The following is a 56,108-nucleotide window of genomic DNA, read 5'->3' as shown; positions in this document are numbered from 1 at the left end:
CCGACCATGCGAGCCGTCCCGCCAGACCCCGCGATGCCATGCGCGCGCTGATCGACCTCGTCCGCGCCATGCGGTCGGCCGACCGGCGCCGGCTCGCCCTGATCGCCCTCGGCCTCGCGGCGGCGGCGCTGCTCGAGGTGGTGGGCGTCGCCTCGGTGATCCCGTTCCTGACGCTGGTCGGGGACCCGTCGGCGGCAACCCGGATCCCCTATCTGGCCCAGGCCCGGAGCGCCCTCGGCCTGACCGACGAGCGCGGCTTCCTGCTGGTGACCGGCGGGGCCGCGCTCGCGGCGATCCTCGTCACCGCGCTGGTGAATGCCGGGCTGACCTACGCGCAGCTCCGGTTCACGCACCTGGCCGGCTACAGCCTCAGCCGGCGGCTGCTGTTCCGCTACCTCGACCGGGAGCGGCTGTTCTTCGCGAAAGCCAACAGCGCCGAGCTCGCCAAGAACGTGCTGTCCGAGACCGACCGGCTGGTGATCGGCGCGCTGACCCCCGCCACGGTGCTCGCCTCGCGGGCGAGCTCGGCGCTCGCGGTGATCGCGTTCCTGCTGGCCTACGCGCCGCAGCTCGCGCTGATCCTGGGGGGCGGCTTCGGCGGCCTCTATGTCGGGATCTACCTGGTGATGCGCGCCCGGCTGGCCCGGCTGGGCGGCCGCACCGTCGCCGACAACGAGGCCCGCTTCCGGATCGTGCAGGAGACCTTCGGGGCGCTCACCGAGCTGAAGCTCTACGGGCGCGCGGAGGCGTTCGCGTCGCGGTTCGACGCCCCGGCCCGGGCCTACGCCCTCGCCACCGCGGCGAGCCAGCTCACCGGCCAGATGCCGCGCTTCGTCATCGAGGCCCTGGCCTTCGGCGGGGTGATCGTGGTGGTGCTGTTCGCGCTCGCCCAGGGGCTCGACGTCGCCGGCATCCTGCCGCTGCTCGGCCTGTTCGCCTTCGCGGGCTACCGCATGCTGCCGGCCTTCCAGAACATCTTCACCTCGGTGGCGCTGATGCGCTTCACCCTGCCGGCGGTGCGGGTGATCGTCGACGAGCTCGCCGACGAGCGCGAGCCCCGGCCCCGCACCGCGGAGCGTCTGCCCTTCGCGCGGGCGATCCGGCTCGAGGGCCTCGGCTTCGACTACGGCACCGGCCGTCCGGCCCTCGCGGGGATCGACCTGACGATCCCGGTCAACGCCACGGTCGGCTTCGCCGGGCGCACCGGCTCGGGCAAGTCGACGCTCGCGGGCCTGATCCTCGGCGTCCTGAGCCCGACCGCCGGGCGGATCACCGTGGACGGCCGGGCCCTCGATGCCGACACCCTGCCCGCCTGGCAGAACCGGATCGGCTACGTCCCGCAGGAGGTGTTCCTAGTGGACGGGACCGTGGCGGAGAACATCGCGCTCGGCCTCGACGCGCCGGACCTCGCCGCCGTCGAGCGGGCGGCGCGGCTCGCCGGCGCCCACGACTTCGTCGCGGCCCTGCCCCACGGCTACGCGGAGCGGGTCGGCGAGCGCGGGGCGCGGCTCTCCGGCGGCCAGCGTCAGCGCGTCGGCATCGCCCGGGCCCTCTACCACGACCCGGACGTCATCGTCTTCGACGAAGCGACCTCGGCCCTCGACGACGAGACGCAGGCGGCCGTGATGCGGGCGCTGCGCGCCCTCTCGGGCCGGCGGACGCTGATCCTGATCGCCCACCGCCTCTCGACCCTGGAGGGCGCCGACGCGGTCCACGTCCTGGAGGCCGGCCGGATCGTCGCTTCCGGGCCGCCCGAGGCGGTCCTGCCGGGGCTCGGAACGGCGGCCTGAGCAACCGCGCGCCGGGGCCTTGCGTCCGGCCCCGCCTCCGTTACCTCGGCTCACCGAGGCAGACCGGGAGAGCACCGTGACCACGCGCATCGAGCTGACCGCATCGGACGGCACCACCGCGACGCTCGCGACCGACGGGGCCGAGCCGGTCTCGTGGCGGGTCGGCGGGACCGAGTATCTCTGGAGCGGCGATCCCGAGCACTGGAACCGCCACGCACCCTGGCTCTTCCCGGTGGTCGGCGCCTCGGCGGGCGGGCACGTGACGGTCGGGTCCGAGCGCTACCCGATGGCCCAGCACGGCTTCGCCCGGGACCTGCCCTTCGCGGTGGTCGACCTGAGCGCCGACGCGGTGACCCTGCGCCTGACCGACGGGCCCGAGACGCGGGCGCACTACCCGTTCGCGTTCCGGCTCGACATCGCCGCGCGGGTCCGCCCCGCGGGGCTCGACCTCGACGTGACCGTCGCCAATCCCGGCGCCGTCCCCCTGCCCTACGCCCTCGGCTTCCACCCGGCCTTCCCGTGGCCCTTCGCGGGCGGCACCCGCGCCCGCGACGGCGGCTACGCGGTCGCCTTCGAGGAGGCGGAGCGGCCCTTCGCCCCCCAGGTCGGCCCGGGCGGCCTGCTGCTGCGCGACGAGCAGCCGATCCCCCTCGCCGGGGACACGCTGCCCCTCGATCCGGCGCTCTTCACCGAGGCCTTCGTGTTCCGGAACGCCCGCAGCCGCTGGATGCGCTTCACCGGCCCCGGACGATCGATCCGCATGGAGATGGCGGATTTCCCCCACCTGGCGGTCTGGACCAAGCCGACCGCACCCTTCCTGTCGCTGGAGTGCTGGACCGGCTACGCCGACTGGTCGGACTTCGCGGGCGACCTCGCCGCGCGCGATTCGCAGCGCCTGCTCGCCCCGGGCGCCGCGGCGCGCCACGGCGTCCGCCTGACGCTGGAGACCTAGCCCTTGCGGATCTGGGTGGCGCGGCCCGAGCCGGGAGCGACGCGGACCGGGGCGGCCCTGGCCGAACTCGGCCATGCGCCGCTCGTGGCGCCCGTCCTGGCCGTGCGACCGACCGCGGCGGCCCCGCCCATGGGACCCTTCGCCGCGCTGCTGCTGACCAGCGCCAACGCGGTTCCGGCGATCCGCGACGCCCCGGCCCTGCGCGGCCTCCCGGTCTTCGCCGTCGGCGCTCGGACGGCCGCCCTGGCTCGCGCGGCCGGTCTCGGCCCCGTCCGGGAGGGGCCCGGCGACGCCGCGGGCCTCGCCGGCCTGGTGGCGGCGACGCTGCCGCCCGGCCAGCCGCTCCTCCACGCGACGGGAGCCGAGCGCAAGCCGGAACCGGCGGCGACGCTCACGGCCGCCGGATTCCGGGTCACGGCCTTCGTGGCGTACCGGGCCGAACCGCTGGACCGCCTGCCGCCGGCGGTCGGCCGCGAACTCGCCGAGAACCGCCTCGAGGCGACCCTTCACTATTCCCGGCGCAGCGCCGCCGTCGCTCTTGCCCTCGCGGATGGATCGGAGCACGGCGGAGCTTTCCGCCGGCTGAGGCATTACTGCCTATCGCCGGATGTTGCGGCACCCCTGGAAGCGGCCGGTGTTCCGGTCCATTTCGTCGCGGCACGCCCGCGCGAAGCGGACCTGCTCGACGCCCTGGCAGGGCGACCGGGCTAACCGCGCGGTGACAGGGAGGCCGGGCCGCCGTATCTCGCCCTCGCGCCCGGCGCCGCCGCGGTGCTAGGGGGGCGCGGCGACGCCGAAGAGTTGGAGGACTTGCCCGTGACGCCACCACCCAGCGACGCCGACAAGCCCGGCCCCGGCGGCCGGAAGCCGGACGCCGCGCCCGGCAAGCCCGGGCAGTCCAGCCCGCCCGGTGGCGCGTCCCGACCGGCCGCGACGTCGGCGTCCACAGCCTCCGCGTCGGCCTCGACGTCCGCGTCCACGTCGGCCTCGATGTCGGCCTCCACCTCCTCCACCGCCGCCGGCGGCGTGCGGGGGCCGCAGGGATCCGCGTCCGGAACGCCGCCCAGGCCGGCGACCGACCCGGTCGTGACCGCCAAGCCCGGCACGACCGATCCGAAGGCCGACGCCGGCAAGCTGGCCTCCGGGGCCGACAGCCTGAAGCCGTCGACCGGCCCGGCCGCCCAGTCGGCCGGTGCGAAGCCCGATCCCGTGACGGCGGGCGCCGCGTCCTCGGCCTCCGACGGCAGGACCGGAGCGTCCGCCTCGTCGTCGTCGACGGCCTCCACCGCCGCGTCCGGGATGTCCGGCGCGAAGATCGATCCGAAGGCCGCGCAGCCCGGAACCGGAACGCAGGGCGGTCCCCGTCCGGGCGGACCCGCACCCGGCGCCGCGGGCCCGGCAGCGGCCAGCGCGGTGACGGCCGGCCCGATCATCGACCTGAAGGCCAAGCGCATCCCGGATCCGCCGGCCGCCGGCAAGGAGCCGGGCAAGGACGCTTCCAAGGACGCCTCCAGGGACGGCAAGGAGCCGCCGAAAGGCCCGATCCCCGCGGTGGCCGCCGTCGATCCCAGCAGGAGCGCCGCCGCGCCCGCCGGTCGGGCCCGGGCCGGGTTCGGCTCGCTCGCGGCCGCGGGGCTGCTCGGCGGCGTGATCGGCGCCGGCCTGCTGTTCGGCGCCGAGAAGGCCGGGATCGGTCCCGACCCGCGCCTGAGCGCCCTGGACCAGAGGCTCTCCAGCCAGCTCGCGTCCCTCGACAAGCGTCTCGACGGGCTGGCTCCGCGCGATGCCGTGACGGCGCTCGACAAGCGCGTCGCCGCCGCCGAGGCGAGCGCCAAGCAGGCCCTGGACAAGTCCGGTGCGGCGCCCGCGTCCACCGCCGACGGGCAAGCGGCCGGTCAGGCCTCCGGTCAGGCCTCCGGTCAGGCCCCCGCCGTGCCGCCGGATCTCGTCGCCCGCCTCGACAGCCTCGACCAGCGCGTCGCGGCCCTGCAGGAGGAGCCGGGTCAGGAGCCCGGTCGCGACCAGCCGGCCGATTCGAAGCTCGGCGTGGTCCAGGACAACGCGAAGCAGATCGCCGACCTCGAGACCCGCTTGAAGGCGGTGGAGGATGGCGGCGCCAACAAGGGCGCGGCCGAGGAGGCCGCCCGGAAGGTCGCGGCGCTGCAGAGCGAGGTGGAGCAGAAGACCAAGGCGAACGCCGAGGCCGACGCGGCCCTGGGGCAGCGCCTTGACGCGCTGCAGCAGGCCGTCGACGCGCGGGTGAAGGCCGCGACCGAGGCGGTCCAGGCGGCGACCCAGGCGAGCCGCACCGCCGCCGAGGCCGGACAGGCCCAGGCCGCGGAGGCCGCGAAGGCGGTCGACCGGCGGCTGCAGGAGCAGGCCGACCAGATCGCCGCCCTGGACAAGAGCGTCGCGCAGCGCGCCGAGGCCAGCACCGTCCAGGCGGCGCTCCGGGTCGTCGTCGCCGACCGCGTGGCGGCCGCCCTGGAATCCGGGACGAGCTACGCCGAGCCGCTCGCGACCCTGCGCAAGCTCGATCCGGGGACCGACGCGCAGGCCAAGGCCCTGGCGCCCTTCGCCGACGGCGGTGCTCCCTCGGCTGGGGATCTTGCCGACACGTTCCGGCCGATCGCCGAGCGGATCGCGGCCAAGCGGCAGGCGCAGCGGGCCAAGAGCGCGGCCGAGACCGGCGATTTCCGCACCAAGCTCCTCAGCATGGCCGACGGTCTCGTGCAGATCCGCAAGGCCGACGCACCCGCTCCCGAGGCCGCGGACGATCCGGAGAGCAAGGTCCAGGCGGCCCTCGACCGCGGCGACCTGCCGGCGGCCTCGGCGGCCTTCGCGGCGCTCCCGGCCGAGGCCCGGGAGCAGGCCGGAGATTTCGGCGCCAAGCTCAAGGCCCGGGCCGAGGCCGAGCAGGCCGTGCGCGCGCTGCTCGACGGCGCCTTCAAGGCCCTGCCGGTCGGCGCCGCCCAGCCGGCCCAGGCCGCCCCCGGGCGCTAGGCCGGTGAGGGCCCCGATCCGCGCGCTGCGCGGCCGCACCATCTCCGAGCGGGCGCGCAGGCGCCCCGCTCCTCCCGCACCCCGCGACGGCCGCCAGCCGGCCGCCGACAGGAGATACTGACCCCATGTGGCGCGCCCTCGCCTTCCTGGCCCTGCTCGCACTCGCCGCCTTCGGGGCGGTCTGGATCGCCGACAGGCCCGGCACCGTCACCGTCGTCTGGAACGGCTACCAGATCGGCACCAGCCTCGCGGTCGCCCTCGTCGGCGTGATCGCGGCGGCGATCGTCCTGGGCGTCCTCTGGGCGATCGTGCGCGGTGTCATTGGCCTGCCCGAGGCCCTGGTCCGCGGCTCGGCCGAGCGGCGCCGGGCCAAGGGCCTCTCGGCCCTCTCCCGCGGCATGGTGGCGGTGGGCTCGGGCGATCCCCTGGCGGCCCGCCGCTTCGCGGGCGACGCCGAGCGGCTCCTCGGCACCGAGCCGCTGACCCTGCTGCTGAAGGCGCAGGCGGCGCAGATCTCCGGCGACCGGGACGCGGCCGAGAGCGCCTTCCAGCGCATGGTCGACGATCCCGAGACCCGGGTCCTGGGCCTGCGCGGCCTGTTCGTCGAGGCCCGGCGCCGCGAGGACGAGACGGCCGCCCGCGCCTACGCCACCGAGGCCGCCCGCCTCGCCCCGAGCGTGACTTGGGCCAACGAGGCCCTTCTGGAGGCGCAGAGCGCCGACGGCGACTGGGCAGCCGCCCTGGAGACGATCGAGCGCCGCTCGTCCCTCGGACTGATCGACAAGGCCGCGGCCCGACGCCAGCGGGCGGTGCTCCTCACCGCCATCGCCGGCGAGCGCGAGGCCGGCGAGCCGGAAATCGCCGCGGAGCGGGCCCTGCAGGCGGTCAAGCTCGCCCCCGACCTCGTGCCGGCGGCCTGCATCGCCGGCCGCCTCCTCGCCCGTCGCGGCGACGTCAAGAAGGCCGCCCGGATCGTCGAGGCGGCCTGGAAGGCCAATCCCCATCCCGACCTCGCGAAGGTCTATCTGGGCCTGCGTCCCGGCGATTCGGTCCGCGACCGCCTCGCCCGCGCCGAAGTCCTGGCGAAGCTGTCGGTCTGGGACCCCGAATCCCGCCTCGCCCTGGGCCAGGCCGCCCTCGACGCGCGGGACTACAAGCGGGCCCGCGAGGCCGTGAAGCCCCTGCTCTCCGACCGTCCGACCGCCCGGGCCTGCCTGATGATGGCGGCCATCGAGGAGGCCGAGCACGGGGCCGCTTCCGGTCAGGCCCGCGAGTGGCTGGCCCGGGCCGCCCGCGCCCCGCGCGACCGCGTGTGGATCGCCGACGGCATCGCCACCGATACCTGGGCGCCGGTCTCGCCGGTGACCGGGCGCCTCGACGCCTTCGCGTGGCGCGAGCCCCCGAACACACTCGGTGCCGCGCCCGCGGTGGAGCCGGAGGCGGACGCCGCCGGCCCGGCCCTCGTGCCGGCGGCCCCGAACGCCGCGGCGCCGGGCGCCAGACCGCTCGCCTCATCGGTCCCCGTGTCGCCTCCGACCGTGTCCCCCGCCGCCGCGACTGCTCCGGTCCCGTCGCCGACACCCGCGTCGACCTCCGCGTCGGCCCAGGCCGCGTCCTCGGCCTCGGTCGCGTCCGCGGCGTCGACCTCCACCGGCCCGATCCCGACCGTCCTTCCGGCGAAGGCGGGCGCCTCGAAGGCGGCCGGTGCCGACCCGGTCTCGGCCGGGATGGCGTCCGCGGCGCTGCCGCCTTCCGGCTCGGGTGAGCGGCCGGTTCGTCGGATCGGGTGACCGGTTTCACGGCGCGCCGGCCGTCCGAGCACGAGATGACAGGAGCGCCGCGGGGTCACGGACACGCCGGGGCGTTCGACTATTGCAAGTTGAATGAGCCGGCGCGCCGTGTAGCTTGTCGTGAGCTGCCGACCGAGGATCCGATCATCCCCCAGCCCGCTCACAGCCTGCGCGCGCCGTCGATCCGGTCGGATCGGAGGGGCGTCCCGCGTCTCCGGGTGCGCCCGTGACCGTCCTCGAGGAGGACGGCGAGCCGCGCCGGCAGGTCGGGGCCCTGCCGTTCCGGCACGGGCGGGACGGCAAGACCAAGATCCTGCTGGTGACCTCCCGGGAGAGCCGCCGCTGGGTCATCCCCAAGGGATGGCCGATGAAGGGTCGCAAGCCGTTCGAGGCGGCCGCGCGGGAGGCCTACGAGGAGGCCGGCCTGCGCGGTGCGGTCGGCAAGCGGCCGATCGGGCTGTACCTCTACCAGAAGCGTCTGAGGAACCTCGACACCGTCCTGTGCCAGGTGAAGGTGTTTCCGCTGGAGGTGCGCAAGCAGCTCAAGCATTTCCCGGAGGCGCGCCAGCGGGAACTCCGATGGTTTACCCCGTCGGACGCCGCCGAGGCCGTGTCCGAGCCCGGGCTCGCCGCCCTGATCCGGGCCGCATCGCGCACCTAAAACGGCGCGGAAGCGCAACACGGCGTTGCCAACCCGGCGGCGATCCGTTATGGCCCCACTCGGCCGGACGGAGACGCCCTCGCGGGAGCGCCCCGGTCACCTGCTGCGGTAGCTCAGTGGTAGAGCACTTCATTGGTAATGAAGAGGTCGAGAGTTCAATCCTCTCTCGCAGCACCAGAAACCTTCCCGATCTCGCAATCAGTTCGGACGATGCTAACGGTTCCCTAGCGGAACCCGTCGCAGACTGAGGATCGCGTCGGCTGCCCGGCCGACACCATCCGCTGAAGGGGACGCGCGGACGTGAACTCGACAGCCCTGTTCACCATGCTGGGCCTCGTCATCGGATGGGCGGTCCTGGCCGGCGCGGCCCTGATCACCGGGCGGGTCGCCACCTTCGCGTTCCTGATCCTGACGCTGATCGCCCTCTACCTCTACGTGCCGTGGGTGCGGCTGCGGGCGAGCGGGATCGACGGGTCCAGCCGGCCGGTCCGGTTCTGGACCAACGTCGCCATGCTGGCCGTCAGCCTCGCCGCCTGCCTCGCCTTCGGGATCATGCTCGCCCGGCGCACCGGGCTCCTGTAGGCGCCCGTAGAGCGGCGCGTTCCGCGGCCGCGCCGCGCGCGCCCGGCGATCCCGAGAGAGCTGTCCCCTGTCCGACCACCGAGCGCCCTCACGCGGCGCATCGCGGGCAGAGAAAGGGGCCGCTGATCCGGTCATTCGCGGCGCCCCCTTAACATGGGTGAGGCGCCCTTAACTTACATTGTGTAATTTTGGCCGGTTAGGCGCGGCCCTGATCGTGGATTTTCACGACAATACCCTGGGGCGACGCGGGAAAATTCGTTCGGTCAAATATTGATCGTTATAAAATTCGCGAAAGATCGAACCGTGGTCCCGAGGCGGGGTTGGACAGGGTGCGAGGCGCGATGCTCCCACGGAGTACCGGGCCGACGGCCGATCGTACGGTGGGCTTGAGCACGCCGTGCCTCTCGCGAGGGACAGACATCATGTACTATCACGACAAGCGGCTTCAGTACCCGGTCAAGGTCGACAGCCCCGACCCGATCTACGCCCGCATGCTCCAGCAGGCGATTGGCGGCATCGAGGGCGAGATCCGGGTCGCCTTCCAGTACTTCTTCCAGGCCTGGGGGAACCGCGCCCCGACGACCAAGTACCGCGACATGCTGCTCAATACGGCCACCGAGGAGATCGGCCATATCGAGATGCTCGCGACTGCGGTGGCGCTGAACCTCGAGAACGCCCCTACCAAGGTCCAGGAGGCCGGGGCGGCCGACGCGATCGTCGGTGCCGTGATGGGCGGCGAGAACCCGCGCCACATCGCCGAGGGCATGCTGCACAAGACGCTGCTGTCGACCGGCATGGCCGCCTTCCCGGGTAATTCCGACGGCCAGTCCTTCGACATGAGCCACATCTACGCCAGCGGCAACATCGCGGCCGACATGTACTGCAACGTCGCCGCCGAGAGCACCGGGCGCGTCCTGGCGGTGCGGCTCTACAACGCCACCAACGATGCGGGCATGCGCGACATGTGGAGCTTCCTCATCGCCCGGGACACGATGCACCAGCAGCAATGGCTGGCGGTGATCGAGGAACTCGGCGGCCACGCCGGAACGCTGCCGATCCCGAACTCCTTCCCGCAGGAGAAGGAGAACCAGAAGTTCAACTACAACTTCTTCTCGACGTCGGCGGACGGTTCGCCGCCGCCGGCCGGGCGCTGGACCCAGGGCCCGTCGCTCGACGGCAAGGGCGAGTTCAGCGTCGTCCAGAACCAGCCGATGGGCGAGGAGCCGGTGCTCGGCCCGGCTCGGCCCGACAGCGGTGCCGAGAGCCAGCAGATCGGCTGATCCGCCGGCCGGGACGGCTCACCCGAGGTCGCGGCGCTCCGGTGCGCCACGACCCGCGCGCGGACGGGAACAGGTGGCTCGCAGGACGGTGACACGCGGCACGCTCGTCGACGGTCGTGTCTGCCTCGCCCGGACCGACGCGGAGCGCGCCCCGCTGGTCCGGCGACTGGCGCGGATCGAGGGTCAGGTTCGAGGATTGCGGGCGATGGTCGAGGCCGACAGGCACTGCCTCGACGAGATCCAGCAGATCCGGGCCGCCACCGCGGCATTGCGCGAGGTCGGCCTCCTGATCATCGACCAGCACGTCGCCGCGGGGCTCCGCCTCGCGGCGCGCGATCCGGACCGGGAGGCGGTCATGGCGGACCTCCTCCGGGTTCTGCGGGCGGCCATGGCGGAGGCCGGATAGGCCGGGGCGCCGGCCCGCACCCCCCGGCGCCCACGCTCAGTGCTTGGTCAGCGTCTCGACGACGGTGCCCGGCCCGATGCGCGCCGAGAAACGGGCCAGCCGGCTGCGGCTGGGCTCCTCGAGACCGCCGGCATGCGCGAAGGTCGTCAGGGCGATGCCGACGAGGAACCGGGCCTCCTCGACGGTCACGGCCCGGCCGCTCAGGGTGCTGGCCGCGCCCCGAACGGCGAGGACGGCCTCTTGGAAGGCGGGATCGTCCTCGAGATCCGAGAGCCGGGTCATGGGCACGATCCCGCGGTCGAGAGCGTCCTGCGGCCGCCCCGCTCGGGGCGGGCATTCGCAGCAGCGAGATCTTCGCGTGCGCTGCCGCAGATACGGCCGTGCGGCGAACAGTTTTCCGGTGCGTATGACGTCATCGAACTCCCTCTTTCCGTCGACATCTCTGTCGCGATTGTCGCGGATGCCAGCATATATTGATCCGAAGATGTGCCCATCCGCTGATCTATGTTGCGGCGGATGCGGCGTATTCAGCGATTAATGGCGCCACGCGATTTTTCGTACCCTTCAGGTGATCGGCTATCATGCTCGAACTCTCGCTCGACGCTGATACAATCGACGCGCAGGGCCCCCGGCTCCCCGACAGCGTGCAGTATCACCTCGGCCATCTGCTCGCGGCGACCTACGCGCAGGACAACGTCGAGCCGACCATCGCGGATCGCTTCGCCGAACTGCTGAGGCTGCTCGACGGCGCCTTCGGCCGGGCGCAGGACGGGCGCGAGAAGGCGTTCCAGGCCTCGCTCCTCTCTCTGGTGCCGAACCTGCAGCGCTTCGCCCGCTCGCTCCTGCGCAGCCATGTCGGTGCCGACGACCTCCTGCAGAACACGCTCCTCCGGGCCTGGCGCTCGCGCGCGAGCTTCGCGCCGGGCACGAACCTTGAAGCGTGGCTGTTCACCATCATGCGCAACCAGTTCTACAACGAGCACCGCAAGCGTGGGCGCGAGGTGCAGGACGAGGACGGCGCGCAGGCGGAGCGGATGGTCTCGCTGCCCGAGCAGGGCGGCCATCTCGACCTGAGCGACGTCCAGGCCGCCCTCGACCGCCTGGCGCCGCCGATGCGGCAGGCGCTGGTGCTCGTGGCGATCGAGAACCTCACTTACGAGGAGACCGCCGCCGTCATGCAGTGCCGCATCGGCACGGTGAAGAGCCGGGTCTGGCGGGCCCGGACGCAGCTCGCCGAGATGCTGGGCTACACCGGCCTCGAGGTCGGCAGCGACGACATCATGCTGGCCGCCGCGGGACCGAAGGGCCGGAAATCCACCGCTGTCTCGTGACGGCGGACGGCGGACGGGGTCGCTAGGGACCCGCCTCTGCGCGTAGGGTCGATCCCCGATCCCGGGCTCGAGGAGCCGCCGTTCCCCATGTCGCCGCTCCCCATGTCGCCGCTCCCCATGCTGCCGCGCGCCCTGATCGCCGCTGCCGTCGTGTTCGGCCTCGCCCTTTCGTCGGCGGCGGTGGCGGCGCGGACCGCACCGGGACCCGCAGCGCGTGCCTGGCTCTCCGACCTCGTCACGCGGATCGATGCCGCGGACCGCGCCGGGACGCGGCCGGGACCGGGCCGTGGCCGCGGAACCGTGGTCGTCCACGTGCAGATCGCCGCGGACGGTGCGGTTCAGGGCGCGGAGATCGAGGAGAGCTCGGGCTCGGCGAAGCTCGATCAACGGGCGCTCCGCGCCGTGCAGGGGATCAGTCCGGCGCCCGCGCCGCCCGCCGCACTCCTGGGTGTGGACGGGATCGTCGATCTCAGCATCCCGGTCGCGCTCGGCCACTGAGCCCGCGCCGAGTATGCGTCTGCCGGCCGGACCCCAATCCCGGCGGCGTCGCCGGACCGGTCAGCGGCTCGGGCCGGTATCGGTGCTGATATAGGCCCCGACGAGATAGCCGGCCTGGAGAGCGGTGAGGTAGGCGAAGAGCAGCAGCACCTTCTCGGCGTCGAACTGAGCCCAGACGAAGATCGAGAGGGCCAGCCACCCGAGGGTGACCAGCATCGAGCTGGCCATCAGAACCGATGCCCGATACCGCCAGCCCTCCCATATGCCCACCGCGAAAAGCAGGGCCGCAACCAGCAACGGGCCGTCTCCTTCCGCGCGAACAGATAAAGTTTTACGCGCTAAACCTCTGGTATTTCGAAGATTTTCGACCGCGCGCCCGACATTCGGGGGGGAGTTTTAATTTTGCATTAACTCGGCCCGCCCGCTGGGGCCGTCCGTCATAGGACGACCCGGTCACGGTCCAAGTCCAGCAACGTCTCCACTCCGCGCCGGCCGCTCGGCGGGCCGGGGATGCAGAATGCGAGCCAGGAAGACGGCGGCGCCGACCGGCAGTTTCACCGGCGATCCATCATTGACAATATCGATAATAGAAATCGATTGCATCTGTTTGGATCATGTTGCTCTGCAGCGTAGATATCCCCTCGAAGCCGGGCACGCCCCGGACAACGAGAGGACTTCAGATCATGACCGTTCGCACCATCGTTCTCGCCGCCCTCGCTGCCGTTCCGATGATCGGGGCCGCTCGCGCCGACGAGAGCATCGCGCTGACCCCGCCGCTCTATCGCGAGCAGGCGCGTCCCACGGCCGCCGTGCGGCCGGCCTCCGAGCTGGCCACGACGCCGCGTCTCGTCCCGGCGAGCCCGGCCTCGCGCCGGGTCGTCGCCACCGCGGTCCCGGCCCGCTGAGGCGGGGCGTGTCCGCGATCCGGCGTCACCGGGTCATCCGGTGGCGCCGGCCGCAAAGCCGGGCCGGTACGAAGCGTCAGCCTAGCCGTCAGGCCGGGCAGGGTTTTCCCCCCGGCAGAACCACCTCGCTCTGCCCGTTGTAGATCTCGCCGCCGCGCACCGGCCAGATCTTCTTGTACCGGAAGGTCCACCGCGTCAGGTTCGAGAGGACCGGGAAGATCGGGTGGTAGGTCATCGTGACTTCCGACACGACGAAGCGGTCGCCGTTCCGGGTCATCCCGGCGGGCGGTGCGCCGAGCGAGGAGCCCGCCGTGCGGGCCTGTCCGTTGGACTCGGCGCTCGAGCAGACCTTGGTCGCCGCCGAGCTGCCGTCGCTGTAGGTGCCCGCCGCCGTGAGCACGATGCTCGCCCGGCTCACGTCGTAGGGGTTGGAGATCGCGCTCGTCGCGGCGAAGACCGGCTTGAGGTCGGCGTAGCTGCCGCGCGAGATCAGGTCCGCCATCGTGGCCGCCGCGTTGTCGAGCCGCTTCCCGATCATGTAGGCGCGGGGCAGCTCGATCGACCCCATCAGGATCAGCAGCAGGATCGGGGCGATCACGCTGAACTCGATCGCGCTCACGCCCTCCCGGTCGCCGATCAGGCGGATCAGGTGGGCGCGCAGGCGACCGCTCAGCACGGCTTGGGCTCGTAATCCTCGGCCCGGAAGATCTCGGTCGTGACCAGCAGCTGAGTCTTGTCGGCCATGATCCGGCCGGTGAAATCCAGCATCTGGAACAGCCGCATCACCGGCACGGCGACCCGGACCGTGACGGTGTCGCCGCCCTGCGGGCACTCGAAGCGCTGGCCGAAGCCCGGCGTCCAGGTCTTCGTGGTCTTGTCGAACGGCTCCGCCGGCTGCGAGGTCGAGAACGAGGGCGTCCGGGAGACGTCGAGGCGCAGGTCGGCGCAGGGGAACAGCGCCGAGGGGCCGGTGCAGACGATCCTGCGGAGGCGCTCGCTCGGATCGCCGCCGTCGGAGCCGTCCTGGAAGGTGCCGGTTCGCAGCTGCCGGACACTCCGGTCGACCGCGATGTCCAGCGTCTGCTGCTCGATGGCGATGACGCCGGATTCCGCCACGACGCCCAGGAGGGCCAGGAACGGCGCGGCCAGGAGCGCGAACTCCACCGCGGAGGCGCCGGTCCGGTGGCCGGCGAACCGTCGGACGCGTCCGGCCGTGCCGGCGCGGCCCTCGGTCCCGCCCGGACGGCGGACGGTCGCGACGCGCCGAAAGATGCCCATCATGCCAAACGAACTCTGCAGGTTCGTGCCTGCGGCCGTCCGGCCGTAGAGGCGCGGACGAAAATAACCCTATGATGAGGCCGTTTAAAAACGGTTCAAATCTGGGTAGAAATTGCGGGTTCAGCAAGATTTTGCGGCCGCGACATGTGATGAGGACGCGAATTCACCCTGAGGTTGTGTGCTGTTGTGTTCATTCGGCGGCCGGCCGGTGAGGCGATCAGTCGTCGAGACGGTGCTGGGCATTGTGCGGCCGCATATAGAAGTTGTTCACAGCTAAAGGCGGCTCTATCGCGTGGCGATAGCTTCGCGGTGCTCGGACGCCACGGATTTTTAGGAGCTGTGCCTTAGACCAACGGTTCGGTGGCCGGTGCCGCCGCAGCCGCCGATCCGGTCCCGCCCTGGGAGACGCGTCCATTTCCCTGTTCTGGAGAGTGCTCCGCGCCGGCCCGCGGGCCCTGACCGACCGGTCCGGCTCGGTCGCCCTGACTTTCGGCCTGAGCGCCGTGGTGCTGCTCGGCCTGACCGGGGGCGGCATCGATTACGCCCGCCTCGCCTCGCGGCGCAGCCAGCTCCAGAACGCGGCCGATGCCGGAGTCCTCGCGGCCGGCAACTACCTCAAGCTCGCCGTCTCGACCTCGGCGGCGGCCAAGAGCATCGTGGTCGACACGGTCCACGCCCAGGCGGCGCCGCGGCCCGAGAGCCCCTACGCCCTCCGCGTCGACGTGGCGGACGACAAGACCAGCGTCGCCACGACGGTCGACGAGACCGTCAAGCTCGCCTTCGGCGGCTTCGTCGGAGTGCCCACCGTCAAGGTCTCGGTCCGCTCGACGGTCCGCGTCGTCGGCAAGATGCGCCTGTGCCTGCTGACGCTGGACCCGCTCGCCGCCGGCGCGTTCGAGCTGGAGAAGAGCGCCGAGGTGACCGCCCAGGATTGCTCGCTCTACAGCAACTCGCAGAGCCCGCGCGGCATGGTCGGCAAGGACAGCGCCTATGCCCGGGCGCAGACAATCTGCACGGCGGGCGGCTTCGACGGCGCCCGCGCGAATTTCGCGCCGCCGCCGCAGACGGGCTGCCCGCCGATCCAGGACCCCCTGAGGGACCGGGCGGCGCCGCCGGTCGGCGCGTGCACGGCGATCCCGTCCTCGGCGAACAGCAAGCGCGACACCTCCGGCAACCTCGTCGACCAGAGCGCCACCCTCGATCCGGGCACCTATTGCGGCGGCCTGTACATCACCAAGAACGCCTCCGTGACGCTGCGCGCCGGCATTTACGTGATGAAAGACGGCCCGCTCATCGTCGACAAGAATGCCGTCATGACGGGAACCGACGTCGCCTTCTACTTCACCGGCAACAAGGGCGGTCTGCTCTTCGACAAGAAGACCACGGTCAGCCTGTCGGCGCCGACCACCGGCCCCATGGCCGGCCTGCTGATGATGGAAGAGCGCTCGGTCAGCGATCCCGTCGACCCCGCGGCGATCCTCGCCGGCCTGGTGGACCAGACCGTCACGCCGCTGCTGCCTGCGCCGCCGCCACCGCCGCCGACCCCGCCGCCGCTGGCCGCGACCAAGCCCATGCGGACCTACCGCATCATCAGCGACAACGCGCGAACCATGCTGGGGACGCTCTACCTGCCGGCCGGCCGCGTGGTGATCGACGCCGACAAGCCCGTCGCCGACCAGTCGGCCTACACGGTGATCGTGGCCCAGCAGGTCAACCTGTACCAGGGCCCGAACCTTTATCTGAACGCGAATTACGACGGGACCAGCGTGCCGGTGCCGAAGGGGGTCGGACCCCTCTCGGGCAAGCTGCTGCTGTCCCAGTAGAGAGGACGCGATGCGGATCCTGCGTCGACTACTCGTCGCCTGGGAGTGACACGGTGCTCGCGCTGATCCTCGACGATTCCGAGATGAACAACCTGCTGATCATGCAGGCGCTCAAGCCCGTGGCCGACTGCGAGCCGGTCGCCTTCACGTGTCCCGTGACGGCGCTCGACTTCCTGCGGGCGCATGTCGACCGGATCGGGGTCGTCGTCACCGACTACGACATGCCCGGCCTGACGGGCCTCGAGGTGATCGCGGCGGCGCGGGCGGTCCCGGGCTTCGCGCACGTGCCGATCGTGATGGTGACGAGCCTCGACCAGCGCAGCCTGCGCCACGAGGCCCTGCGCGCGGGCGCGACCGACTTCCTCGGCAAGCCCTGCGATCCCGTGGAGATCCAGGCCCGCATCACCAACCTGATGAAGATCAGCGCGGCCCACCGGCAGGAGCAGGACCGGGCCGCGTGGCTCGCCCGCGAGGTCGCGGCGGCGGTCGCCGTCATCGAGGCGCGGGAGCGCGAGATCATCGCCCTGCTGATGCGGGCCGCCGAGCACCGCGACACCGATACCGGCGACCACATCGCCCGGGTGGCGGGCTACGTGGGCGTCATCGCCCGGAACCTCGGCTTCGGCCCGGAGGAGATCCGGATCCTGAAGCTCGCCTCCACGATGCACGACGTCGGCAAGATCGGCGTGCCCGACGCGATCCTGCTCAAGCCCGGACCGCTCTCCGCCGAGGAGCGCGCCGAGATGGAGAAGCACGCCGAGCGCGGCCGGCGGATCCTGGAGGGCAGCACCTCCGACGTCGTGCGGCTCGCCGCCGAGATCGCCGAGAGCCACCACGAGCGCTGGGACGGCACCGGCTACCCGAAGGGCCTGCGCGGCGAGGGGATCCCGCTCTCGGGCCGCATCGTGGCTGTGGCGGACGTGTTCGACGCCCTGGTGACCGAGCGGCCCTACAAGGCGGCCTGGCCGCTCGAGCGGGCGCGGGCCTTCGTGGCGGACCAAGCCGGCCGCCACTTCGACCCGCGCTGCGTCGAGGCGTTCCTCGCGGGCTGGGACGCGGTGGCGCGGACCTGCCTGCGCGCCGCCGCCTGATCCGCTCCCCGGTACCGTCGCCCTACCGCCCCTCCCCGTCCCTCCCCGCGATCGGGCCCGACCGGGCCACCTGAAGGAGCCGAGCGTGCATCTCGCGTGGCTGAGGCCGAGGCGCTCCCTGGCGGGCCGGCTGGCTCTGGCGGTGACCGGCGCCGTCACGGCGGCGCTCGTCCTGGCGGCGGCCCTGTCGGTCTGGCGCGAGGTCGCCCGCTACGCCGCCGACAAGCAGGCGGCGCTGGAAGCCGTCGCGCAGGTCTTCGCGCATGGCGGCGCCCGGGCCACCGCGGCGGGCGACGCCGACGGGGCGGACGCGTCGCTGCGGGCGATCGGCAAGGTGCCGTCCATCGTCTACGGGGCGATCGAGCGTCCGGACGGGTCCGTGCTCGCCGAGCAGGGGATCGGCCTGCGCCTGACCCGGGACGCCGCCCAGGACGGCGCGGACCTGTCGCTCCTGCACCTGCTCGCCACCCGCAGCCTCCAGGCGACCGCGCCGATCGTGGAGAACGGGGTCCCGGTCGGCCGGGTCGTGCTGATCGGCGAGACCGACGACATCCTCGGCCATCTCTGGGCCGCCGCGCAGAACGCCGCGCTGGCGGCGCTGCTCGCCGTCGCGATCGGCGTCGGCGTGTCGCTCTACCTGCAGCGCAGCGTCACGCGCCCGCTCGCCGCCCTCGCCCGCACCATGGAGGCGGTCCGCCTGCGCCACGACTACGCGCAGCGCGCGCCCGTGGGCGGCGACGACGAGGTCGGCGCGCTGGCGCGGACCTTCAACGACCTGCTCTCAGCGGTGAACGAGCGCGATCACCGCCTCGCCGCTCACAGCGCCCACCTCGAGGCGGAGGTCAGCGCCCGGACGGCCGACCTGAGCGAGGCCAAGCAGGCCGCCGACGCCGCCAACGCCGCCAAGTCGGCCTTCCTGGCCACGATGAGCCACGAGATCCGGACCCCGATGAACGGCGTCCTGGTCATGGCCGAGCTGCTGGCGGGGTCCGACCTGCCGGCGCGCCAGCGCCGCTACGCCGAGGTCATCGCCCGGTCCGGCCGGTCGCTCCTAGCGATCATCAACGACATCCTCGACTTCGCGAAGGTCGAGGCGGGCAAGCTCGAGCTCGAGCGCGTGCCCGTGAGCCCCGCCGAACTCGCCGACACCGCGGTGACGCTCTTCGCCGAGCGGGCCCGGACGGCCGGGCTCGACCTCGCGGCCGAGGTCGGGCCGGAGGTGCCGCGGGCGATCCTCGGCGACCCGGTCCGCCTCGGACAGGTGCTGAGCAACTTCGTGTCGAACGCGCTGAAGTTCACCCAGGCTGGCCACGTCGCCGTCCGGATGACGGTCGATGCCGCCGACGGGTGCCTCGTGATCGCCGTCTCCGACACCGGGATCGGCATCCCGCAGGACAAGCTGGCGACGATCTTCTCGGCCTTCTCGCAGGCCGACCAGTCGACGACCCGCCGGTTCGGCGGCACCGGCCTCGGGCTCTCGATCGCCCAGCAGATCGTCGCCGCGATGGGCGGCACCGTGGCGGTGACGAGCCGCGTCGGCGCCGGCTCGACCTTCTCGGCGCGCATCCCCGTCACGGTCGCCGAGCCGGCCCGCCCGGTCCGGCGCCGCGACGCGGTGCCGGCCGCGATCGCGCTCGACACGGCCGGTCCCGCCACCCGCGCCGCCCTCGCGGCCGGCCTGCGCGCGGCCGGCTTCGCGCCGGTCGCGCCGGGGAGCGCCGCCGACCACTGGATCGGCGACGCGGCCGCCCTCGTGGCGGCGGGCCGCCGGCCGGACCGGGCCGTGCGGGTGCTCGCGGTCGCGGGACCGGGCGACGGCGCGGCCGACGCGGCGCTCCGCGCCGGTCTCGCCGACGCGGTGCTGCGCTGGCCGGTGACCCAGGCGGAGTGGCAGCCCGTCCTGGCGGCGCTGGCCGCGGGCGACACCCTCGCCGCGGCCGCCTCCCCGCCCTCGCCCGCCGGCACGGACGAGGCACTCCCGCGATTCCCGGCCGCGCGGGTGCTCGTCGCCGACGACAGCGCGGTCAACCGCGAGGTGGCCCTCGAGGCGCTGGCCCGCTGCGGCGTGACCGATGTGGTGACCGTCGAGGACGGGGCCGCGGCAGTGGCGACCGCCGAGACGCAACGCTTCGACCTGATCCTGATGGATGGCAGCATGCCGGTCCTGGACGGCTTCGCGGCCGCGCGGCGGATCCGGCAGCGCGAGGCGGCCACCGGCGGGCGCGTCCCGATCGTCGCCCTCACGGCGCACGTCCTCGGCGAGGCCGCCGACGCCGCGGCGGCGGCCGGCATGGACGGGACGCTCCTGAAGCCCTTCACGCTGCGGCAGCTCGCCGACCTGCTGCAGGCGCAGGTCCCGGCGCTCCGCGTCGCGCCGGCTGCCGCCGCGGCGCATACCGTGACGCCGGCCCCGGTCGCTCCGCTCGCCGCGCCGGCCGTCGCGAACGCCGCCGACGACCTCATCGACGCCGAGGTGATCGACGGGCTGCTCGGCCTCGGAGATGGCGCCTTCCTCGACCGCGTCCTCGACCTGTATCGGGCGCAGGGTCCGGTGGCGCTCGCCGGTCTGAGAGCCGCCCTCGCCGCCTCTGACCAGCCGGCGATCGCCCGGGCCGCGCACAGCCTCAAGTCGATGAGCGCGAATGTCGGCGCGCGCGGCCTCGTGGCGCGGCTGCGCGTCATCGAGGAGGACGCGCGGAACGCGGCCTGCGCCGAGCGGGCGGACGCGTGCGACGCCCTGGACAGCCTGCTCGCCGCGACGATCCGCGGCCTCGAGGAGCGGACGCGGTCCCGGGCGGCGGCCGCCTAGGATCTTCGCGGGCGGCCCCGGAGTCCGTCGGCCCGGCCTATTAAGGCGTTCAGGAAAAGTATTCCATCGGGAGACCGCCCGATTTCGCAGACCTGCCCTGCGATTCGGCATCTGGCATGCCAGCAGGGCCCGCCGTACGGTTGCGCTTCCTCCCAAGCACTCCCTCAGCCCGCCCGGTTCGCCGCGGCGGGCTTTTTCGTCGGCGCTGCCGGCGGGCCGCGGACCGTCCCGACCGCGTCCGCGCGCCGACCCGGCTCGGGATCAGGTGATGAGCATGCGGCGGGTGAACATCGCGGCCGCGAACAGCACGGCGGCGCCGGCGGTGATGATGCTCGTCATCAGGATGCGGCGCGGCTCGGTCGAGGATCCGGCCTTGATGGGCTCGACGATCGGCACCAGGGCCACGACCTGCTGCTGGGCCACGATGCGGGCCCGGTCATAGGCCAGCTGCACGTCGCGGTGATACTTCTCGGCATTCTCGCGCTCGTGCTCGAGATCCTCGAACCGCGTGAGCGCGTCCGAGAGGCGCCGCTTCTCGGTCGGCGCGGTGCCGGCCAGCTGCTGCTGGACCCGCGCGATGTTCGCGTCGAGATCGCCGATCTGCTGCTTCAGGTCGACGATGCTGCGGGATTGCGGGCCGAGGTCCCGCTGGAGCACCGCCAGCTGGACGGCGAGCTTGGTGCGCGTCTCCCGCAGTTCCGAGACCGACTTGATGGTGGCGGTGTTCGACTTGATGACGTCGAGCACGCCCTCGCGGTTGCGCAGCTCGTTCAGGGCGGCGTTGGCCTTGGCCTCGCGCTCCTCCGCGAGCTTCAGGACGCGCGTGCTCACGTCGAGGGCGTCCTTCCGGGACGGCAGGCTGAGGTCGTTCAGCATCCGCTCCGTATCCGTCATGACCGCCTTGGTGATGGCGAGCGACTCGTCGGGATCGAAGGCCTCGACGGTCAGCGACATGATGCCGGACGCCGATTCGACGTCGACGTCGACCCGGCGGCGCCAGTACCGCAGGAACTTCTCGACCGGCTTCTCCGGGTTGAAGCGGGAGAACATGTCGATGTCGTCCCGACCGAACCACGCGCGGATCGGGAGTTCCGCCGCGACCGCTTCGACCATGGGCCGGCTGTGGATGTACTCCTGCGCGATGAGCGTTTCCTGGGCGACGGTCGCCTTGATCACACCGGCATTCGTGCCGACCGTGTCGGGCGTCGCCTTGTCGGCGGTGCCGATGGTCGGCCGGATCGCGAACCGCGCCTCGGTGACGTAGCGGTCGGAGGCGATCAGCCCGTAGTAGATCCCGGCGGCCAGGGTCGGCAGGACGAAGCAGACGACGAACAGGAGCGGCAGCCAGGGGTCGCTTTTGACGTGGCTCTGGTACGAGCGCACGCCCTTCTTGGTGTCGGGCAGGCCCGGGAGGCGCGCGAACTGCCGCAGCGACTGCGCGATCACCTTGTTCCGGTCGATGCCTTTCAGAGGCCGGCCCTGGGCTTTCTCGACCTGCATGTCCATCGTTGCTTCTCGAAGCTCGGGCTTGCGCGGGCGTCGTCGACCCGCGCGGCTTTCACGCCGCTCGCGCAGCCCATCACACGGACAGGCGGCGAAAGCATGTCAGCCGCGCCGTGCCCCCTCCCCCGTGCGGGAGGGCGTTGGGGAGCGGCAGGACGCTTCGAGGTGGAGCGCGCCGTGGAGCCGCTGGGTCCGGATGTGCCTCGTCCGGACGGACCTGATCCCCGACCGGGCGCTCCGCGAGAGCAGACCCCTCCCGACGGATCTCGGGCCTGACCGAGATCCGCGCCGGACCGGTCGGGACCGGCGCTAAGGACTGTCCGCGATCGTGACCTGATCGGCGACACCGTCGGTCTTGCCGCTGAGGCCCGGCACCTCGTCGAGCTGCCGCAGGCTGGTGAACCGGCCGCGCTCCTCCCGGTAGCGCACGATCTCGAAGCCGTGGCCCTTGAGTGCCGGAACGCTGTCCAGTTCCTCGGCCGTCGCCGTGTTGAGATCGATCACGGTGGTGCCCTTCCGCGCCGGTCGGCGCCGTACTCGGTCGCTCCGGTCCCGCGCCGGCCCGGGCGCCTCAGCGGATCGGATCGGCGCGGAACTGCCTGTGGGCGGGCTCGGACGCCCGACAGCGGCAGGCGGGTGGCAGGCCGGTCGGGCCCGTGCGGTTCGGCCCCTCACGGCTCAACAGGCGCAGCAGAACATGCTCGAGCGGCGCCGCCTGGTAGGGCTTCTGGAGCACCGGAACCGCCTGATAGGCGGCGTCCAGGCCGTGCTGCCCGTACCCGGTGGCGAACAGGAACGGCGTATCGCGCGCCAGCAGCAGGTCGGCGACCGGGTAGCTGCGCGCCTCGCCGAGATTCACGTCGAGCACCGCCAGATCGAACGCCTCGGTCCGGGCATGGGCCAGGGCCTGCTCGAGGCGCATCGCCACCACGACCTCGCAGCCCAGGTCGAGCAGCATGTCCTCGGCGAGCATGGCGACGAGGCTCTCGTCCTCGACCAGCAGGACCCGGCGTCCGGCGAGCGGCGTCATGGCGCGCGCGGCCCTTCGACCGCCTCCTGGCCGATCCAGCCGAGCTGGGTCAGCGGGATCCGCATCTGGCAGGTCGCGCCCGCCGGCGCGAAGGTGATCGCCGCGCTGCCGTCGAACTCCAGCGGCAATTGCCGCTCGATGAGCCGTGAGCCGAACCCCTTCCGGGTCGGGGGCGTGACTGGCGGGCCACCCCGCTCCTCCCAGAGCAGGTCGAGCTGCTGACGGCCGTCATCGCGATCGTGAAGGGACCAGGTCACCGCGACCCCGCCCTCGGGCGTCGACAGGGCGCCGTACTTCGCCGCGTTGGTCATCAACTCGTGGAGGGCCATTGCCAGCGTCACTGCCACCTTAGGGTGCAGTCGCGCGTCCGGCCCTTGTAACCGGAAGCGGCCGGCATCGACCTCTGCCAAAAGGTGGGGGGCGAGCGCCCGCTCGACCACGCCGCGCAGGCTGGCGCTCTCCCAATTGTCCTCGACCAGCACGTTGTGGGCGTTGGACAGGGCCGCCATCCGGGCGTCGAAGACGGCGCGCGTCGTCTGGTCCGTCTGCCCGCGGAAGGTCTGCGCGGCGATCGACTGCACCGTGGCGAGAGTGTTCTTCACCCGGTGATTGAGCTCGTTGATCAGCAGGCGTTGGCGCTCGGCGGCCGCCTTCTCCTCGCTGATGTCGCGGACCTCGATGATCGTCCCGATGATGTTGGTCGCGTCGTCGCGGATCGGGCTGGCAGTGAACGCCACGGGGAAGAAGTGCCCGTCCCTGTGCACGAACACCTCCTCGCCGCGCTCCTGATTGTTCTCCGGGAAGGCGCGGTCGATCGCGCACTCCTCCAGCGGGAAGGGCCTTCCGTCCGGGTAGGTGTGGTGGACGATGTCGTGCAGCGGGCAATCGCGGGCGAGGACTTCCCGCAGCGTCCAGCCGGTCAACTGCTCGGCGGCGCGGTTCATGTAGATGCAGTGCTGGCGGTCATCCATCAGGAAGATGGACACCGAGGCGTTGTCGAGGACCGCGTTGAGGCGACGCTCGCTCTCGAAGAGCTGGCCCGACCCACGCCGCAGGCTCGCCAGCGGCGCGCTGGCGGCGGACGAGGATTGAAACGGCTGCCGCGAGTTCGGCACGGTCACGACCCTTCACGCGGGTTGATCTGAGATACCCTGCGCGCGATCCTGGTGGACCTTCGGGACTGGGCACGGTGGGTGGCTGGCCGCGCCGGACGGCCTAGAGGTGGGAGCGTGCAACGCACCATGCGGAGCCGTTGTTCCGCCGCGCGGACGGTCCGGCCGCGCCGTTCCGCCCGGGTCCATATCACGCGGGTCCGGATCACGCGGGTCCGGGCTCCGGGCGGCGCGCGAACAGGGCGGCCCAGTCGGCTCGACGCTCCTGCGGGACGAGGAAGAAATCCCACGTCACGTAGTCGCTGACCGCGAGCCACGTGCTCGCATCGTCGATCAGGTTTCCGGTGATGTCCGCGCAGATGTAGCCGTGGCTCTCGGCGAACCGGTAGAGTGAATCCTGCGCGTGCCCGTAGGCGGAGTAGCCGGCCCAGCCGTACTCCACGCTGACGATCGGGCGGCATCGCCGGAGGAGCTGGGCCGCGCCGCTCAGGGCGTTCAACTCCCCGCCCTCGATGTCCATCTTGATGTAGGCCACCGCGGGGACGTGACTGAGGGCGGTATCGAGCCTCTCCGTCCTGACCTTGATGGTCTTGGACGTGATGGCGGGACTGCTGAAGTAGCGGGCGAGGAGCCCGCTCTCGCCGGGCACGCTCGCGACCGTGAAATCGGTGCGCCCCGCCGCGTCGGAGAGGGCGACGTCGTGCAGCTCGACCTCGGGTCGTCGGCCGAAACGCCCCACCAGATCCTTCATCAGGAACGGGATCGGCTCGAAGGCGTGGACCTTGCCGGTCGGGCCGACGATGTCGACGAACGCGACGAGGTGGAGCCCGGTATGGGCGCCGACGTCGACGACGACATCCCCCGGAGCGAGGAAGCGGCTGTAGCCCTGCCGCAGGATGCGCTCGTAGTCCGGGACCTGACCGGCGTCATGAACCGCCCTGAAGGCGTTGGCGGCGGCCACGGCAGGATGCATGCGCAGGGTCCGTTCAGAGGGGACGAGTCCGGAGGGTCGGCGAGGTCGCGCCCATGGTAGCCCGCCCCGCGCCGGCTCTGCCAGCGCGCCGCGGCGGGGTGCCGACGCCCGCCGCGAGCCCCGACCGGATCAGGCGGGCCGGCCCTTCCCGAACCGCTTCAGCAGTCGCTCGCGCTTCAGGCGCGACAGGCGGGCGATCCAGAACACGCCGTCGAGCTGGTCGATCTCGTGCTGGAGGACCGCGGCCGGGAAGCCCTCGGTCTCCTCCTCGTGGGCGGACCCGTCGAGGTCGCGGTAGCTCAGGCGGATGCGGGCGGCCCGGGTGATCCGCTCGCGCACCCCCGGCATGCTGACGCTGCCCTCATCGTGGGCCTCCGTGTCGGGGGACGCCCAGGACACGACGGGGTTCACGTAGACGCGGGCGCTCTCGTCCGGCGACATCCGCACCACCACGAGGCGCGCGGCCACGCCGATATGCGGGGCCGTCAGGCCGATGGCGCTCTCGGCCATGAGCGTGTCCCGGACGTCGTCGGCGAGGGCCCGCAGGGCCGCGTCGAACGCGTCGACCGGTTCGGCCGGGCGCGTCAGGCGGGGATCGGGAAACAGGACGAGCGGGCGCGCCGGCATGGTTGATCAGTCCGCGTGGGTCGTTTCACCAGCGGCGCCGCGAGGGCCCGCCGCGCGCCATGCAAGCCGCGCCGCGGGGCGGATCGTCAAGACCGGCGCGCCGCAGGCCCGGCCGCGTCGCCGGGTCCCGGGCCGGCCGCGACGGCGCGCGCGACGTGGTGGAGCTTGTCGGGATTGCGCGTGATGTAGATGGCGTCGACCCGGCCGTTCTCGATCGCGAGGGCCGTCGTCTGCAGGAGGCCGCCGCGCTCGCGGGTGACATAGCCCGGAAGCCCGTCGATCCACACGAACCCGACCAGCGCCGCCCGGCCGTCGCCCCACTTGCGCCGCGCGCCCGCGTAGAGCCGGAGCAGGCGCTCGAGCCCCCGGATCGGGTTGACGAAGGCGAGCACCCTGCCGCCCCCGTCCGAAGAGAGCGTCACGCGGTCGGCGAGCAGCGTCCGCAGCCCCGCGACATCGCCGCTCGCGGAGGCCTCGAAGAACGCCCGGGCGACGCGCTCGCCCTCGTCGCGGGTCACGGGAAAGCGCGGGCGCGCGGCCCGGACGTTCCGGCGCGCGCGCGCCGCGAGCTGGCGCACGGCCGGCGCCGTTCGCCCGAGCGTCTCCGCGACGTCGCCGAGCGGCAGGCCGAACACGTCGTGGAGCAGGAAGGCCGCGCGTTCCAAGGGAGACAGCCGCTCGAGCGCGAGCATCAGCGTCAGCGTGAGGTCGTCCTCGTCCACGCCGTCCGCCCCCGGCTCGACCAGCGGCTCGATCAGCGGTTCCGGCAGCCAGGGGCCGACATAGCTCTCCCTGCGCGCGCGCGCCGACTTGATCTGGTCGAGGCAGAGGCGCGTCACGACGCGCGCGAGGAACCGGTCGGGCGCCGCGACCCCGCTCCGGTCCGCCGCGACCCAGCGCAGCCACGCGTCCTGCACGACGTCCTCGGCCTCGCTGCGCGAGCCGAGCATGCGGTAGGCGATGCGCAGGAGCCGGGGACGGTGGGCCTCGAAGGCGGCGGTCCCGTCCCCGCGCCCCGGCGGCATGACCGGACCGGAGGCCTGATCGCGTCGGGGCGGAGCCCGCCCGCGGGGAAGGTCGGGTCCCGTCATGCCGTCGTGAGCCAGGTCTCGAAGCGCGTATCCCCGAGGCGGGCCGCGGCCGCGTCGTCGGGGACCAGGGAGCCTCGCGCCAGCGCGGCACCGAAGTAGCGGGCCGCGGCGTCGACCGTCACCGCGCGGCCGTCGCCGGCGGCCGCCGCGCGCCGGGCGACGAACGCCCGGAACGGCAGCCGCTCCGGCCCCGCGACGTCGATCGTCCCGTCGACCGGCGCGCCGACCGCCACCGCGGCGAGCGCCGCGGCCACGTCCGCCGCCGCGATGGGCTGGAAATCCGCGTCCGGCACGAGGATCCGCTCCCCGACCGCGAAGGCTTCGGCGATCGTCGCGACGAACTCGAAGAACTGGGTGGCGCGGACGATGGTGTAGGGAAGGCCCGACGCCGCGATCAGCCGCTCCTGCGCGACCTTCGCCCGGAAGTAGCCGTTGCCGTCCGCGCGGTCCGCGCCGACGATCGAGAGGGCGACGTGGTGCTTGACGCCCGCCTGCCGGCCGGCGGCGAGGAGGTTGCGGCTCGAGCGCTCGAAGAAGTCGCGCACCGCCGCCTCCTCGAAGGAGGGCGCGTTCGCCACATCGACCACGGTGTCGGCGCCGACGAGAACCTGGGCCAAGCCGGCGCCGGTCACGGCGTCGACGCCCGTGCTCGGGGAGGCGGGGACGGCCTCATGGCCCGCGCGCTTCAGCTCGGCCGTCAGATGCCGGCCGATCAAGCCGCTGCCGCCGATCACCACGATCTTCATGACGTCTGTCTCCCGCGCGGACCGGGCCGAGGGGCACCCTGCCGCTCCGGCGTCCCGGTCGGCGACAGGACGATGCAGCATCCCGGTTTGTGACATCCCGCCGCAAAAAGCGACGGCCGCGGCGTTGCGAGAGGCCGCGACCGGCGCTACGGAGGCCCCCCCGCCGGAGCCGAGACGCCGATGAGACTGACCCTGACTGCAACGCCGCCCCGCCTTGTCGCCAGGACCGTCTCTCCGCATGCCAGCACAGCTCGCCCTCCTGAACCTCGCGTGGACCGCGCCTGACGGGCGCGCCGTCCTCTCCGGCATCACCGCCAGCTTCGGGCAGGAGCGAACCGGCATCGCCGGCCGCAACGGCGCTGGCAAGAGCACGCTCCTGAACATCCTGGCGGGCCGCCTCGCGCCGACGGGCGGCAGCATCCACCGCGACGGCACGGTCGCCCTGCTGCGCCAGTTCGCGGGCCCGACCGCCGACGAGACCGTCGCCGACCTGTTCGGCGCGACGGCGGGCTTGGCGCTGCTCCGTCGCGCGGAGGCCGGTGCGGCGGAGGCCGACGAGCTCGCCGCCGCCGACTGGACGCTCGCGGAGCGCCTGACGGGAGCGCTGGCGCGGATGGGCGTGGCGGTGGACCCCGACACGCCGCTCCGGCGCCTCTCCGGCGGGCAGCGCGCCCGCGCGGCGCTGGCGGCGGCGATCTTCGCCGCGCCGGATTTCCTGCTCCTCGACGAGCCGACCAACGACCTCGATCGCGACGGGCGGCGGGCGGTCCAGGAACTTCTGCAGGGGTGGCGCAGCGGCGCGATCGTGGTCAGCCACGACCGAGCCCTGCTCGACTCGATGGACGCGATCGTGGACCTCGCGCCGGGGGAAGCGACCCGCTACCGGGGCAATTTCGACGCCTTCCGGCAGGCCAAGGCGACGCGTCTCGCCGCGGCCGAGCACGACCTCGCGGTCGCCGAGAAGCGGGCGACGGACCTCGCCCGCCGGGCGCAGGAGCGCGTCGAGCGCCAGCAGCGCCGCGACGCGGCCGGGCACCGCCGCTCCGCGAAGGGCGACCTGCCCCGGATCCTGGCCGGGGCTCGCCGGGACAACGCGGAGCGGACGGCGGGCGGGAGCGCGCGCCTCACCGAGCGCCAGCGCGCCGGCGCCGAGGCCGATCTGGCGGAGGCCCGGGACCGGATCGCGGCGGTGAAGCCGGCCGCGATCGCGCTCCCGCCGAGCGGGCTCCACGCCGACCGGCGCGTCCTCGCGCTCACCGACGTGACGGTCGGCTACCGGCCGGGTCAGCCGGTCCTGCGGGACGTGTCCCTCGCGGTCACGGGTCCGGAGCGCGTCGCCCTCCGCGGGCGGAACGGCTCGGGCAAGTCGACCCTGCTCGCGCTGGTCGCCGGCCGCCTCAGCCCGTGGTCGGGCCGCGTCTCGGTCGGGGTGCGCGCCGCGCTGCTCGACCAGCGCCTCGACCTCCTCGATCGCGACCGGACCGTGGCGGAGAACTTCGCGCGTCTCAACCCGGAGGAGGACGCGAACGGGTGCCGGGCGGCGCTGGCGCGGTTCCAGTTCCGGGCGGCGGCCGCGGACCGCCCCGTCGCGGCGCTGAGCGGCGGCGAGCGGGTCCGGACCGCCCTCGCCTGCGTGCTCGGCAACCGCGCGCCCCCGCCCCTCCTGATCCTCGACGAGCCGACCAACCACCTCGACCTGGACGCGGTCGAGGCTCTCGAGGCCGGGTTGGCGGCCTATGACGGCGCGCTCCTCGTCGTCAGCCACGACGCGGCCTTCCTGGACGCGTTGGGGATCACCCGGCGCGTCGACCTCGACGACCTCGCCGACCGGCCCCGCGCCTGAGGGTGGCATCCGGAACGGCGGCGGGACGGGACGCAGTCGCCGCCCCCTACCCCGCCGGGTCTTCAGGAGGCGTCGGTTCAGTCCGCACGCGTCCCGGCCGGATCGAGCCGGAGGGTGAACAGGCGCAGGACGGTGCGGCCGCCGCGCACGGGCCCGACAGCCACGATCCGCGCCCCGCCGGACGGCGCCGCCCGGACGACCGCCTCGGAGGCGAGGCAGTCGCAGGGCAGCGCGCGGGTCATCTGTTCCAGCCGACGGGCCACGTTGACGGTGTCGCCGACTGCCGTGAACTCGACCCGCTCCGCCCCGATGACGCCGATGAAGACCGGGCCGCGATGCAGCCCGATGCCGACCCGCACCGGTGGCAGGCCGGCCTGTCCGCGCTCCCGGCTCCAGGTCGCCATCGCGGCCGCGAGCGCGCGGGCCGCCGCGACGGCGCGACCGGCATCCCCGGGCGCTGCGTCCGGCACGCCGAACACCGCCATCACCTCGTCGCCGACGAACTTGTCGACGAAGCCGCCCGCCGCCTCGATCGCCCGCGCGGCACGGGACCGGAACGCGGCGAGGAACGCCGCGACCTCGCCGGGCGCCATGCCCTCGCAGAGGCGGGTGAAGCCGCGGATGTCGGCGAAGAGCACCGTCGCCTCCTGCTCCCAGCCGGGGCGCCGGGCGGCGCGATCCGTCTCGGCGACCCATCGGGCGACCGTCGGCGCGGTCAGGCGCGCGAGGTTGTTCCGCTGCCGCGTCGCGGCGCACGCGGCGCCGCGCAGGCGGTGCACCCGCAGCGAGAGCCATGCCAGGGCGAGCCCGCCGAGCCCGACCGTGACGGGCTCGGGCGTCGTCGTGGCCGCGAGCGCCAGGAGCAGCGGCAGCGGCGCCGCGGCGAGGAGCCGGCCGCGCCCCGCCGCCGCGACGGCGAGGTGTCGGCGGAGGGGAACGGCCCGCGCCCGTCGCCCGACACCGCCAGCGAGCCCGGAACAGGCGTCCGCCGTGTCCGCGCGGGGCTCCCGCAGCGCCATCGCGGGCATCAGCAGCGCGAGCAGACGCGGGCGATGATGCGCTGCGCCCGGGAATGCTCCCGCTCCACGGCGGGGGAGCGGAGGTCTAGATCCGTCCGGAACGGGCGTGCCCGGGCGATCGCCGCGACGCTCGGGACGTCGGGCTGCGCGAAGCGCGGGACCGGCTGCGCCGGCGCGGCGGTCGGGGCCGCCAGGACTGTCAGCATCGTCCCGAGCGCGGTGGCTGCGGCGGCCCGTGTGCGGTGTGAGATCATGATCTCGTGCTCCTCGTGGTGGAGCGTCCGAAGTAAAAATCCGATCTTTCACCGCGATTTCGGCGGATCGGAAAACAATGACAGCAGACACGCGGCGCGAACGACGGGCGGGCGCGGGATCGTTGCCGGGACGGTCGTGACCCGGGTCCGGGCTCGTCGCCCCGACAGTCGCCCCAATGGTCGCCCCGACACGCGAACGGCACCCGGTCCGCCAGACCGGGTGCCGTGATGGGCGCGGATGCGGGGGCCGTCCCCGCCGGGACAGTCCCGGGACGGTCCCACGCCGGGTGCGGCGGACGCTCAGGCGGCGCTGCGCGCGCGGTCGCCGTGGCTGGACAGGAGCCGCAGGATCTCGGCCTTGGCGTCGTAGGCGGCGAACTCGGCGGCGAGGCGCCGCGCCTCCCGGCGATGGCCGGGCGCGTCGAGCACGGTCCGCACCGCCTTCCGGATCGCCTCCGGCGTCGGGTCATTCGCGGCGAGGTCGATCCCGGCCCCCGACCACGCGATGCGGGCGTTCACGTCGGCCTTGTCCTCGGTGAGGCCGGCGGCGACGAGGGGGATCCCGTGGCTCAGGGCCTGGTTCACGCTCCCGTAGCCGCCGTTGGTCACCATGGCGTCGACCCGGGGCAGCAGCCACTCGAAGGGCAGGTAGGGCGAGAGCCGCGCGTTGGCCGGGATCGGGCCGGGGATCGCGTCGAGCCCCCGGCCGCCGCCCGTCACCACGGTCAGGATGTCGGTCTCATCGGCCAGCGCCCGGAGGGCGGGGCCGACGAGCAGGCCGAAATCGTGGTTCGCGACCGTGCCCTGCGTGACCAGCACGACCTTGCGCGCGCCGTCGAGGTCGCCCGCCCAGGGCGGGAGCGCCGCCTGCCCCGGGACGATCGGCAGCGCCCCGATGAAGCGCACCGTCGGCGGCAGCGGGAACGGGTACTCGAAACTAGGGACGGTCAGCTGCAGGTAGGTGTCGGCGAGCCGGACCACCGCGTCGAACAGCGGCCAGGGCGGGGCGGCCCGGCCGAGTTCCGCCAGCTTGGCGGCGAGGCTCAGCCCGACCGGCCGGTCGACCGCCGCCTCGTAGGCCTCTGCGATGCGGCCGTAGGCTGCCTCCTGCTCGGGCGTCTCGGCCGGCGGGAGGCCCAGGAAGGCCGGAGCCCGGTCGGGCCGCGCGCAGTGCAGGATCGACGTGCCGCACAGGACGATGGCGGGGCGCTCCGCGCGCGGCCCCAGCAGCAGCGGCAGGGCGCCGAAGAACATGTCGTCGCCGATCACCAGCGAGGCCGGGAAGGCCCGGAGCGCCGCGCGCAGGCCGCGCGCCTGGTCGGGGATGCGGTCGACGAACACGCGCTCCATGGCGACGCGCAGCCAGTCCGGTCCCGGCGCGATCTCGGCAAGTTCGGGCACGACCGCGCGGAGGTCGCGGCCGTCGAAATCCGCCGCGCCCGGCAGCGCCATGAAGCGGGCGCCGGCCGCCACGATGCGGTCGCGGAAGGCCGAGCCCGAGAGGACCATGACCTCGTGGCCGTCCGCGATCAGCATGTGGGCGATGGCGAGGAGGGGATTGAGATGGCCCGTGGCGGGCGTCGAGCAGAGGAGGACCTTCATCGCTTGTCCTTTCCGTGGGGGGCGTGAGGGCGCCGCGATCGCGGCGCGTTCGCCGGGGCGTCCGGGAGCGAGGCTGGGGGCGGTCCGTTACGGCGTCGCTGCGGCGCGGGGCCGAAGCGGCTACGGCTGCAACGGGCGCGCGTCGGACGCGCGGGAGACGGCGCGACAGGGTCGCAGCGGTCCGGAGGGGCGGCGATCCTGTCGAGGCAGCCGCGCCCTGGTCCCCCTCCCGTGCGGGAGAGGGACCTCGCTACGCGCGGCGAAGGGCTCGGCGAGCGCCGCCGTCCCCATCCGGTCGGGAACGGCGCTAGGCGGCGACCCGCAGCGCGTCGATGCGGCGGATGCCGCTGTGGCCGCGGAGGACCGGCATCGCGCCGGTCAGGCGCAGGCGCGGGGCGAGGCGCAGCACGGCGCCCAGTCCCTCCTCCAGCTCGACCCGCGCCAGGGCCTCGCCGATGCACCGGTGCGCGCCGCCGCCGAAGACCGGGTGGAGGCGCGGGAGGTCGGTGCGCCGGATGTCGAACGTGTCGGGACGCGCGTAGACCGTCTCGTCCCGCATCGCCGACAGCGTCGAGAGCAGCATCAGGCTTCCGGCCGGCACGACGTGCCCGTCGAGGGGAATGTCCTCCCGGGCGACCCGGCCGGCGGAGCCGGCGCTCGGCTCGTAGCGGAGCGACTCCGCCACCGCGGCCGGGATCAGGTCGGGATCGCGGCTGACCGCCGCCCACTGCTCGGGATGCTGCAGCAGCAGCGCCACCTGCATGGCGCCGGCGACCCGGGTCGTGTCGGTGCCGCCGATGATCATCTGCACGAGCTGGATCACCACCTCCTGCTGCGTGAGCTCGCCGGCCGCCTCGGTCTCCGCGAGGAAGCGCGACAGGAAATCGGCGCGGGGCGCCGACCGGCGCGCGGCGAGGATCCCGGCCACGTAGTCCTGCAGCGCGACCGCCGCCGCCTCCAGATCGGGGATGTCCTCCGGTCCGAAGGTGAAGCTCAGCACCCGGGAGACCTCGTAGGCGAGGTGCGTGAACCGCGGGATGTCGTCGCGCGGCAGGCCGAGGATGTCGGCGATGACCTGGGCCGGGATCTGCGCGGTGTAGCGCGCGACGAGGTCGACCTCCCCGTCCCCCAGCCAGTCGCGGACGAGGCCCTCAGCGGCGACGCGAATCCGGGGCCGAAGGCCCTCGATCAGGCGCGCCGCGAAGGTGCGGGTGAAGGGCGAGCGGCGCCGGCGGTGGACCGCGCCGTTGGCCGTGAGCATGCCGTGCGCGAAGATGTCGAACAGCGCCCCCTCGGGGATCGCGCGCGACTCCGGATAGAGCGTCTCCGTGGCTTGGGCGCGGGGGTCGCGCATCAGCAGGTCGACGTCGCGGGCGCGGAGGACGAGGACGCCCGCGACCTCGTGGCCGACGAAGGGCAGCCGCGGCCGCCAGGCGCGGTAGACACCGTGCGGGTCGGCCTCCAACTCCGCCACCGTGAGCGTCGGGACGCCGGTCGGGACGCGGGTCGGGGCTTCGGGCGGGCCTGCCTGTCGCGTCAGATCTTCGGTCGCATTCATCTGTGGATTCTCGCTGCTGTGTTGCGCGAGAACTCTCGGAAGCCCGGACTACAGGATGATTGCGGGAGCTGGGTCGAACATTACAGCCATAACATGCGGCGCGCCGGCGGCCCGGTCGCCGCCGCGGCCGCCTTGTGCGGAAGAGCACGCCGGTCGCCGCGCGGATGGTGTGTGAGATGTTCCGAAATCATGCCGTAACTTGACCCTTCGAAAAAGGCGCCGCTTCGCAGAAGGAGAAGTCCTCATGGTTGCAGGGCTGGCGAATACGGACGACGTCTTCGAGACGCTGCTCCGACGGACGATCACGGACTTCGTGATCGGCGGTATGGACCACGGGATCCCGGACGAGGACGGCCTGATCGTCCGCCTGAGACAGTACGAGCAGCGGGCGCGCCAGGAGCAGCTGAGCTCCCAGACGCTCCAGGTCATCTCGTCGGCGCGGCGCCTCCTGGGCGACCGGACGGAGGCCGGCCCGGCGTCCTGACGCGCCCCGCGCGACGGGTCGCGGGACGGCCTCCGCGGAGGGTCCCGGCCCGCCTGACGGGCGTTGGTCCCGCGGCGTCCCGCTACCGCGCGCGCGGCCGCAGGCCGACCGCCAGGAAGCGCTCGATCATCGCGTTGACCTGCTCGGCCACTTCGATCGTGTTGAAGTGGCCCGCCAGCAGCGTCTGGGCGGTGACGAGCTGCGGGCAGAGCTCCCGCAGCCGGTCGAGGTCGCGGGCCGCCGCCACGAGCGGCACGTCCGCCGAGATGTAGGCCATCGGGACCCGGCAGGCGCGCGCGGCCGGGACGGGATCGTGGGCCAGCACCATGTCGCGCAGCGCCGCGTGGGCCACGTGCTGCGGTGTCCGCTGGCAGGGGCCGAGGATGAAGGTCTCGAAGATCGCCTTCCGCCGGGCCGGGTGGTCGTAGGCGCCGCCGATCGCCCAGGCCATCTCCCGCACGACGGACCGGTAATCCGGGCCGCCGACGCCCGCCAGCAGCCCCTCGATCGCGGCGCCGCCCGCCGCGTCCGCAGACGGCAGGACGATCGAGTCGATCATGACGAGGCCGGCGGCGAGGTCGGGATGGCGGCCGCACAGCTCCAGCGCCACCGCGCCGCCGAAGCTGTGGCCGATCACGATCGGCTTCACGAGGCCCAGCGTCCGGCTCTGCCACGCGACGTCCTCGGCGAAGCCCGCGACCGTGTAGTCGCGCTCCGGCGCGTCGCTGGCGCCGTGACCGCGCAGGTCGACCGCCACGACGCGGCGCGTCCGCGAGAAGTGCCGGATCTGCGGCGTGAAGATGCCGTGGTCCCCGGTCCAGCCGTTGATGAGCAGCAGCGGCTGCCCCTCGGGGGTGAGCGGCCCGGCCTCGATATGGGCGAGCCGGCCGCCGTCGCGCGTCAGGTGGAGGGGCTGCCAGGGGGGCGGATCGAAGAGCATGCGGGTTCTCCGTAGGGTCGGGAGGGGGCGCGGGGCGCCGGCCGGGCGAGACCCGCGTGGGCGGCGGCGGCCGCGAGGCTGCAGCCGAGCATCACGGCGGCCATCGACAGGGCGGACCGGCCGTCGAAGAACCGGGCGACGAGGTCGCTGGCGACGGCCGCCGCGAGCATCTGCAGGAAGACCGCGACGGCGCTGGCCGCGCCCGCGGCCGCCGGGTCGCGCTCCGTCGCACCGTGCACGGCGTTGGGCGAGACGAGGCCGAAGGCCAGGGCCACGCCGACCATCGCGGCGACCACCGGCGCGGCCGCGGGCGGTCGGGCGAGCGCCGCGACGAGGAGCAGGGAAGCCGCGCCGGTCGCCAGAACGAGGCCGGCGGCGATCACCCGCGGCGGGGGGACGCCCCGGGCCGCGAGCCGCCCGTTCAGGAAGGCGCCGACCATCACCGACAGGGAACTCGCCCCGAAGACCAGGCCGTAGGCCAGCGGACTGAGCCCGAGGGCGTCGATGAACACCAGCGCCGAGCCGGTGATGTAGGCGAAGACCGCCCCGGCCGCCGCGGCGTTGCACAGGGCGTGGCCGAGGAAGACCCGGCTCGCCAGGATCCGCCCGTAGCCGCGCAGGATCCCCGAGGCCGGCCCGGGGCCCGCGGCCCGCTGCAGGGGCTCGTCGATGTGCCGGATCGCCACCAGGGCCGCCAGGGCGGCGGCGACCGGCGCGGCGTGGATCAGGCGCCAGCCGCCGAGATCCATCAGCCCGGCACCGATGGTCGGGGCCATCATCGGCACCACGTTGATGGTGAGGACGACGAAGGACACCCGGGCGCGCGCGGCCTCGCCCTCGAACAGGTCGCGCACCATCGCGAGGACCGCCATGCCGGGGCCCGCCGCGCCGATCCCCTGGAGGATCCGGAACAGCAGGAAGTCCGGCAGCGTCCGCGCCGCGCCGCAGCCGAGGCTGCCCACGACGAGGAGGAGGCAGCCGCAGACGATGGCCGGCTTGCGGCCCAGCCGGTCCGAGACCGGGCCGTAGACCAGCAGCGCGCCGCCGAAACCGAGCAGGTAGATGCCCATGGCCGCGCCCATCGCGGTGGCCGGGACGTGCAGCGCGGTCGCCGTGTCCGACAGGCTCGGCAGGATCATGTCGATCCCGAAGGTCGGGAGCGCCGCCAGCAGCCCGAGGAGCGCCGAGAAGGCGGCCGAGCCGGGGCGGATGCGGGGCCGCGCCAGCGCGGGCGCGCGGATCAGGCCCAAAGCCGGTCTCCGCCCCGGGCGCCGCCCCGGTCCGCGGAGGCCCGGCGCGCCGCCACCATCGCGTCGATCTCGCGGACGAGGCCGCCCGCGTCGAGATCCGCCCGCACGGCCGCCCCGAGAACTGCGGCGGCCCTGCGGAAGCCCGGCTCCGCCAGGAGCCGGCGCGCCGCCGCGGCGATCTCGGCCTCGCCCGCGTCGGCGGGCAGGCGCAGGCCGGCGCCGCGCAGGGCGACGCGGGCGGCGTTGTCGGCCTGGTCGCGGGCCAGGGGGATCACCAGCAGCGGCACGCCGTGCAGCAGGGCGCGGCTGACCGTGCCGTGACCGCCCTGGCACACCACCAGGTCGGCCTGCGCCATGAGGGCGTCGTGGGAGGCGGCCGCCACGACCCGGACGGCGGCGGGGGCGGCCAGGTCCGCGGGCCCGACATTCGGGCCGGTCGTCACGATGGTCTCGGCCTCGACCGCGCCGACGGCGCGCGCGACGCGCCGCTGCAGGTCGGTCTGGTTCTGGGCGCCGGTGCTGCCGGCGACGAGGATCCGCCGCCGTCCCGTACCGGACCACGCGTGCCCCGTCCCGCGGGACCAGCTCGGCTCGTCGAGCAGCGGGCCGATGTAGCGGTAATTGGCGGGCAGCGCCTGCGTGTCGAAGTCGAAGGCCCGGCTGACGGCCAGCAGGACGCGGTCGGCTTGATCGAAATGGGCGAAGGCGCTGGCGACCGGCGGCAGCCCGAAGGCGCGCCGCGCGGCGTTGAGCGCCGGCCGGCCCCGCTCCATCGCCGACACGATGGCGGCCGTCGCCGCGTCCACCGCGTCCCGCTCCGCCTCGGTCCGCGGCGGCGTCAGGCCGCTCGCGGCGGGCGGAATGCCGGGGAGCGGGCGGATGCTGATATGCGGCGACAGGACCGCGTGCGGCAGGTCGGCCGCCTCGGCCGCCAGGGCGCAGCCGGGCAGGAGGTCGAGACTCAGGACGGCATCGGTCGGGAGGCGGCGGATCTCGTCGAGCGTGTCGGCCGCGTAGGCGCCGGCCGGGGAGAACATCGTCTGCCGCAGCCAATCCGCGAGATCCGAGAAATCGGCCGGGTCGGCGTCGAGGCCGGTCGGGGCGCGGCGCCAGCCGACGAACGGGAAGCCCGCCGCCTCGACCTCCCCGCACATCGCCGGGTCGGCCATGACGCGCGGGCGGTGCCCCGCCCGGCGCAGCTGCCGGGCCGCCGTGAGCACGGGGCTGAGATTGCCGGTGGTGCCCCACGAGATGCAGAGGACGTTGAGCGACATGATCTGAATGTCCCGAGATGATCGCGCGCGGAGGCGCGCGGAGGCCGCGAATCGGCTGACCTCCCTGGAGCGATCTGAAAGACGACGTGGAGCTCTCGACGGCAGGAGCGTCAGGTTCGGTGCCGATTTCTGCTGCTGATATCGCGCAGGAAATCGACGTAGTCCGGGTGGATACTGTGAATGCACCCGCCGAATGCGAAGCTGACCACCAGCGCGTCGAGCAGCCATCGTCCGTGGCGGGCGAGCGCCGGTCGCGGCGCGGCGATCGGGGACGAAGCCGGGCCGCCGCGCTCCCGCGCCGGGCGTCCCGACGGCCCGGGAAGACCAGCGGCGGGCTTCCGACAGTCGGGCTCGGACTTGCAGAGAATTCGGTGAAGGTGCGGACCGATATCCGGGATCGCGGCGTCAGTCATGATCACCTCTCTATTGTGAGAGCACGATCCTGGTTTCCGCGGGTTACATCCCGGTGTCTCAACAAGATGATCTCGGTTACAGCCGTAACGGTGGCGTTTTCGTTTGTTCGATACGGTACGTGCCGGGACGAATGCTCGCGCTGTGCTGTCACGCACAATATGAAGCGCGCAATCTTTTAGGGGGCGTGATATCAACTCAGCCGTGTAAGGCCCGATGACCGGACGCGCCCAGATTGGCCGCCGGGGCGGGCCGGCGACGGACGCGAAGGACATCCGGGTGGCGCTATCAGCCCAACCGGACGCTCCTCCCGCTCCCCGAACCGGCGCGTCGAGATCGTGCCGTCGCGGCGGGCCGCCGCGAACCGGAGGTGGCCATGATCGAATCCAGTCTGGACCGGAGTCAGGGTCGGAGCGCGCGCGCCGGCACGACCCGCATCCTCCTCGTCGAGGACGACGCGGGTATGCAGCGCATCGTCTCGGACCACTTCGCCGACCACGACGTCGCCGTGACGGCGGCGACCGACCGGGTGGAGGCGGAGAAGCGGCTCGCGGAGGCCGAATTCGACCTCGTCGTGCTGGACCTGCGGCTGGGCTCGGAGAACGGGCTCGACCTGCTGCGCGACCTGCGGGCCCGGAGCGACCTGCCGGTGATCATCACCACCGGCCATCGCCGGGACGAGATCGACCGGGTGATCGGCCTCGAGCTCGGCGCCGACGATTACCTCGTGAAGCCATACGGGCTGCGCGAGCTGCTCGCGCGGGTCAGGGTCATCCTGCGCCGGGCCGAGGTGGCGCCCGCCCCGGCGCGGGTCCAGGAGTCCCACCGCAGCCGCTTCGAAGGCTGGGTGCTCGACCGGCGTCGCCGGCGCCTCACCAATCTCGAAGGCGCGGATGTCGCGCTCAGCAAGGGCGAGTACGCCCTGCTGGTGGCCTTCCTCGACGCGCCCCAGCGCCCGCTCAGCCGCGAGCAGCTCCTGCAGGCCACGCGCGTCCACGAGGACGTGTTCGATCGCAGCATCGACGTCCAGATCCTGCGGCTGCGCCGCAAGCTGGAGGTGGATCCGAGCGCGCCGCGCCTGATCGTCACCGAGCGCGGCGTCGGCTACGTCCTCGCCGCGACCGTCGAGAAGCTGTAGCCGTGACCCGGTTCCGGGCCGGCCGATGGCGCGTCGCGGTCGCGGCGCTCCTCGGCAGCGCCGCGGCGCTCCTCGCCGCGGCCGCCCACGAGAGGCCAGCCGGCCACGACAGGCCGGTCGACACCGCGCTCTCCGCCGAGGCGGCGGACGCGCTGGGGGTGATCACCCCGGTGCCGGACACCCTGGAGGCGGACCCGGCCCGGGCCACGATCGGCCGCCTGCTCTTCAACGACACGCGGCTGTCACGCGGGGGCGACCGGGCCTGCATCACCTGCCACGACATCCGCACCAGCGGCGCGAGCGCGATACCCCGGAACCTGACCGCCGACGGAACGCCGGTTCCGCGCAACACGCCGACGGCCTTCAACGCGGCGCTCAGCTTCCGGCTGGGCTGGGCCGGCGACATCCCGAGCCTGCGCGAGCAGGCCGAGCTCGCCCTGACGCGGCCCGAGTTCCTGGGCGGTTCCTGGCCCCGGATCCTCGACACGGTGCGCGGCGACCCGGTGCTCGCCCCGATGTTCCAGGCCGCCTACGGGCGCGCGGCCGACCGGGAGACGGTGATCGACGCGATCAACAGCTTCGAGCGCACGCTCCTCACACCCGACAGCCGCTTCGACCGCTGGCTGCGCGGCGACGCCCACGCCATCACCGGCGCGGAGCAGGCGGGCTACGACCTGTTCCGCCGGATCGGCTGCGCGTCCTGCCACCAGGGCGTCAATGTCGGCGGCAACCTGTTCGAGAAGGTCGGCATCTTCGTCACGATCCCCAACAAGGTGGCCGAGGTGCTGCGGGTACCCAGCCTGCGCAACGTCGCGGTCACGGCGCCCTACTTCGACGACGGCGGGATCGCCACGCTCCCCGAGGCGGTGCGGCTCATGGCGCGGGCGCAGCTCGGCCGGGAACTCACCCCCGCGCAGATCGACGGGATCGTCGCCTTCCTCGGGACCCTGACCGGCACCTACGAGGGCCGGCCCCTGACAGCGCCGCCAGCGCCCGGCGCAGCCTCTCAGGACGGCAAGCCGCAGCTATGAGACTGACCCTGCAGGCCGTCACGCTCGGCGCGCTGCTCGCGGCGCTGCTGACGTGGCTGCTGATCAACGGCAACGGCGGGATGGAGGCCGCCTACCTGGCGACCCAGCGGACGGTCGATGCCCTGGCTCTGGCCGAGTCGCGCATGCAGCACGACGTGCTGCGGGCCCGGACCGGCCTGCTGCGCAACTACGACCCGATCGTCGCGCACCTGCGCGAGATGCAGAAGGCCGGGGCCGACCTGCAGGCGAGCAATGCCGGGGATCCCGACGTCCGGGCGCTGGCCGAAGCGGTGGATCGGGAGGCCGCGATGGTCGAACGGTTCAAGACCGGCAACGCCCTGGTGCAGAACTCGATCGCCTATTTCGACTCGCTCAGCGACCGGCTGTCCGAGTCGGACATCGCCCCCGGCCTCGCGCGCGCGGTGGCCGCGCTCCAGATCCGCATCTCGGAACTCGTGCGCGACTCGACGCCCGCGCGCCTCGCCGACATCCGCACCCGTCTCGAGACGTTGCACGAAGCCGACGGGGCGGCCGCCCGGGCCGGCGACGTCGACGCCATCGTCCTGCACGGGCGCCAGCTCTTGGAACTGCTGCCGCACGTCGACGCGGTCACGCGCTCGCTGCCGGCCTCGTCGAGCGAGGCGGCCCGCGAAGCGCTCCTGGAATCCCGGCGAAGCCTCCGCGACCGGCGCCAGGCCCGGGCGGACGGATTCCGCCTCGCGCTCTACGCCGTCGCCCTCGCGCTGCTCGCCCTCGTGGTCCGCGTGGGGGTGCTGATGCGTGCCGGGACCCGGATCCTGCGCCGGACCGTGGATTTCCAGACCGTCGTGGCGCAGGCGGCCAACCGCTTCCTGGCGATCCAGCCCGACGAGACCGACACGCGCATCGTGGACGTCCTCGCCATGGTGGGCGAAGGGCTCGACACGGATCACGGCTACGTTCTCATGCTCGACGGCACCGGCGCGGTGCATCTCTGGAACCGGCCCGGCCTCGCGCCGCCGAGCGGCTGGCCGGCGGCGCAGCAGACCCTCGTTCACGACGTCGCGGCCGCCGCCAGCGACCTCATCTTCGTCGAGGTGGCGGACGAGACCGGGCCGCCGGCCCTGCGCCGCTCCCTGGCCGAGCGCGGCGTCGTCTCGTGGGCCTGCGCGCGGCTGCGCCGGGGCGATCGGATCGTCGGCCTGCTCTGCTTCGAGCGCACCACCTCCGGCCTGCCGCCCTGGCTGCGGCACTCGCGCGGCCTGCTGCAGGTCGTCGCCGACAGCTTCGCGGCCGCCCTGGAGCGACAGCACGTCTGGGCCGAGCGCCGGGAGATCGAGGCGGCGCTGCGCCGCGCCCAGCGGCTCGAGGCCATCGGGACCTTCGCCAGCGGGGTCGCCCACAACATCAACAACGTCCTCAACGTCATGCTGGGCCACGCCGAGATCGCCGGGGACGCCCTGCCGGCCCATCCGGGGCGGGCGGCCGAGCATATCGGGCTGCTGGTCCAGGCCGGCGGCCGCGCGCGCGAGATCGCCGGCCAGATCCTCGATTTCGGCCGCCCCGCGCGCTCCGCGCAGTGCACCAGCGCGGCGGACGCGGTGGTCCACGAGACCGTGGCGCAGATCCGGGCCTCCACGGCCGGACCCGCCACGATCGCGCTCTCGGGCACCGCGGCGGGCGCCCGCGTCGGCGGCGAGCCGGCACAGCTGCAGCAGGTCGTCCACAACCTGATCCGCAACGCCGTCCAAGCCTCCGCGCCGGGCGCGGCCGTCGACGTGCAGCTCGACCACGTCGCCCTGCCGCGGTCGAGCGCCCTGACCCACGGCACCCTGCGGCCCGGCGCCTACGTCCGGATCCGCGTGTCCGACACCGGCCGCGGCATGGACGAGGCCACGCTCGCGCGGATCTTCGAGCCGTTCTTCACCACCCGACCGGCCGGGACCGGCCTCGGGCTCGCCACCGCCTTCGAGTTCGTTCAGGAGCACGACGGCGCCTTCGACGTGCGCAGCGCGCCGGGCAGCGGCAGCACCTTCGCGGTGTGGCTGCCCGTGATCCCGCAGGCCGCGGACGGCGCGGCGGCCGGCGGGACCGTGATGCTGGTCGGGCGCACGCGCCGGTCGGTCCAGGACGACGAGGAGACGCTGGCGGCGCTGGGCTACGAGCCGGTCGGCTACGCGGATCCCGAGGCGGCCCTGGCCGTCCTGCGGCGGGAGCCGGGACGGTTCGATCTGCTGATCGTCGACAACCGTCTCGCCGATCTCTCTGGCCTCGCCTTCGCGCACCGCGCCGCGCGGATCTCCGGGCGGCCGATCGTGCTCTCGCTGTCGGCGACCGACGCGGTGCAGCCGGAGCGCCTCGCGGCGGTTCCCGTCGCCGACATCGTCCGGCGGCCGTGGCGCTCGAACGCCCTGGCGGTGACCCTGCGGCGCCATCTCGCCTCCGCCGACCCGGCGCGTCGCCCGGCCGCCGTCTCCTGAGGGCACCGGCGGCATCAGGATCCTGCGATCCGGCCACGCGGGTGCTATCCCGGCTTTGACAAGCTCGGCGTCACGTGGGACCGGTCTGGCATGACGGGCGGCCAGATGCGCGATGCCGCCTCGACGATCGAACGGGCCGGGTCGAGTCTCGCCGAGACCCCGTCGCGCGAGGAACCCCGATGCCCGTCGAAGCCGCGTCAGGACGCCATGCACGGGAGATCTGACGCCCCGATCTGCGACCCGGCCTTCCTCGCCGACGGCGGCGCGATGGCCGTGCTCCTGCGCGCGCACGACTGGGACAGCACGCCCCTCGGCGCGCTGTTCGCCTGGCCCGAATCGCTGACGACCCTCGTCGGGGTCATGTTCGGCGCGAACCGGCCGACGTTCATCCTCTGGGGCCCCGAGCGGCGGCTCCTGTACAACGATCTCTACGCGGAGATCCTCGGCGACCGGCATCCCGCGGCCCTCGGCCGGGACTGTCTCGCGGTCTGGGGCGGGGTCGGTGCCGATCTCGCGTCCCTCGTGGACAGGGCCTATGCTGGCCGGCCGGTCCACACGGCGGAGGGCGAGCCCCTCCTCCACGGCGACGGCGGTGCCGACGCGGCGCGCTTCGCGCTCTCCCTGGTGCCGGTCCGGGACACGGCGGGGCGCGTCACCGGCCTCGTCGGGACCTGCACGGCGATCGCCGGTCAGGCGGCCGCCGCCAGCCGTCCGCGCGAGACGGAGGCGTCGCGCCGGGACAACGAGGAGCGGCAATCCTTCCTGCTCGATCTCAGCGACACGCTCCGTCCGCTGACCGCGTCGGCGGAGATCGTCGCGGTGGCCTCGCGGCGCCTCGGCGAGCGCGTCGGCGCGAGCCGCGTCTTCTACGCCGAGATCGCCGGCAGCCTGATGAAGGTCGAGCGGGAATACGTCCGGGGCGTCGGCTCGATCGTCGGGGAGCATTCCCTGGCGGCGTTCGGCCCCGACCTGCTGGCCGCCTACCGCGACGGGACGGTGGTCGCGGTCGAGGACGTGGCCGCCGATCCCCGCTTCAGCGAGGCGGCGCGCGCCGGCCTCGGATCCCGCGAGGTCGCGGCCTTCGTCGACGTCGTGCTGTTCCGCGGCGCGGAGTGGGTGAGCCTGCTCGCGGTGCAGAGCGCGGTGCCGCGCGCTTGGACCACCGCCGAGGGGAACCTGATCCGCGACGTCGGCGAGCGCGTCAAGGCGGCGATCGAGCGCGCCCGCGCGGAGGCGGCCCTGCGCAAGAGCGAGGAGCACTTGGCGGCGATCTTCGCCGGCGCCTCGGTCGGCCTGTCCGAGGTGGATGCCGCGGGGCGCTTCCTGCGGGTCAACACCGAGCTGTGCCGGATCCTCGGGCGCCCGGCCGAGGCGCTGCTGCGGCTCGGCGTCGCCGACGTGACCGATCCCGCGGACCGGGCGCCGAGCGCGGCCGCGCTGGCGCGGGCCCTCGAGACCGACCGCGACGTCACCCTCGACAAGCGCTATCTCCGCCCCGACGGCAGCGCGATCTGGGCCAGCAGCAGCATCCGGCGCCTCGACGACGCGGACGGCAGACTCAAGAGCCTGCTGATCGTCACGGCCGATCTCAGCCGGCGCAAGGAGGCCGAGACGCGGCTTGCCGAGAGCGAGCGCCGCCTCCAGGACCTGAACGAGACGCTGGAGCTGCAGGTCTCCGAGCGCACCGCGGAGCGCAATCTCTTCGCCACGATCGTCGAGAGAACCGACATCATGGTGATGGCGGCCGATCTCGACTACAACATCCTGGCGATCAACAAGGCGAATGCGGACGAGTTCGCGCGCATCTACGGCGTGAGGCCGAAGGTGGGCGACAACATGCTCGACCTGCTGGCCGACCAGCCCGAGCATCAGGCGCAGGTGCGGGCGGGGTGGGGGCGCGGGCTCGCCGGCGAGGAGATCACCCTGGTCGAGGAGTTCGGCGACGCGGAGCGGGCGCGCCCCTACTACGAGATCAGCTTCCGCACCCTGCGCGACGCGCGGGGCGAGCGCACGGGCTGCTACCAGTTCGTCATGGACGTCACCGAGCGGCTGCGCGGCCAGGCCGAGCTGGCCCAGGCGCAGGAGGCGCTGCGCCAGTCGCAGAAGCTGGAGGCGGTGGGCCAGCTCACCGGCGGCGTCGCGCACGACTTCAACAACCTGCTGACCATCATCCGCTCGTCCGTCGACTTCCTGCGCCGGCCCGATTTGCCGGAGGTCCGCAAGCGCCGCTACCTCGACGCGGTCTCCGAGACCGTGGAGCGGGCCGCGAAGCTCACCGGCCAGCTGCTGGCCTTCGCCCGCCGGCAGGCCCTCAAGCCCGAGGTGTTCGAGGTCGGCCAGAGGGTGCGGGCGATCGCCGACATGCTCGACACCCTGACAGGCGCGCGGGTGCACGTCGTGACCGAGGTGCCGGAGGCGACCTGTCTGATCCGGGCGGATGTGAGCCAGTTCGAGACCGCGCTCGTCAACATGGCGGTCAACGCCCGCGACGCCATGGACGGGGAAGGCACGCTGACCCTGCGCGTGACCTGCGGCGCGGCCCTGCCGGCCATCCGCGGCCATGCCGGGTCCCGGAAGCCCTTCGCGGCCGTGTCGCTGATCGACACCGGCACGGGCATCCCGCCCGAGCGGATCGGCCGGATCTTCGAGCCGTTCTTCACCACCAAGGAGGTCGGCAAGGGGACCGGCCTCGGCCTGTCCCAGGTGTTCGGCTTCGCCAAGCAGTCGGGCGGCGACGTCGACGTGCGCAGCACCCTCGCTGCGGGCACCGCGTTCACCCTCTACCTGCCGGAGGTGGCGTCCGAGGAGCGGCCGGCCGATGACCGCCTGCAAGATGCCGACCTCGCGCCGCTCGGGAGCGGGCAGCGTGTCCTAGTCGTGGAGGACAATGTCGGCGTCGGGCAGTTCGCGACGCAGATCCTGGAGGATCTGGGCTACCGGCCGACCTGGGCGGCCAACGCCGAGGAGGCGCTGGAGGAGCTCGGCCGGGCGGAGAACCGCTTCGACCTGGTCTTCTCGGACGTGGTGATGCCGGGCATGGGCGGCGTCGCGCTCGCGCAGGAGCTCCGGCGGCGCGCGCCGCAGGTACCCGTGGTGCTGACATCGGGTTACAGCCACGTTCTCGCGCAGTCGGACGCCCACGACTTCACGCTGCTCCACAAGCCGTACTCGGCCGAGCAGCTCGGCCGCATCCTGCATCGGGCCCTGGATCCGCGCCGGAAGGCCGGCGCGCTCGCGGATCCGTCCTGAGCCCGGGCTCCCGCGTCGGGATCCCGGACCTCCGGGCCGGGGCCTGCGCGGTTCGCCGCCGCCCTCAGCCAGCTCTCAGCTCGCCCTCAGCCCGCCCTCAGCTCGCCTTGGCCCACGCCACCGCGTCGGCACCGGCGGGCAGACGCATGGGGCACGATGGGTCGGTCGCCGCGCGCCACACCGCCTCCGCCACGTCCGAGGACCGGGTCAGGTCCCCGTCCGCCTGCTGGATGCCGGCGAAGACCTTCGCGGCCACCGCCGCGTAGGCTTCGGGGATGTCCATGCCCATGCGGGCGCGCGCGTTGGCGCCGAACGCGGTCTCCGGGGACCGTCCGGGAATGACCAGCCGGGCGCGGATGCCGAACGGTTCGAGTTCCAGCGCCAGGGACTCGGTGAAGGCGTTCACCGCCGCCTTGCTCGCCGTGTAGACGGACAGCAGGTGCAGCGGGCGCTGCGTCACGCTCGACGTCACGTTGACGACGACGCCCGCGCGGCGCGCCCGGAACTGCGGCAGCACCGCTCGGGTCATCGCGATGGTGCCGAGGGTGTTGGTCTCGAACACCTCCCGCGCGGCGTCCATCGAGACGCCCTCCAGCGCGTTCAGGAGCCCGACGCCGGCGTTGTTGACCAGCGCGTCGACCGGTCCGGCCGCCGCGACCGCGCGGTCGATGCTGTCGTGGTCGGTCACGTCGAGCGGCAGGATGCTCAGACGATCGGAGGGCGCGAGCAGGTCGCTCCGCGGCCCGCGCATCGTGGCGACCACGCGCCAGCCCCGTTCGAGGAAGGTGCGGGCCGTCTCCAGGCCGAAGCCGGACGAGCAGCCGGTGATCAGGATCGTGTTCATGGGAACTCCCGTGCAGAAGCGGCAACGGGGTGATAGGGAGCGCGGGCCGGACCTGATACGTGCGCAAGTCCGTTTCGCAGTGGCGAGCGTCCGAGAATGCCCGATCCGCTCACCCAGGTGGTCGGCCTCCTCCGGCCGAGCGCCCCGCTGTCCAAGCTCGTCACCGGCTGCGGTCACTGGGCGGTGCGGCGCACGGATTCCGGGCTTCCGTTCTACGCCGCCGTGCTCGAGGGCGGGTGCCGCCTCGCGATCGACGGCGAGGCCGGGATCGTGCTCGGAGAGGGCGACTTCGTCCTCATCCCCGCGGCCCACGCGTTCACCACCACCAGCCTCGAGCCGCCGCCCCCGCGGCGCGCAGCGCAGCGTCCCGTCGCTGTGAGCCCCGGCGTGTTCCGGCTCGGCGACGCCGAGGGGCCGCCGAATGTCCGGATGCTCGTGGGCCACTGCGTCTTCGCGTCGAGCGACGCGGATCTGCTCGTCTCGCTGCTGCCCCGGTATGTCCATGTGCGCGGCGCCGCCCGGCTGACCACTCTGCTCGGCCTCGTGAACGAGGAGACCCGCGCCGACCGGCCGGGCCGCGACGTGGTCCTGGCGCGCCTGCTGGAGGTCGTGCTGATCGAGGCGCTCCGCGCCACCGCCGGGCCGGCGGCGCCCTCGGGACTGCTGCGCGGCCTCGCCGACGACCGGCTCGCCGCCGCGCTGCGGCGGATGCACGACCGGCCGACGGCGAGCTGGACGGTGGCCGCGCTCGCGCGCGAGGCGGGCCTCTCCCGGTCCACGTTCTTCGAGCGGTTCCGCCGCGCGGTCGGGGTCGCCCCGATGGAGTACCTGCTGGCGTGGCGGATGGCGCTGGCGAAGGATCTGCTGAGCCGCGAGGCGGTCGGGATGGCCGAGGTGGCCGCGCGGGTGGGCTACAGCTCGGCGAGCACGTTCAGCGTCGCCTTCGCCCGGCACGTCGGCCGGCCGCCGGTCCGGTACGCCCGCGAGCGGCCGGTGCCGTGATCCGGGCCGGCTGGCCGTCGTGCCCCCGACACGGCGAGGCGGCTTCCTTCCGGTCCGGCACCGGCATCGACGGGGACAGCCGGCCCTTCGCCCCGAGGCCGGGTTCGGGTACGAGACCGAAATCGCGCTCGACCCCGTCACCCGCCGCGGCGCGACCGACGCGCCACGGCCCCTCGCGCAGGAGAACGTCCTGATCACCGATCCGCAGGCCCTCCGCGCGCAGGCCGGTGCCCGTGCGAGCCGCCGCCAGGACCGCGCCGCTCGATGGTCGCCGGCATTCCGCGCGATCGCCGGCGGTGTCCGAGCCGACATCGGCGCTCCCCCGCGGGGCACCCTCGGCACGGTGGCGCGCTCCTGATGGTCGCATCGTCCTGGGCGCCCGCCGCCGCGCCCGGCGGTCCGGCGGCATCGCGGCGCGTCGGCTCCATCGACGCCCTGCGCGGGCTGGTGATGCTGCTGATGCTCGTCGACCACGTGCGGGAGTTCTTCTACCTTCACGCGCAGGTCCGCGACCCGATGGACCTCGCCGCGACGCCGCCCGACCTGGTCCTGACACGGGCTGCCTCGCACCTCTGCGCGCCGGTCTTCGTCCTGCTCACCGGCCTCTCGGCGTGCCTCTACGGGCAGAGGCACGGCGCGCGGGCGACCGCCGCCTTCCTGCTCAAGCGCGGTCTGCTGCTGATCCTGCTGGAAGTGACGCTCGTCAACTTCGCCTGGGCCGGCAGCGTCCGGCCGCCGATCCTGTACCTGCAGGTGATCTGGGTGATCGGTCTCTGCATGGTGGCGCTGGCCGGCCTGCTCTGGCTGCCGCGGGCCGCCCTCATGGCCGGGGCCCTGGCGCTCATGCTCGGCCACAACCTGCTGGACGGGGTCGCGATCCGGGCGGACGAGCCCGGCTACGTGCTCTGGTCGATCCTGCACCAGCGCGGGATGATCGCGCTGCCCTGGGGCGGGCTGGCGCGGACCTCGTACCCGCTCCTGCCCTGGATCGGCGTGATCGCGGCCGGCTACGCCCTGGGGCCGCTCTTCGCCGGCGGTGTCGACGCCGCGCGCCGACGCGCGGGGCTCCTCGGGCTGGGGGCGGCCGCCCTGGTCGGCTTCCTCGTCCTGCGCGGGCTCAACGGCTACGGCGAGCCGGTGCCGTGGCAGGCGGGGGCCACGCCGCTCGCCACGGTGCTGTCCTTCGTCAACCTGACCAAGTACCCGCCCTCGGCCGACTTCCTGCTGCTGACCCTCGGCCTCGGTCTCGGCCTGCTGGCGCTGTTCGAGGTGATGCCGCAGCGGCTCCTCGGCGGCCTGCGCGTCTTCGGCGGCGCGCCGCTGTTCTTCTACCTGCTCCACCTCGCGCTGCTGCGCGTCCTCTACGACGGCGCGGTGGCGCTGGGCCTCGCCGGGGCGTCGGGACGGGTGGAGGCCGGCTCGCCCCTCGCGCTCTGGCTCGTCGCGGCCGCCGTGAGCGTTCCCCTCTGGCTGGCGTGCCGCGCCATGGTGCGCCTGAAGCGGGCCTCGACATCGCCGGTCCTGAGCTACCTCTGACGGCGGCCCCCCGGCCGCCGACATCCGCCGCTGCCCCGTGTGGGAGCGGCCACGACCGGGCCGCCCCCGCGGTCCCGCGTCACGACAGGTCCGCCCCGTCGCGGTCGTGCTGATGGCGCAGCTCGGGGGTCCCCTTCACCGGCCCGACGGTGACCTCCGCGTCGCTCCGGCTCTCCGCGCGCGCCGTATCGATGAAGACGCGCGCCTCGCCTTCGCGCACGCCGAGACTGCGCAGCGCGTAGAAGGACATGCCGAGGGCCAGCTCCCGCTCGCCCATCAGCACGAGGCCGACGCCGTCCTCCTCGAGATGCCGACGTTCCGCCTCGCTGTGCGTGCGGACCACGGTGTCGATCCCCGGGTTGGCGGCGCGCGCGGCCTCAACGAGGCGACGGGCCTGATGCGCGTCGGGCGTGGCGACGACGAGCAGGCGCGCGGTGCCGATACCGGCCGCCTCGAGGATGCCGGGCGCGGTCGCGTCGCCGAACACGGCCTGCGTGCCGGCCGCGCGCAGGGCCAGCACGCGGCGCCGGTCGCGCTCCACCACCACGTAGGGCAGGTCCCAGGTCTCCAGCGTCGCGCCGATGCTGCTGCCGACGCGCCCGAAGCCGATGATCACGACGTGGTCCCGTCGCGGCGGCTCCCCGCCCGAGATGGCGACGTCGGCCGCGCCTTTGCGCGCGAAGCGGGCGGCAAGGTCCGGCCGGTCAGCGAAGACCTGCTCGATCCGCGCTGCCAGGGCGAAGAAGAGCGGGTTCAGCGTGATCGACAGCAGGGCTCCGCCCAGGATCAGGTTGCGGCCTTCCTCGGGCAGCAGCTTCAGCGACAGGCCGAGCGATACCAGGATGAAGGAGAACTCGCCGATCTGGGCGAGGCTCGCGGCGATCGTCAGGGCCGTGCCGAGCGGGTGCCGGAAGGCCAGCACGATGGCGACGGCCGCGAGGGACTTGCCGACCATGATGACGCCGAGCACCGCCAGGACCGAGAGCGGCGCGCGCAGGAGGATCCCCGGATCGAACAGCATCCCGACCGACACGAAGAACAGGACCGCGAAGGCGTCCTGCAGCGGCAGCGAATCGGCGGCCGCCTGATGGCTGAGATCGGACTCGGCGAGCACCATCCCGGCGAAGAAGGCCCCGAGGGCGAAGGAGACCCCGAACAGCTCCGCCGAGCCGAAGGCGATGCCCAGGGCCAGGGCCAGGACCGCGAGGGTGAACAGCTCCCGCGAGTCGGTGCGCGCCGCCTGGTCGAGCAGCCAGGGCACGAAGCGGCGTCCGCCCACCAGCATCAGCCCCGCGAAGACCGCGACCTTGGCGAGCGTCAGAACGACGGTGAGCGCGAGGCTCTGCGCGTACTCCGGTCCGACGAGCTGGGCGACGAGGTCCGTGAGGGCGTGGGCCGTGCCGTGCCCGAGGCCCCGGCCCTCGCCCCCGAGCGAGGGCGCGAGGGCGGGCAGGACCACGAGGGTCAGCACCATCGCCAGATCCTCGACGATGAGCCAGCCCACCGCGATGCGGCCGTTGTCCGTGTCGAGGAGGCCGCGCTCCTCCAGCGCGCGGAGCAGGACCACCGTGCTCGCGACGGAGAGGGCGAGGCCGAAGACCAGGCCCTGCCCGAGGGTCCAGCCCCAGGCGAAGGCGAGGCCGATCCCCATGGCGGTCGCCGCCGCGATCTGCACCACCGCTCCGGGCAGGGCGATGGCGCGCACGGCCATCAGGTCCTTGAACGAGAAGTGCAGCCCGACCCCGAACATCAGCAGGATGACGCCGATCTCGGCGAGCTGGCCCGTGAGGTTGCTGTCGCCCACGAAGCCCGGCGTGTAGGGGCCGACGAGGACGCCCGCGACCAGGTACCCGACCAGCGGCGGCAGCCTGAGGCGCTGCGCGACCATCCCGCAGATGAAGGCGAGGGTCAGCCCGAGGGCGATGATGGCGATCAGTTCGGTCGCGTGCGGCACAGGGTCTTCACCTCCGAGGGGCGATGCGGATCGGGCGGAGCGAGCCTTTCCGAATGGCGGCCGCGATTCAACGCTCTTCCGACCGAACGCCTGTGCGAACCGCCGTCGGCGATCGCCGCGTGCCCCTCGGGCGCCGCGAAACCGCCTCCCGCCGAGCCGCGATGGTCTTCCGGAGTGCTGTCCCGCGCCAGGGCGGCGGGCGCCGCCCGTGTCCGCGCGTCCCGATCGCCCATCGTGCAGGAATCCGGCGCGCGGTCGAGGGCCGAGGCGGGTCGGGGCGGGACGAACGGCCGGGACCTGGAACCCGCGGCCTCGCCGCTGCCGGAACCGGGCGCCTCGTTGGGACCCGCGCCGCGGGAGCGGTGCCACCCGCGCGACGTGCGGCAGCCTGACCGGGATGCGCGACACCGTCACGCGGCTCGGAAGCGGACGCGCGTCCGGCCGCAATAGGGTCGGGTATTACTCTAGCTGTCCGTGAGGATCGACGTGAGATCCGTGAACCCCTGGGCCTCGCTCGTGAGCAGGGCCACGAGCAGCAAGCACAGGCCGCCCAAGAGTGCGACCCCGGCCGTGGCTCCCACCAGATCCGACGTCCGAATGGTCGGCTCAGCTTGACGGCTGAACAGCAAAGCTCGCCCCTTGCGAGTGTTCGGATATGTGCGGCTCATGCGATGCCCCCAGAGATCGAGGCCCCTTGTATTAACGTTCACATGATCGGCTCTTCATCCGCGCGCGAACCGCGAGCATTGTAAATCGCGTGCGCTGGCGCACGTCTACGATCTAGGAAGAGGATGATTTGACCTTCCCTCGATTGTCCGGGTCTTGATCGCGGGCGGCCGCTGCTCTTCGGGGACAGCTTCGGCCACCGGGCGCCGTTCATGCTGACGATCCTGTTCGCCGAGACATTCCGGGAGGTGCACGTCGTCTGGCCGACCTCGATCGGTGACGGGCTGGTCGATCGCGTGAAGCCCGCCCCCATGCTGACCGAGATGGACGAGCGGCTTCTCCATCTGACCGTCGACGGCGGCTTCGCTGTCGCGGTGCACGCGCGCGGGAGGTTCGGCGCCGAGCTATCAGGGGTGTCGCGGCGCGGGTCGCCGCGCATGCCGCGGCCGTGACAGCGGGACGGCGCCGGTCGCGCGAAGCTTCGCCGCATGGGCAAGGCGCTGGGCTAACGCGGCCCGCTGCCTTCGACCGTCGTCGGTGAACCGAGCCAGCCCTTCGCCGCCGCCGCCGCGCGCAGGATTGCCTTGGCCGGCTCGTACTTGAGATGAAGCCGCTCGCGGGTCTCCGCGGGCAGGAGCGCCAGACGCCCGGGATCCGAATTGTCCTCAAGGTCGGCGAGCTTGACGAGGGTCGCCCGGAGGGTGCCCACTTTCGCGATGTTGTTGATCCAGGCCGCGTAGGTGACGCGACCTCCGGGCTTCGTCAGCATGGCGACCGAGGTCAGCACGTTGTCGCTGAATCCCTCCTTGGCCAAGTCGCCGAACTCGTAGCGGGTGTCCTCGACCACATCGTGCAGCCACGCGGCCTGCAGCGCCTCGTCCCGCTCCAGGTCGGACCAGAACGGGCACCCTTCCGACAGCCCGAGCACGCCGGCAGCCACGCGCGCAAGATGCTCGATATACGGCCTGCCGCCCTTGTCGACCTGGCCGTCGTGGGCGACGGTGGCCACCGTCCGCGCGTCGGCCGCGGTCCGGCGGAGGGGAGGCAGGATCACGCGGTCATCCCTTCACCGGATACGCCAGCAGGGTCGCTGTCCCGGCCATGTACCGCTCTCAACCCGACACGAACAGCATCATCATCCGCGCCGCCGCCGCGATCTGCTCGACGGTGGCCTCCGGCATGTCGGCGACCGCCTTCTCGACGATGCTCCGGGCGATGCCGTCGTACAGGCCGATGCCCAGCGCGAACGTGCTGAGACGAACCAGCACGCTGTCGGCGATCGTCTTCCGCTTCGGATCGGGCACGTCGCTCATGTCGTCCTCGGGAAACTCATGTTGATCGCGCTCTCGGCCACATGCGGCGCAGCGTCGGCGCGGAGGCTCGTCGCCTGAGAGCGCATTTCGATGGCCTCGGCCACGTCGACGTGGTGGCCTGTCGGGATCGTGAAGGGCTCAGCCGTCGCGGTCTCGCTCTCCACAGCGGTCGTCTCGGCCTCACGGTGCGGAGCACCGGCGCCGGACGGCCCGCGGGCCGTTCGGGACCGTGCGGATTCTCGTGACGCGGGGCGACACCGCGCGTTCCGGTGGACCCGCACAGCCTCGGCCCCGAAAGTCCTGTTTTCCTTGGGAAATTTGGCTGGGGCGCCAGGACTCCCAGCCAGATTCCGATTTCGCGAGCGGCCCGAAGGTTAGGAAGCGCTCGGAACGGTCCGGTATCACCTATGTGGACCGCCGACCTGGGCTCGGTCAACGTGGCCCGAGGCGAGGGCCGCTGCTGACGGCCTCCAAGGCTTCGCGGGTCTCCTCGGCGGCCTCTCTGCGACGGCGCTCCGTCTCGGCCTGCCGCATCAGGTCCGGAACCGAGAGGGCGCCGCGCATCGGGTCCGCGCGCAGGAGGTCGGCGGCGATCGCCGCCCGGTCCATCGTGAGCGTCGCCGCTGCCTCGGCCTGCCGCCGACGCTGCACCTCGACAGGCCGCCGCCGCGCCGCATTCTCCTCCTCCACCCCGACCCCGAACGTCATGCCGTTCGCCACCTGGGAATGGACCCGTGCCATGTCGGTGGCGTCGCGGGCGGTCACAGTCGCCTTCGCCAGGGCCGCCTGATGGGGGCGGAGCCGGCCGCGTGCCCACCACCAAGCCCGACGCCAGCCGGTCGGCGTCGAGGCCGCCAGCGCGTCGCGGCGGACACGCGCCGCCTCGGCCTCCGTCTGGGCCTGCCGCTCGACCGCCCGGGCCTTCGCTTCCCGGGCACGGGCCTCGGCCACCGCGGCCGGCTCCGGGATCGGCGCCCGTGCCGCCTCGCGGTCCTGGCGCGCCCGGTGGTAGATGGCCTCAAGTTCCGCCAGTCGCCGGGCGAGGTAGCGCCGGGCCGCTTCCTCGCGGATCGTGACGGTGTTCAGGCCGCGGGCGAGGAGGCGCGCGGCGGCCCCTTCACGGACCCGGCGGGACCGGGTGCCCCGGCCGGGCGCGAGGGCTGAGCCGGCAGGCGCAACGCCCCCTCGATCCGGGAGAGCCGGTCCCCCGCCTCCCGCTGGGCCACCAGGATGTCCACCAGCGTCTCGCGCAGGGCCTCCAGCGGGCTCGGCCCCTCCCGCTCCTCCAAGAGGTCGAGGAGCGGCAGGAGCCGGTCCGTGCGCTGGTCGATGGTCCGGGTCCGTGCCAGGATCTCCTGGCTCGGGGGCAGCGGGGACGAGGGCGGGGTCAGTGCGGTCATCGTCGGTCTCCTCCATACGGGCGGCCACGACGGCCCGCCGCTGCTTCACGATTCGGTCGAGGGCGCCGACGACGGCGCCCCCGGCCGCGGTGACGATCCAGACGCCCGGCGTCTCACCCTGGGCGACGGACAGGCCGGCTTCGGCGAGAGCCGCGCGGAAATCCGCCGCGCCCGTCGTTCCGGTCCACGCCGCCTTGACCGCCGCCCGCGCCGCAACGTCGTCCACGCCGGCCCGGCGCAGCCGCTGGCGCGCCCCGGGCGTCGTCGCGGCGCGTGGCGGCCCGCCCGCGGTGGCGGCCTCAAGCGCCTCGGCGACCTCGGGCCTGCCTCGGGCGCGCAGAGCCTTGGCCACGGCGCGGTCGTGGCGTCCCGGCGTCAGGGCCTCGCCCCGGTCGTGCTCGATCTCCCGGGCGACCCGCTCCAGGCGCAGGTGCAGCCAGCCATCGGCGAGCGCCTGCCCGAACAGGTCCCAATGGGACACGACGAGGTGCGCGTGGCAGGGGGCCCGGCCCGCGACCGAGGTCTTGCCATGGACGACCAGGGCATGCGGATGCGCCGCGGGATCCACGCCCATCTCCCGCAGCACCCGGTCCGCATCGGCGCGCAGGTCCTCGGCCGCGCAGGATCGCGACGGCGACAGGCTGATGTGGTGGAAAGCGGCCGAGGCCGAGCGCGGGGCGAGCCGGCGCATCGCGGCCAGGGCGCCCGACAGGTCCGTGGCTGCGAGACCGACGATGGAAACGACCTCGACGCTGGCGTTGCCTTCGCGGCGGAGGAGATGGCGGGCGAGGTTCTTGGCGTCGCGTGCGGTGCGGCCGTGACGGACGTGCTGCATGATCACGCCTCCGCGGCCGCCGTGAGCCGGGCGTCGATGGCAGCCAGCGCGGCGCGGATCGTGGCCAGCTCCGCCGCCGGCACCGCCACGCCGCGGTTGGCGGCTCGGGCGAGCTGGTTGAGGTTGTTGCCGACCCGGCCGAGGGAGCCGGTGGCGTCCCGCACGGCCTCGGCGAGGGCGGAGCGGGGCGACGGGAGGGGCCGGCGGCGCTCGGTGCCGAGGGCGCTCCGCACCACGTCCGCGGCGTAGGACGAGGGGCCGAGGCCGAGGGCGCCGGCCGTCTCGCGCAGCCTCGCGCGCTCCTCCGGCCGCAGCTTGAAGGTCACGACTTCACAGAGGGCCGGCGGGGTCGGATCGGACGCCATGGCGGGGGTTCCACAGGGGGCTTCAGCCCCCTTGGCCGGCTGTTCGGTCATACCGAACACTGCTGGCTTTCGGGGCTTTCCTGACAGCATCGGCGCGCGCCACGATTCGGCAAGGTAACACCGGGATGAGGCGTGCCCTCTCGCGCGATACAGACGAAGGAAACGGCCACCTCGACCGGCTGCGTGACCTTCCGGGTCCCGGTATCACCTTGCAGCCTGCGAGGCCCCCCGGCACCCTGACGGCATCTGAACAGGGGGAGACGACGGGATGACCGCGAGCGTGATGCCGACACCGGCGGCGACGGAGGCGATCCGATGGGATGCGGAGGCGGAGGCGTTCTTGCGCCTCACGTTGGCCCCCTGCGGGCGCATCCTCGCGCGCCGCGACCTTGAGCCCGTG

53 protein-coding genes and 1 tRNA gene (1 of these 54 running past the window's edge) are annotated in these 56,108 nt (G+C 73.4%); 26 read left to right on the top strand and 28 right to left on the bottom strand.

Going from position 1 to position 56,108, the window contains the following annotated elements:
* The first annotated feature begins 38 nt into the window (after positions 1-38).
* From ABIC30_RS21095 to ABIC30_RS21085, 3 genes are all read left to right on the top strand, one after another.
* Positions 39-1,790, top strand: a complete 1,752-nt coding sequence (locus tag ABIC30_RS21095) for an ABC transporter ATP-binding protein (protein WP_354456065.1) — start codon at positions 39-41, stop codon at positions 1,788-1,790.
* Positions 1,791-1,866: 76 nt separating this feature from the next.
* Positions 1,867-2,742 (top strand): aldose 1-epimerase family protein, encoded by an 876-nt coding sequence (locus tag ABIC30_RS21090; RefSeq protein ID WP_354456064.1) that lies wholly within the window; start codon positions 1,867-1,869, stop codon positions 2,740-2,742.
* 3 nt (positions 2,743-2,745) lie between these two features.
* Entirely contained in the window at positions 2,746-3,453 is a 708-nt protein-coding gene (locus tag ABIC30_RS21085) for a uroporphyrinogen-III synthase (RefSeq protein WP_354456063.1), read from the top strand.
* Here the strand turns inward: ABIC30_RS21085 and ABIC30_RS21080 are convergent.
* Positions 3,450-4,190, bottom strand: coding sequence for a hypothetical protein (locus tag ABIC30_RS21080; RefSeq protein WP_354456062.1), 741 nt, complete (start codon positions 4,188-4,190; stop codon positions 3,450-3,452). The two genes, ABIC30_RS21085 and ABIC30_RS21080, sit on opposite strands and share 4 nt — an antisense overlap.
* Here ABIC30_RS21080 and ABIC30_RS21075 point away from each other — a divergent pair.
* From ABIC30_RS21075 to ABIC30_RS21045, 7 genes are all read left to right on the top strand, one after another.
* Positions 4,156-5,745 (top strand): translation initiation factor 2, encoded by a 1,590-nt coding sequence (locus tag ABIC30_RS21075; RefSeq protein WP_354456061.1) that lies wholly within the window; start codon positions 4,156-4,158, stop codon positions 5,743-5,745. The two genes, ABIC30_RS21080 and ABIC30_RS21075, sit on opposite strands and share 35 nt — an antisense overlap.
* Positions 5,746-5,870: 125 nt before the next feature.
* Positions 5,871-7,535 (top strand): heme biosynthesis protein HemY, encoded by a 1,665-nt coding sequence (locus ABIC30_RS21070; RefSeq protein WP_354456060.1) that lies wholly within the window; start codon positions 5,871-5,873, stop codon positions 7,533-7,535.
* Between the two features lie 226 nt (positions 7,536-7,761).
* A complete protein-coding gene (locus ABIC30_RS21065) occupies positions 7,762-8,196 on the top strand; it encodes an NUDIX hydrolase (protein WP_020092221.1) in 435 nt (144 codons plus the stop codon).
* A gap of 102 nt (positions 8,197-8,298) precedes the next feature.
* A tRNA-Thr gene (locus ABIC30_RS21060) sits at positions 8,299-8,373 on the top strand.
* Positions 8,374-8,496: 123 nt separating this feature from the next.
* Positions 8,497-8,778: a hypothetical protein gene (locus ABIC30_RS21055; RefSeq protein WP_020092220.1), complete on the top strand. Its 282-nt coding sequence runs from the start codon at positions 8,497-8,499 to the stop codon at positions 8,776-8,778.
* A 422-nt stretch (positions 8,779-9,200) separates the two neighbouring features.
* Positions 9,201-10,058 carry a manganese catalase family protein gene (locus ABIC30_RS21050; RefSeq protein ID WP_020092219.1) on the top strand — a complete coding sequence of 286 codons (858 nt, stop codon included), beginning with the start codon at positions 9,201-9,203 and terminating at the stop codon, positions 10,056-10,058.
* Positions 10,059-10,146: 88 nt separating this feature from the next.
* Positions 10,147-10,464, top strand: a complete 318-nt coding sequence (locus ABIC30_RS21045) for a metal-sensitive transcriptional regulator (protein ID WP_026604783.1) — start codon at positions 10,147-10,149, stop codon at positions 10,462-10,464.
* 36 nt (positions 10,465-10,500) lie between these two features.
* Here ABIC30_RS21045 and ABIC30_RS21040 read toward each other — a convergent pair whose 3' ends face one another.
* A complete protein-coding gene (locus tag ABIC30_RS21040) occupies positions 10,501-10,746 on the bottom strand; it encodes a hypothetical protein (protein WP_020092217.1) in 246 nt (81 codons plus the stop codon).
* A 299-nt stretch (positions 10,747-11,045) separates the two neighbouring features.
* Here ABIC30_RS21040 and ABIC30_RS21035 point away from each other — a divergent pair, with 299 nt between their 5' ends.
* Both ABIC30_RS21035 and ABIC30_RS21030 read left to right on the top strand, forming a co-directional pair.
* Positions 11,046-11,795 carry a sigma-70 family RNA polymerase sigma factor gene (locus ABIC30_RS21035; RefSeq protein WP_020092216.1) on the top strand — a complete coding sequence of 250 codons (750 nt, stop codon included), beginning with the start codon at positions 11,046-11,048 and terminating at the stop codon, positions 11,793-11,795.
* Between the two features lie 87 nt (positions 11,796-11,882).
* Positions 11,883-12,293, top strand: coding sequence for an energy transducer TonB (locus ABIC30_RS21030; protein WP_354456059.1), 411 nt, complete (start codon positions 11,883-11,885; stop codon positions 12,291-12,293).
* A gap of 60 nt (positions 12,294-12,353) precedes the next feature.
* Here ABIC30_RS21030 and ABIC30_RS21025 read toward each other — a convergent pair whose 3' ends face one another.
* Complete coding sequence (locus ABIC30_RS21025; RefSeq protein ID WP_020092214.1) at positions 12,354-12,521, bottom strand: hypothetical protein; 168 nt, start codon at positions 12,519-12,521, stop codon at positions 12,354-12,356.
* Positions 12,522-12,976: 455 nt separating this feature from the next.
* Between ABIC30_RS21025 and ABIC30_RS21020 the strand changes: the two genes are divergently transcribed.
* On the top strand, positions 12,977-13,198 hold the full coding sequence (locus tag ABIC30_RS21020; RefSeq protein ID WP_020092213.1) for a hypothetical protein: 222 nt from the start codon (positions 12,977-12,979) through the stop codon (positions 13,196-13,198).
* Positions 13,199-13,286: 88 nt separating this feature from the next.
* Here the strand turns inward: ABIC30_RS21020 and ABIC30_RS21015 are convergent, their stop codons facing one another.
* Positions 13,287-13,874 (bottom strand): TadE/TadG family type IV pilus assembly protein, encoded by a 588-nt coding sequence (locus ABIC30_RS21015; RefSeq protein ID WP_020092212.1) that lies wholly within the window; start codon positions 13,872-13,874, stop codon positions 13,287-13,289.
* Positions 13,868-14,479, bottom strand: a complete 612-nt coding sequence (locus tag ABIC30_RS21010) for a TadE/TadG family type IV pilus assembly protein (RefSeq protein WP_020092211.1) — start codon at positions 14,477-14,479, stop codon at positions 13,868-13,870. Before ABIC30_RS21010 ends, ABIC30_RS21015 begins: the two co-directional genes overlap by 7 nt.
* Before the next feature lie 428 nt (positions 14,480-14,907).
* On the opposite strand from ABIC30_RS21010, the gene ABIC30_RS21005 reads away from it, so the two are divergent.
* The 3 genes from ABIC30_RS21005 (at position 14,908) to ABIC30_RS20995 (ending at position 20,199) form a co-directional block, all read left to right on the top strand.
* A complete protein-coding gene (locus ABIC30_RS21005) occupies positions 14,908-16,299 on the top strand; it encodes a TadE/TadG family type IV pilus assembly protein (protein WP_020092210.1) in 1,392 nt (463 codons plus the stop codon).
* A 53-nt stretch (positions 16,300-16,352) separates the two neighbouring features.
* Entirely contained in the window at positions 16,353-17,390 is a 1,038-nt protein-coding gene (locus ABIC30_RS21000) for an HD-GYP domain-containing protein (protein ID WP_020092209.1), read from the top strand.
* A gap of 85 nt (positions 17,391-17,475) precedes the next feature.
* The gene (locus ABIC30_RS20995; protein ID WP_020092208.1) at positions 17,476-20,199 is read left to right on the top strand and encodes a hybrid sensor histidine kinase/response regulator; all 2,724 of its coding nucleotides are present in this window, start codon (positions 17,476-17,478) and stop codon (positions 20,197-20,199) included.
* A gap of 261 nt (positions 20,200-20,460) precedes the next feature.
* Here the strand turns inward: ABIC30_RS20995 and ABIC30_RS20990 are convergent, their stop codons facing one another.
* The 8 genes from ABIC30_RS20990 to ABIC30_RS20955 all read right to left on the bottom strand — a co-directional run bounded on the left by ABIC30_RS20990 (position 20,461) and on the right by ABIC30_RS20955 (position 27,281).
* Complete coding sequence (locus tag ABIC30_RS20990; RefSeq protein WP_020092207.1) at positions 20,461-21,705, bottom strand: KpsE/RkpR family capsule polysaccharide export protein; 1,245 nt, start codon at positions 21,703-21,705, stop codon at positions 20,461-20,463.
* A 306-nt stretch (positions 21,706-22,011) separates the two neighbouring features.
* Complete coding sequence (locus tag ABIC30_RS20985; RefSeq protein ID WP_020092206.1) at positions 22,012-22,206, bottom strand: helix-hairpin-helix domain-containing protein; 195 nt, start codon at positions 22,204-22,206, stop codon at positions 22,012-22,014.
* A 67-nt stretch (positions 22,207-22,273) separates the two neighbouring features.
* Positions 22,274-22,732, bottom strand: a complete 459-nt coding sequence (locus tag ABIC30_RS20980; protein WP_354456058.1) for a response regulator — start codon at positions 22,730-22,732, stop codon at positions 22,274-22,276.
* The gene (locus ABIC30_RS20975) at positions 22,729-23,847 is read right to left on the bottom strand and encodes a sensor histidine kinase (RefSeq protein ID WP_042675188.1); all 1,119 of its coding nucleotides are present in this window, start codon (positions 23,845-23,847) and stop codon (positions 22,729-22,731) included. The genes ABIC30_RS20980 and ABIC30_RS20975 overlap by 4 nt, the downstream gene beginning before the upstream one ends.
* Positions 23,848-24,049: 202 nt before the next feature.
* Positions 24,050-24,817 (bottom strand): FkbM family methyltransferase, encoded by a 768-nt coding sequence (locus ABIC30_RS20970; RefSeq protein WP_020092203.1) that lies wholly within the window; start codon positions 24,815-24,817, stop codon positions 24,050-24,052.
* 129 nt (positions 24,818-24,946) lie between these two features.
* The gene (locus tag ABIC30_RS20965) at positions 24,947-25,444 is read right to left on the bottom strand and encodes a peptide deformylase (protein WP_020092202.1); all 498 of its coding nucleotides are present in this window, start codon (positions 25,442-25,444) and stop codon (positions 24,947-24,949) included.
* Positions 25,445-25,530: 86 nt separating this feature from the next.
* Positions 25,531-26,469 (bottom strand): sigma-70 family RNA polymerase sigma factor, encoded by a 939-nt coding sequence (locus ABIC30_RS20960; protein ID WP_020092201.1) that lies wholly within the window; start codon positions 26,467-26,469, stop codon positions 25,531-25,533.
* 62 nt (positions 26,470-26,531) lie between these two features.
* On the bottom strand, positions 26,532-27,281 hold the full coding sequence (locus tag ABIC30_RS20955) for an SDR family oxidoreductase (protein ID WP_020092200.1): 750 nt from the start codon (positions 27,279-27,281) through the stop codon (positions 26,532-26,534).
* A gap of 238 nt (positions 27,282-27,519) precedes the next feature.
* On the opposite strand from ABIC30_RS20955, the gene ABIC30_RS20950 reads away from it, so the two are divergent.
* Positions 27,520-29,124 carry an ATP-binding cassette domain-containing protein gene (locus tag ABIC30_RS20950; RefSeq protein ID WP_354456057.1) on the top strand — a complete coding sequence of 535 codons (1,605 nt, stop codon included), beginning with the start codon at positions 27,520-27,522 and terminating at the stop codon, positions 29,122-29,124.
* Positions 29,125-29,201: 77 nt separating this feature from the next.
* Here the strand turns inward: ABIC30_RS20950 and ABIC30_RS20945 are convergent, their stop codons facing one another.
* From ABIC30_RS20945 to ABIC30_RS20930, 4 genes are all read right to left on the bottom strand, one after another.
* Positions 29,202-30,143 (bottom strand): adenylate/guanylate cyclase domain-containing protein, encoded by a 942-nt coding sequence (locus tag ABIC30_RS20945; RefSeq protein ID WP_020092198.1) that lies wholly within the window; start codon positions 30,141-30,143, stop codon positions 29,202-29,204.
* A gap of 8 nt (positions 30,144-30,151) precedes the next feature.
* Entirely contained in the window at positions 30,152-30,397 is a 246-nt protein-coding gene (locus tag ABIC30_RS20940) for a hypothetical protein (RefSeq protein ID WP_020092197.1), read from the bottom strand.
* 300 nt (positions 30,398-30,697) lie between these two features.
* Entirely contained in the window at positions 30,698-31,999 is a 1,302-nt protein-coding gene (locus tag ABIC30_RS20935) for a glycosyltransferase (protein ID WP_020092196.1), read from the bottom strand.
* Positions 32,000-32,306: 307 nt separating this feature from the next.
* Entirely contained in the window at positions 32,307-33,557 is a 1,251-nt protein-coding gene (locus tag ABIC30_RS20930; RefSeq protein WP_020092195.1) for a cytochrome P450, read from the bottom strand.
* Between the two features lie 244 nt (positions 33,558-33,801).
* Here ABIC30_RS20930 and ABIC30_RS20925 point away from each other — a divergent pair, with 244 nt between their 5' ends.
* Positions 33,802-34,041, top strand: a complete 240-nt coding sequence (locus tag ABIC30_RS20925; RefSeq protein ID WP_020092194.1) for a hypothetical protein — start codon at positions 33,802-33,804, stop codon at positions 34,039-34,041.
* A gap of 82 nt (positions 34,042-34,123) precedes the next feature.
* Here ABIC30_RS20925 and ABIC30_RS20920 read toward each other — a convergent pair whose 3' ends face one another.
* The 4 genes from ABIC30_RS20920 to ABIC30_RS20905 all read right to left on the bottom strand — a co-directional run bounded on the left by ABIC30_RS20920 (position 34,124) and on the right by ABIC30_RS20905 (position 37,918).
* Complete coding sequence (locus ABIC30_RS20920; protein WP_020092193.1) at positions 34,124-34,981, bottom strand: alpha/beta fold hydrolase; 858 nt, start codon at positions 34,979-34,981, stop codon at positions 34,124-34,126.
* Positions 34,942-36,231, bottom strand: a complete 1,290-nt coding sequence (locus ABIC30_RS20915; RefSeq protein WP_103985087.1) for a Bcr/CflA family efflux MFS transporter — start codon at positions 36,229-36,231, stop codon at positions 34,942-34,944. The genes ABIC30_RS20920 and ABIC30_RS20915 overlap by 40 nt, the downstream gene beginning before the upstream one ends.
* On the bottom strand, positions 36,222-37,505 hold the full coding sequence (locus tag ABIC30_RS20910; protein ID WP_020092191.1) for a glycosyltransferase: 1,284 nt from the start codon (positions 37,503-37,505) through the stop codon (positions 36,222-36,224). Before ABIC30_RS20910 ends, ABIC30_RS20915 begins: the two co-directional genes overlap by 10 nt.
* 110 nt (positions 37,506-37,615) lie before the next feature.
* Positions 37,616-37,918: a hypothetical protein gene (locus ABIC30_RS20905; RefSeq protein WP_146073993.1), complete on the bottom strand. Its 303-nt coding sequence runs from the start codon at positions 37,916-37,918 to the stop codon at positions 37,616-37,618.
* A 374-nt stretch (positions 37,919-38,292) separates the two neighbouring features.
* Here ABIC30_RS20905 and ABIC30_RS20900 point away from each other — a divergent pair, with 374 nt between their 5' ends.
* The 4 genes from ABIC30_RS20900 (at position 38,293) to ABIC30_RS20885 (ending at position 45,793) form a co-directional block, all read left to right on the top strand.
* Positions 38,293-39,054: a response regulator gene (locus ABIC30_RS20900; protein ID WP_354456056.1), complete on the top strand. Its 762-nt coding sequence runs from the start codon at positions 38,293-38,295 to the stop codon at positions 39,052-39,054.
* A gap of 2 nt (positions 39,055-39,056) precedes the next feature.
* Positions 39,057-40,085 carry a cytochrome-c peroxidase gene (locus tag ABIC30_RS20895; protein ID WP_020092189.1) on the top strand — a complete coding sequence of 343 codons (1,029 nt, stop codon included), beginning with the start codon at positions 39,057-39,059 and terminating at the stop codon, positions 40,083-40,085.
* Positions 40,082-42,544, top strand: a complete 2,463-nt coding sequence (locus ABIC30_RS20890; RefSeq protein WP_020092188.1) for a two-component system VirA-like sensor kinase — start codon at positions 40,082-40,084, stop codon at positions 42,542-42,544. The genes ABIC30_RS20895 and ABIC30_RS20890 overlap by 4 nt, the downstream gene beginning before the upstream one ends.
* 207 nt (positions 42,545-42,751) lie before the next feature.
* Positions 42,752-45,793, top strand: a complete 3,042-nt coding sequence (locus ABIC30_RS20885) for a PAS domain-containing protein (RefSeq protein ID WP_043712368.1) — start codon at positions 42,752-42,754, stop codon at positions 45,791-45,793.
* Positions 45,794-45,890: 97 nt separating this feature from the next.
* Here the strand turns inward: ABIC30_RS20885 and ABIC30_RS20880 are convergent, their stop codons facing one another.
* A complete protein-coding gene (locus ABIC30_RS20880) occupies positions 45,891-46,637 on the bottom strand; it encodes an SDR family oxidoreductase (RefSeq protein WP_020092186.1) in 747 nt (248 codons plus the stop codon).
* Between the two features lie 96 nt (positions 46,638-46,733).
* Here ABIC30_RS20880 and ABIC30_RS20875 point away from each other — a divergent pair, with 96 nt between their 5' ends.
* Together ABIC30_RS20875 and ABIC30_RS20870 are read left to right on the top strand one after the other, a co-directional pair.
* The gene (locus ABIC30_RS20875) at positions 46,734-47,639 is read left to right on the top strand and encodes an AraC family transcriptional regulator (RefSeq protein ID WP_020092185.1); all 906 of its coding nucleotides are present in this window, start codon (positions 46,734-46,736) and stop codon (positions 47,637-47,639) included.
* Between the two features lie 357 nt (positions 47,640-47,996).
* Positions 47,997-49,175, top strand: a complete 1,179-nt coding sequence (locus tag ABIC30_RS20870; RefSeq protein ID WP_020092183.1) for an acetyltransferase domain-containing protein — start codon at positions 47,997-47,999, stop codon at positions 49,173-49,175.
* 79 nt (positions 49,176-49,254) lie between these two features.
* On the opposite strand, the gene ABIC30_RS20865 is transcribed toward ABIC30_RS20870, so the two are convergent.
* A complete protein-coding gene (locus ABIC30_RS20865) occupies positions 49,255-51,129 on the bottom strand; it encodes a cation:proton antiporter domain-containing protein (RefSeq protein WP_354456055.1) in 1,875 nt (624 codons plus the stop codon).
* Positions 51,130-52,007: 878 nt separating this feature from the next.
* Here ABIC30_RS20865 and ABIC30_RS20860 point away from each other — a divergent pair.
* On the top strand, positions 52,008-52,247 hold the full coding sequence (locus ABIC30_RS20860; RefSeq protein ID WP_354456054.1) for a hypothetical protein: 240 nt from the start codon (positions 52,008-52,010) through the stop codon (positions 52,245-52,247).
* A 53-nt stretch (positions 52,248-52,300) separates the two neighbouring features.
* Here the strand turns inward: ABIC30_RS20860 and ABIC30_RS20855 are convergent, their stop codons facing one another.
* The 5 genes from ABIC30_RS20855 to ABIC30_RS20835 all read right to left on the bottom strand — a co-directional run bounded on the left by ABIC30_RS20855 (position 52,301) and on the right by ABIC30_RS20835 (position 55,708).
* Positions 52,301-52,849, bottom strand: coding sequence for an HD domain-containing protein (locus ABIC30_RS20855; protein ID WP_091680362.1), 549 nt, complete (start codon positions 52,847-52,849; stop codon positions 52,301-52,303).
* A gap of 58 nt (positions 52,850-52,907) precedes the next feature.
* Positions 52,908-53,108, bottom strand: a complete 201-nt coding sequence (locus tag ABIC30_RS20850; RefSeq protein ID WP_056532440.1) for a hypothetical protein — start codon at positions 53,106-53,108, stop codon at positions 52,908-52,910.
* Positions 53,105-53,272 carry a hypothetical protein gene (locus ABIC30_RS20845; protein ID WP_354456053.1) on the bottom strand — a complete coding sequence of 56 codons (168 nt, stop codon included), beginning with the start codon at positions 53,270-53,272 and terminating at the stop codon, positions 53,105-53,107. The genes ABIC30_RS20850 and ABIC30_RS20845 overlap by 4 nt, the downstream gene beginning before the upstream one ends.
* 268 nt (positions 53,273-53,540) lie before the next feature.
* Positions 53,541-55,343 (bottom strand): relaxase/mobilization nuclease domain-containing protein, encoded by a 1,803-nt coding sequence (locus tag ABIC30_RS20840; RefSeq protein WP_354456052.1) that lies wholly within the window; start codon positions 55,341-55,343, stop codon positions 53,541-53,543.
* A gap of 2 nt (positions 55,344-55,345) precedes the next feature.
* Entirely contained in the window at positions 55,346-55,708 is a 363-nt protein-coding gene (locus ABIC30_RS20835) for a MobC family plasmid mobilization relaxosome protein (protein ID WP_354456051.1), read from the bottom strand.
* Between the two features lie 268 nt (positions 55,709-55,976).
* Between ABIC30_RS20835 and ABIC30_RS20830 the strand changes: the two genes are divergently transcribed.
* Positions 55,977-56,108, top strand: partial view of a hypothetical protein gene (locus ABIC30_RS20830; RefSeq protein ID WP_354456050.1) — the start only. It continues 417 nt past the right edge of the window; 132 of the gene's 549 nt are visible here — the first part of the coding sequence; the start codon lies at positions 55,977-55,979; its stop codon lies beyond the right edge, outside the window.

Source organism: Methylobacterium sp. 1030 (genome assembly GCF_040544715.1).
In the GTDB taxonomy this organism is placed as follows: domain Bacteria; phylum Pseudomonadota; class Alphaproteobacteria; order Rhizobiales; family Beijerinckiaceae; genus Methylobacterium.
The sequence above is the reverse complement of the archived record's forward strand: the minus strand, read 5'-3'. Positions and strand labels throughout refer to the sequence as shown.

Coding starts and splice junctions, on each gene's coding strand:
- ABIC30_RS21095 (WP_354456065.1), top strand. CDS start 39: ATGCGCGCGCTGATCGACCTCGTCCGCGCCATGCGGTCGGCCGACCGG.
- ABIC30_RS21070 (WP_354456060.1), top strand. CDS start 5,871: ATGTGGCGCGCCCTCGCCTTCCTGGCCCTGCTCGCACTCGCCGCCTTC.
- ABIC30_RS21050 (WP_020092219.1), top strand. CDS start 9,201: ATGTACTATCACGACAAGCGGCTTCAGTACCCGGTCAAGGTCGACAGC.
- ABIC30_RS21040 (WP_020092217.1), bottom strand. CDS start 10,746: ATGACCCGGCTCTCGGATCTCGAGGACGATCCCGCCTTCCAAGAGGCC.
- ABIC30_RS21035 (WP_020092216.1), top strand. CDS start 11,046: ATGCTCGAACTCTCGCTCGACGCTGATACAATCGACGCGCAGGGCCCC.
- ABIC30_RS21030 (WP_354456059.1), top strand. CDS start 11,883: ATGTCGCCGCTCCCCATGTCGCCGCTCCCCATGCTGCCGCGCGCCCTG.
- ABIC30_RS21025 (WP_020092214.1), bottom strand. CDS start 12,521: ATGGCCAGCTCGATGCTGGTCACCCTCGGGTGGCTGGCCCTCTCGATC.
- ABIC30_RS21020 (WP_020092213.1), top strand. CDS start 12,977: ATGACCGTTCGCACCATCGTTCTCGCCGCCCTCGCTGCCGTTCCGATG.
- ABIC30_RS21010 (WP_020092211.1), bottom strand. CDS start 14,479: ATGATGGGCATCTTTCGGCGCGTCGCGACCGTCCGCCGTCCGGGCGGG.
- ABIC30_RS20990 (WP_020092207.1), bottom strand. CDS start 21,705: ATGGACATGCAGGTCGAGAAAGCCCAGGGCCGGCCTCTGAAAGGCATC.
- ABIC30_RS20980 (WP_354456058.1), bottom strand. CDS start 22,732: ATGACGCCGCTCGCCGGACGCCGGGTCCTGCTGGTCGAGGACGAGAGC.
- ABIC30_RS20970 (WP_020092203.1), bottom strand. CDS start 24,817: ATGCATCCTGCCGTGGCCGCCGCCAACGCCTTCAGGGCGGTTCATGAC.
- ABIC30_RS20965 (WP_020092202.1), bottom strand. CDS start 25,444: ATGCCGGCGCGCCCGCTCGTCCTGTTTCCCGATCCCCGCCTGACGCGC.
- ABIC30_RS20960 (WP_020092201.1), bottom strand. CDS start 26,469: ATGCCGCCGGGGCGCGGGGACGGGACCGCCGCCTTCGAGGCCCACCGT.
- ABIC30_RS20955 (WP_020092200.1), bottom strand. CDS start 27,281: ATGAAGATCGTGGTGATCGGCGGCAGCGGCTTGATCGGCCGGCATCTG.
- ABIC30_RS20950 (WP_354456057.1), top strand. CDS start 27,520: ATGCCAGCACAGCTCGCCCTCCTGAACCTCGCGTGGACCGCGCCTGAC.
- ABIC30_RS20945 (WP_020092198.1), bottom strand. CDS start 30,143: ATGGCGCTGCGGGAGCCCCGCGCGGACACGGCGGACGCCTGTTCCGGG.
- ABIC30_RS20940 (WP_020092197.1), bottom strand. CDS start 30,397: ATGATCTCACACCGCACACGGGCCGCCGCAGCCACCGCGCTCGGGACG.
- ABIC30_RS20935 (WP_020092196.1), bottom strand. CDS start 31,999: ATGAAGGTCCTCCTCTGCTCGACGCCCGCCACGGGCCATCTCAATCCC.
- ABIC30_RS20930 (WP_020092195.1), bottom strand. CDS start 33,557: ATGAATGCGACCGAAGATCTGACGCGACAGGCAGGCCCGCCCGAAGCC.
- ABIC30_RS20925 (WP_020092194.1), top strand. CDS start 33,802: ATGGTTGCAGGGCTGGCGAATACGGACGACGTCTTCGAGACGCTGCTC.
- ABIC30_RS20920 (WP_020092193.1), bottom strand. CDS start 34,981: ATGCTCTTCGATCCGCCCCCCTGGCAGCCCCTCCACCTGACGCGCGAC.
- ABIC30_RS20910 (WP_020092191.1), bottom strand. CDS start 37,505: ATGTCGCTCAACGTCCTCTGCATCTCGTGGGGCACCACCGGCAATCTC.
- ABIC30_RS20905 (WP_146073993.1), bottom strand. CDS start 37,918: ATGACTGACGCCGCGATCCCGGATATCGGTCCGCACCTTCACCGAATT.
- ABIC30_RS20900 (WP_354456056.1), top strand. CDS start 38,293: ATGATCGAATCCAGTCTGGACCGGAGTCAGGGTCGGAGCGCGCGCGCC.
- ABIC30_RS20890 (WP_020092188.1), top strand. CDS start 40,082: ATGAGACTGACCCTGCAGGCCGTCACGCTCGGCGCGCTGCTCGCGGCG.
- ABIC30_RS20885 (WP_043712368.1), top strand. CDS start 42,752: ATGCACGGGAGATCTGACGCCCCGATCTGCGACCCGGCCTTCCTCGCC.
- ABIC30_RS20880 (WP_020092186.1), bottom strand. CDS start 46,637: ATGAACACGATCCTGATCACCGGCTGCTCGTCCGGCTTCGGCCTGGAG.
- ABIC30_RS20875 (WP_020092185.1), top strand. CDS start 46,734: ATGCCCGATCCGCTCACCCAGGTGGTCGGCCTCCTCCGGCCGAGCGCC.
- ABIC30_RS20870 (WP_020092183.1), top strand. CDS start 47,997: ATGGTCGCATCGTCCTGGGCGCCCGCCGCCGCGCCCGGCGGTCCGGCG.
- ABIC30_RS20860 (WP_354456054.1), top strand. CDS start 52,008: ATGCTGACGATCCTGTTCGCCGAGACATTCCGGGAGGTGCACGTCGTC.
- ABIC30_RS20850 (WP_056532440.1), bottom strand. CDS start 53,108: ATGAGCGACGTGCCCGATCCGAAGCGGAAGACGATCGCCGACAGCGTG.
- ABIC30_RS20840 (WP_354456052.1), bottom strand. CDS start 55,343: ATGCAGCACGTCCGTCACGGCCGCACCGCACGCGACGCCAAGAACCTC.
- ABIC30_RS20835 (WP_354456051.1), bottom strand. CDS start 55,708: ATGGCGTCCGATCCGACCCCGCCGGCCCTCTGTGAAGTCGTGACCTTC.